Below are 56,975 nucleotides of genomic sequence, written 5' to 3'. Positions count from 1 at the left end.
CCGGTCCTGCCGCACGGTCACGGCGACGGTGTAGACCGGGTTGCCGTCCCGGTCCTTCTTCACCTCCTGCGTCTCGGGGTTGCTGAGCTTCGCTTCCGGCGCGATGGCACAGCGCAGTACGCCGAGCCGCGTCGTGTCCACGGGAATGGACTGCATGTTCTGTGGCCTCCCTGGCCGTCGAGGACGCCCGGCACATCCGGACGTCACTTGTCCTTATGAGTTATGACTATGGAGTTCTGTACGGCGAGAGCGCAACTACTTATGCTGACGAGTGCTGTCGCGCGTGCGACGTGCCTACGACACCAGACCGGAGATGTTGAGATGGCGGAGATCCAGCGCCCCGGAGCCCTCTACCAACAGGTGGCTGCGGCCATCCGGGAAGCGATCGTGTCGGGCCAGTTCGCCCCCGCGTCCCTGCTGCCGTCCGAAGCGCAGCTCATGGCCCGCTACCAGGTCTCCCGCCCCACCGTCCGCAACGCCATCGCAGCCCTGCGCGCGGAAGGACTGATCGACGTCCGGCACGGCAAGGGCAGCTTCGTACGCTCCGAGGGACACCCCACGCTCGCCCTTGACCGCCGCATCCAGCACGCCCCCGGCGGAAGATTCGTGATGCTCGGCGGCGACGTCTGGGACGAGGCCGAGGAACCGAGCGTGCACCGCACCCGCACGACGAAGGCGACCGGGCGACTCCTCGGTCTGGGCGAGGAAGAGGAGCTGTTCGGCTGTGACCGCCTCCTGACCAACGCCGCCACGGGCACCCGGGCGATGCACCGGACGCTGATCCCCTTCGCGGTCGCCGAGAGTGTGCCGGCACTCGCCCAGGAGCCTGGCCAGCAGCCGACAGACGTCTACACGGTGCTCGCCAAGGCGGGGCACAAGCTGTGGTGGTCGGAGACAGTACGCGCCCGCATGCCGGTGCCCGACGAGCGCACCACGCTCCACCTCCCGGACGCGACCCCGATCCTGCACCTGTCCCGCATCACACACGGCACCGACGACCGCCCGCTCATCCTCGAAGAACTCCGCATCGGAGCCGACCGCGCCGAAGCCGCCTACCGGATCACCGCCGACAAACAACCCACCCGACGCCGCCAGACCTGACCGGCAACGACGATCGGTCGAAACCCCCTTCACTTCCTCAAGGGCGCGCCTGCGGCGCGCCGGGGCGCCCGGCCGCCCCGGCCGGGCATGCGGCGTGACCGCCGGTCCCGTCCGGTCGCCCGACGCCCCACACCGCAGCACGGCCGAGGAGTCGAGGCGATACCCGCCCGCCGGTGGCAAGGGCGTGGTGGGCTGGGGGTCGCCGGGCTCCGAGACTTTAGGCAGCCACCATGGGGCGAGCCTCGAAGAACAGGGGGCCCATCGGGCACAAACGCGGGCAGGACCAGTGCCTGCCCGATTCGCCGGGCGAGCGTAAGGCCCCCTGTTCACTCGCCCCATGGCAGCTCCCGCCCAAAGTCTCTCCACCCGACGACGTGCCCACCCACACCGCTCACCCGCCGCGGCGCCCATCACCGCGCACCGCCGTCGTGGCCAGCAAGCGCCTCCAGGAGTACGGCGAGCCGATCCGCCGTCTCCGGCCAGCCCGTCAGGCGCACCACACCGCGCCCCGTCTCGTCCGCCGACGCCACGGCCCGCACCGCGGACAACTCGAAGCCCGCGCCCAGGAGCGCACGGTTCAGCCGATCCGCAGACTCACGCGCCGACCGCCAGCCCTCGACGTAATCGACCCCACGCACCCACAGACCCGACTCCGCGTCCGCGATGTCGTCGAGGCCGCCCCGAAGCCAATCCTCACCCGCGCCAGTCACTTGGCCACTCCCATCCGCTTAACCGACGGATCGTCAACTCTTCGTGGCCCGGGGCGTGTAGACAGCACAGCGACCCCGGTACCATCGGGCACCGGGGAACGCTGTGTCCCCTCCCGGACCACCCCGGTTGCTGCCAGGCGCGGGGGTGGTCCGGTCTCGGTATGAGGTTGTGAAGCGCGGCCCCTTGGCCGGGTGGGGAACCCGGTAGACAGTTCGCAAGGGACCGCGCCCCGTGGGCCGGAGAGGTCAGACTCCGGCCGGTGTCCGGGCCGTCGCTCCGCTCCTGATCGCGAAGGAGTGCTCGGGAGGCGACGGTCCGGAGCTCAACGAGGTGAGCCGGCCTCTGCTCCTTGGGCCACGTCCATGCGGCACCACACTGTCTTGCCGCCGCCTTCTCCCGGCGTCCACCAGACAGCGGACGCCAGCCGCTGAACGATCAGCAGCCCTCGACCGTCGTCGGGCAGCACTGCCTCTGACAGCTCACCCATCAGCCCAGGCGAGAAAACATCTCCCACAGGGAGAAGCGGTGGTGTCGAGTCCTCATCCGTGACCCCGATGAAAAGCCACTTCGGCCACAGCTTGAAGCTCACGTCCATACGACGGGACCCGCCAGGCTGAGCCAGAGCAGGTTCCGGCACCACGTGATTCACCACGTTGCCGACCAGTTCCGAGACGATCAACCGAGCGTCGTCCACCATGGCATCCGCACCTGCGCCCCGCAGGAACACGGCCGTCATGTCTCGCGCCACGCGAGCCGAGTCGGCAGCCTCCGCAAAGAGGGTCACGGTCAAGAAGTGCCCTGCGGAGAGATCAGGCTTCGCGAACCAATGGGCGAACGCCTCGATCTCCGCACCCACGTGCTCGCGCTGCCGCGTTTTCCTCGCGTCCATGACGTCCCCTTGTCAGCTTCGACGGCCCCTTCCCGGACCACTTGCTACGCGGAAGCCAGTACACGGCGAACGACGTCTGACCGGGAGTGTCCACCGGGGGGTTCAGATGAACACCGGCAAAGCCCACGGGGGTTCGCCAATGAACCCCCCAACCCCCCACGTTGTGACACGATGAATACTCGCCGTCATTTCTCGGGTTGGCAGGAGAGCATGAGCCGAGAGCCGAACGCGCAACTGATCGCAGTCATGAACGAAGCGCAGGTCTCGAACAAAGGGCTTGCGAAACGAATGAAGGACGCCGCAACACAACGCGGCGTGCCCCTGGGAACCACTCACGTCGCCGTCCAGCGTTGGCGCGACGGCGCAGGCATCCAGCCTCAGACGGCAGCGATCATGGCCGATGTCCTCAGTGCCAAACTGAACCGTCGCGTCACGCCCGGCGATCTCGGATTCTTCGATCATGCGAAGCAACCCAACCCGGACTCTGTCGGTTACCCGCGCACTGTCCCCGACGCGCTGTCCATGCTTGACGGCCTGGCCCAGGAACGCGCCGAGGACACACCGGACGATGGAGGTCTGATCGTCGCCGACGCGGACCTGAGTTCCACCGTCCTGTCGTGGATGATCAGTAGGCCCGACGGCATCCAGGCCGACAGGCCGGCACACCAGCGAATCGGCATGCGCGACGTCCGGGCAATCCGGGACGCAGCGGACATGTTCATGCAGCTCGACTTCAAGTACGGAGGCGGCCACGGCCACCGCGCCTTACGCCACTACTTCCGGCACGAAGTCCTTCCCCTGCTCAGCGCGAGCTACAGTCAGAAGGTAGGCACCGCGCTATACGGCGCAGCCGCCGAGGTGTCGCAGCTCCTCGCGTGGACCGCGTACGACACCGGCAACCATCGACTCGCCCACCGCTACCTGACCTCCACGCTGCGCCTGTCCCAGGTCATCGACGACCGCATGTTCGGCGCCCGCATTCTCGGCAACCTCAGCCACCAGGCCAACTACCTCGGCCACCACACACAGGCCATCCAGTTGGCCCGAGCCGCCGTCGAGGGAGCCAAAGGGAGAGCCACCCCACGTGCCATGGCGAACTACGCCGCCATGGAAGCACGGGCCCTGTCGAACGCAGGCGACCGAATCGCCGCCGGACGCGCCATGAACGAAGCGGAACGCCACTTCGAGCGCGCGGAAACCGGAGAAGATCCGGCATGGCTGGGCTACTTCGACTCAGCGGAACTCATGGGCGAACTCTGCCACTGCTTCCGCGACCTCACGATGCGCCGCGAAGCCGTCGAGCAGGCACAGCGGGCCGTGGACACCACCGACCCGAAGTACGCCCGCACCCTCGGGTTCTGCCGCATGGTGCTCGCCCAGAGCCAGCTACTCAACGGCGAACTCGAAGCCGCCGTCCAGACAGCCAGCCTGGCCGTGGACGGTGGCGACAGCCTCCAGTCAAACCGCTTCCAGCGCTACGTCACCGACTTCCAGACCGAGGTCAGCGCACACTCGTGCAACCCCGTGGTGACCGCCTTCAACGACCAGGTACGCGATGCACTGGCCCGCCTGGACGACGACGAGTAGCTCCCTACCAGGGACGCCAGTCCCGCGGAGCAGCGTCATCACGAAGCGCCGCAATGCGCCGGCGGTACTCGGCAGCCGTCTGCTCGTCCTCCCGGATGTTCTGCATGAGCCACGTCGTCATGCCGAACTCCTGAAGGCCGCGCAGCATCTCATAGCCAGGCCAGTCGTACAGATCACGACCGTACGCACTCACGAAGTCGGCGTACTGCTCGTCGCTCTGCCACCCAAGGCTGTGATGCTCAACGGCCGTGACCATCAGATCCCACTCAGGATGGTCACAGCAGAACGCCTCGAAGTCGATCAGAATCACCTGCCCACGGTCGTCCACCATGAGGTTCTGCACATGGGCATCCCCGTGCACCGGCCCCTTGGGCGTATCGAACTGCAGGTCCGCATACCGGTCTTGCAGCTCACGCCACCGCTTCCGCAGGAATGTCCGGTCATCCTCAGGGATCGGCGCACGGTCGATCCGCAGTTCCTGCTTACCGAAGGGGTCAAACCGAGGCAACTCAAGCCCGGCCGGCACCGTGAGCGAGTGAAGGTCACGCAGCACCGCCCCCAGCTCCCCGTAGGCAGGCTTCCTATCGCCCTCCACGATCCGGTGCCAGAACGTCACAGGGTGCCCGTGGATCAGCAGCGGCTGCTCAAGATCCTCCACAATGCGCGCCGCAGGGACCCCCTCCCCCTCCAACCACCCAGCAACGGCAACCTCCTTCTGAGCCGTCGGCAGCCACTCCCGCCCCCGGGCCACACGCACGATCACCGGGGCTTCCGCCAGCCAAAACAGTGCATTCTCGCCCAGCCGGATCAACTTTGCGCCTCTGTCTTCGAGCCCCACAGCCCGGCACGCGGCGACCAGCACCCGCGAGACCACCGCCGACGTGAACCCCTCATCCGATCGAGCAGCCTCAACTGCCATGCCCGTACCAGCTCCCCTAGTCGCGCGCGATCAACCAGCACACGCCCACGGGTGACCAACCCGACGCGCGCCGGACACGACCACGAATCTACCTGGACGACACCACGGCACACGAGAGCACAGGCGCTACTCACAGTGGTCAGCGACATCGGCACCACCCGACGAACAAAATCGATACCATAACGGTCCATTAGATCCACAGGGGGGTGCGGTGAATAACGAAATCAAAGACGGCGTCTTCTTTGGTGCAGTGATTCAAGGTCAACACACGACGATTCAGCTGCCACCTGTAGTGAGCCCAGCCCTGAGTGGCCTACCTCGTCGGGCATCTACTTTCGAAGGGCGCGATCGCGAGATTTCCGAGATGCACGCTATCTTGCGACCCACGGCATCCAAGAGTGAAGCCGTGATTGCCGTGACAGGTATGGCTGGCGTCGGCAAGACAGAACTCGCGCTCCAGGTGGCACATTTCGCCCTAAATGAGACCGAATGGTTCCCTGGCGGCGTTTTGTTCATTGACCTATTTGGGTATGACACCGACCGCCGAGTTGAGCCCCACGCGGCTCTCGGCAGCCTGCTTGGTTCACTCGGACTACCAGCAGAATCTATTCCCGAGGAGACGCAAGATCGCGCGAGAATGTTCCGCTCTGTACTGCAGTCATACGCCGAACAAGGCAAGCGCATCCTCGTCCTACTCGATAATGCAGACTCCTCCGACCAAGTATCTCCTCTAATCCCTAGTGACGGAATAAATGCAGCTCTGGTCACCTCAAGACACACGCTGTCCATCGACGCGAAACTGTATGACCTCGATGTACTGAGGCCTGATTCCGCAATCGACGTCATCCGAGCAGTAATTCGACGACACAGAGGGCCCCAAGATTCCAGGGTAGAGCAAGAGCCGACGGACACACTTCGAGTCGCAGGGTTGTGCGGCTTCCTCCCATTAGCACTACAGATCGCCGCAGCTCTACTGGCGGACTCATCAAGTCGTCCGATTAAGTCACTGGCGGACGACTTGGCCAATGCTCATTCTAGACTGGACACCCTGACACGAGAAGAGCGAGCTGTCCGGGCAGCCTTTGATCTGTCCTATGAAAGACTGCCGAAAGATCAGGCCCGCCTCTTTCGCCTACTCCCGCTCAATGCAGGTCCAGACGTTGCAAGTGAAGCTGTCTCTAAACTGGCCGAGCTTGAAGTACGGGAAACTGCCCGAATGCTGGAGTCCCTGAGTCGGGCCCACCTGGTCGAAGTGGGGCAGGTTTGGGGACGGTGGCGCCTCCATGACTTGCTGCGAATTTATGCAAACGAGAAGGGTGACGCCTCAAAAAGAGAAGATGGACAGGAACAGGCCGTACGCCGCTTGGTCAGATACTACTCGGATACTTCAGAGTCTGCTGATTGGGTTCTTAGAGACAGAGCATCAAAAGCGGAAGGGAAATGCTTTCGGGATAGGCACGGCGAGCCAGTCAAATGGTTCCACATCGAAGAGGCTAACCTTCTCGCCGCGAGTCATCTAGCAGAGAGGGAAGGACTGTTCGAAGGCGCCTATTCCATCTCCATACACCTCGGCCTATATCTAGATGTTCGAAGAAGGGTAACGGATCTAATCGGTGTCGCCAAGACCGCACTAAGTGCTGCACGTAAAGCCGAAAACATCGATTGGCAAGCCCGGTCTCTGAATCATTTGGGGCTTGCACTCTCAAGCATTAGGCGTTTTAGTGACGCAATTCCACCCCTCATGGAAGGAGTCAAGCTCGCCCGGGCGGCAGGAGCTAGAGAAGTGGAGTGTGACATGTTGATCGCTCTTGGTGCTGCACTGAGGCAGGTGAATGGACCGGCAGCAGGCATCCCTCCGCTAAAACGCGCTCTCACGTTGGGGCGAGCGTTGGGCGATCCTCTCCATGTCGGAACAGTCTTGACGAATCTTGGAAACGTTTACCGGGAATCTGGAAGACTCGCTGAAGCTGTCAAAGCGTATGGCGAATCAGTTCGATTTCATCAACTTAGCGGTGATCGCCGAAAGGAAGCATCGGGACACTCAGGGCTCGCCTTAGCCTTCTCGCAACTAGGGAATCACGATGCATCACTCCCTCATTTCAGAAAGGCGATCGAACTGTACAAGAGTGTCGGGGACCAGCACGGGCTAGCTATCACGTTGATGAATCTTGGAGGCACTCACACCGCGATGGCAGATTTGAAGAGTGCGCGCGACATCTTCCAGAAAGCAAGAGTATGCTATCGAGAGAGCCGCGACCCTCACGGCGAGGGGGTTACTCTCCTCAACCTATCTTTCCTTGAACGTGATGCAGGCAATCAGAAACAGTCACGCGCCTACTTCGAGATGGCTCAGGAGCTGTTCAATGCTAAGTAGCGCTATAGGTACCTGTAGCCGTGCCACGTTAAACGCTTCTTTCAGCGAGACCGGGGAACCGGCGATGCTGCAGCAGCGTCCTCGTGTGAGAACGCGAACCAGTGAGGAGGCAGCGCGAATGGATCCTGTTTCAACGGCGCTACTGATCGCTCTTGCAGGCGGCGCTGGGGGTGAGGTTGGCCGACAGACTTGGGCAGCGTTGACCGCTCTGATCCGTCGGCCTTTTCGAAGTGAAGAGGAAGTCACGTCACCTTCACCTGCAGTGGGGTCAGGAGAGCTTGAACTGCAGAGGCTAGAGCAAGCGCCGGCCGATGTATCCCTTGCGCAAGCCTTGAGTGTCGCCTTGGCGGCACGGGCAGCAAATGACGAACACTTCCGTAGCGAACTCGGCCGATGGCATGAGCAGGCTAAGACCGTCGGTGTGAGTAGCGAAGACGTAACCAACACAATCAGCGGAGGCACATTCAATGGTCCAGTTGTACAGGGAAGAGACTTCTCAGGAGTGACCTTCACTGACCGGCCAGCTTCCTCTCCTGAAGCACCACGTCGGCCCTAAGTTGCCGCAGGGATGCGCCTATCTACAGCGCACCTCGTTCGCGTGAGATAGACATATGGGCCCTCGATGCGTCTTTGGGGGCCCATAAATTCATTTCGTTACGTGTATAACTTCACGACCCGGCAGCGCGTTGAGACGACTTGAAGGCTTAATTATCACAAATTCGCCTTACTGAACCTACTTTCGCAAGGTGCTTGCGATCTGGTCTGTCTGCCCGAGCAGTCTCAGGGTAGGCGTCCACTGGCCGAGCAAAGTCATCAGATCCGGAAGAGCTGCCGCATAGGCCGTGAGTATGGTCCCGTCCGCGTTCCCCGTCAGCAGAAGAGCAAATCGGGGGACTCGATCATGACGTTCGTAGACAACCAAGTTCAGAGGAAGATGCAGATCGTGGACATACCTATTGTGAACTTTATCCGCAAAGCCGTTCGCAGCAAACCAAGGATGAAAACCGGCTGCACGAAGATCATCAGCGTAGTCACTTGTGCCAGCATCGGGTATAGGGTCATACGCAAGATCAACCCACTCGCCGTGGGAAAACATCTGATCGTGCGCCCCCAGTCGAGTACCAGTCCGGACCTTATGCTGCGGCAACTCGAACTGAACCTGGCCACCCATGATCACCGGGCCGTGGAAAGTTCCGCCGCTCGCTTCGTTGTTCGTTTGAGGCGCTCCGAGGCTCCGGCTCCTGCCTTCTTTGCGGCTCTCTTCCATAGCGTCCCCCACTCGCATAGTTCAGAGCTTCATCCTGCCCGATGAGGGGAGCAAGGGCCCGCGAAAGCTCCTGAGCACTCCTCTGCGCTCTCAAACCCACTCCACTTCGGACAGGATGCTCGCGTGGCCGCCAGAGCTCGGGAGAGGCGTCCGGGGAGCGTCTCGCGTCGACTGCCGCGCCGTCACGGCCCCGAGCGAACCGAGCACCGCGGCCACCTCATCCTCTGTGGCGTCCGCCACAGCCTCAGCAATGCGCCGCAGTGGCTCAGTCATCCCTCACTCCTCCGTTTCCGCTGGTCAGTCGGACTTCTTCACCGTCAGCGGCAGCAGCTTCTTGCCCGTCGGGCCCGTTTGTGGCCATGTGTCGAACTGGGGGCACACTCGCTCACACAATCGTGTGTGTAGTGCCCGAGGTGTAGTCAGCGCCGTACGCTTCGATGTGCCGCATTGCCGCGGGATCCTGCACCAGGTCGGTGATCACAAGGCTCTTCCGCCTTGCTCCCGTTCGGGAGCTTGGTGCGTGCGACGATCAGAGGGTGGACGAACCCGACTTCATAGTTCTCCGGCGCCTTCTGAGCAACTCCCTGTCGGTACTGGCCGCCGATGCTCCGGTCCAGACGGCCTGGCTCGATGAGCACAAGGTGGCGGCGGATGAGATCGCGCTGGACTTCGAATGCGCCTTTCGCATGGCCAACAGGTTGGTGGAGCGCCATCAGATCAGCAGGAACGCCGCTGCCCAGCTCCAAGAAATCGACGTGCTACTCGCCGATATGAGTGGTTACGTACAGGCCAACCGATGGACACGGAATGCACTGGCCAGCGACGCCGGGTGGAGCCAGGCCCGGCATCTCGCGCGCCAAGTCCTCATCGAGCTGACTGGCAAGTGGGAGCACCCACTACCGAGCATCAAAGTGATCCGCTGACGCGGATGGTCACCTGGCCGGCTGGGGGTGTCACTTCGGTTGGATGTACCTGATCCTGCCGTCAGGTCACCGCGGGGCCCCGGCTCCATCCCTCACACCCACTCCACGTCCGACGAGACTTCCGAAGGGACGCCAGGCGGCGGCAGTGGCGTTCTCAGCGCCTTCTTCGCCGGCTGCCGCCGATCCCTCTGCAAGCCGAGCGCGGTCAGCAGCGTCACCGCATCCGGCTCTGTGACGTCATCCACAGCCTCAGCGATGCGGTGGAGCGGATCGCTCATCCCACAGCCCCGTTTCAGCTGGTCAGCCGGACTTCTTCACCGTCAGCGGCAGCAGCTTCTTGCCCGTCGGGCCCGTTTGTGGCCATGTGTCGAACTGGGGGCACACTCGCTCACACAAGTCGAGCATGTAGCGACCGAGGTGCCTTCAGCGGCGTGCACTTCGATGTGCCGCACTACCGTTCACGACGTGGTCCGCGCCCTGCCTAGACGAGTAGATCCGATGTGACAGTGGTTGCCGCCCCTATGGCCCGAGCCTCATGAGGGCCCGATGGGAGAACTGGCCAGACCGCTCTCTGCCCGGACACCGCGTCGTTATGGTGTGGTGGTTTGCCCAGGCCATGAACAGGAGGGGATCATGACCGTCGAGCATGAGTGGCTGTTGGACGAGACTCCCTGGCCCGAGCAGGCCGCGCTGGTCTATGGCGAGATGGTGGAACTGACGACGCCACATCCACCAATTCCGAAATTGGGCTGGCTTGGGCCGGAGATCATAGGCAGCCGCGGTGTGGTCGTCGCGTGTGTCATCGAGCAGGATGAGCGTGACGGTCGTGTAGGACCGCTCTACGCGGTGGAGACCGAGGACGGCAGTCCCTGGAGGCTGCGGTCGGAGTTTTTGGTCTCCCGGGGAGGTCTTCACCCCGACATGCCGCCCCGCTATTGCAGCGACCTACCCGAAGGAACCCGCGTCCGAATCCGCTTGGAGTCGGACAGACCAGGCGCGACGACGGAAGCTGTCGGGGAGGTTACCGGGATCTGGCGGACGACGTCCTTGGAGCCGCCGAAGGGCTACATCGTGCAGGTTGGCGAGTACTCCCACTGCGTGACCCCGCAGCAGACCGAGGTCCTCTGACTCAGCGGCAGCCTGCGGGCAGTCGCTGCCAAATGCTCGCCAGGACCCGCTGGATCACCCGATCAAGACACCCCCGAAGGCCCGCCCGCCTGTTGTTTCAGGCCAAGCTGACCTTTGAGGGTGTCTATTCCTCACATCCACTCCACGTCCGAGGAGACGCCTGAAGGGGCACCAGGCGGCGGCAGTGGCATTCTCAGCGCCTTCTTCGCCGGCTGACGCCGATCCTTCTGCAAGCCGAGCGAGGTCAGCACTGCCACCGCATCCGTCTCTGTGACGTCAGCCACAGCGTCAGCAATGCGGTGCAGCGGCTCGCTCATCCCACAGCCCCCGTTTCCGCTGGTCAGTCGGACTTCTTGACCGTCAGCGGCAATAGCTTCTTGCCCGTCGGGCCCGTTTGTGGCCATGTGTCGAACTGGGGGCACACCCCGCAGTCGAAGCAAGGCGTCCAGCGGCAGTCGTCGACCTCGGTCTCGTCGAGGGCGTCCTGCCAGTCCTCCCAGAGCCATTCCTTGTCGAGGCCCGAGTCGAGGTGGTCCCAGGGAAGGACCTCCTCGTAGCCGCGCTCGCGGGTGGTGTACCAGTCGACGTCGACGCCGAAGGGCTCCAGGGCCTTGTCGGCGCAGGCCATCCAGCGGTCGTAGGAGAAGTGCTCGCGCCAGCCGTCGAAGCGGCCGCCGTCGTCGTAGACGGCGCGGATGACGGCGCCGATGCGGCGGTCGCCGCGGGAGAGGAGGCCCTCGACGATGCCGGGCTTGCCGTCGTGGTAGCGGAAGCCGATGGAGCGGCCGTACTTCTTGTCGCCGCGGATCTTGTCGCGGAGCTTCTGCAGGCGGGCGTCCGTCTCCTCGGAGGAGAGCTGCGGGGACCACTGGAAGGGGGTGTGGGGCTTGGGGACGAAGCCGCCGATCGAGACCGTGCAGCGGATGTCGCCGGAACCGGAGACCTCGCGGCCCTTCTGGATCACGCGGGTGGCCATGTCGGCGATCTGGAGGACGTCGTCGTCGGTCTCGGTGGGCAGGCCGCACATGAAGTACAGCTTCACCTGGCGCCAGCCGTTGCCGTAGGCCGTGGCGACGGTCCGGATGAGGTCGTCCTCCGAGACCATCTTGTTGATGACCTTGCGGATGCGCTCGGAGCCGCCCTCGGGGGCGAAGGTGAGGCCGGAGCGGCGGCCGTTGCGGGTCAGCTCGTTGGCCAGGTCGATGTTGAAGGCGTCCACCCGGGTGGAGGGGAGGGACAGGCCGATCTTGTCCTCCTCGTACCGGTCCGCGAGGCCCTTGGCGACGTCACCGATCTCCGAGTGGTCGGCGGAGGAGAGCGAGAGCAGGCCGACCTCTTCGAAGCCGGTGGCCTTCAGGCCCTTCTCGACCATGTCGCCGATGCCGGTGATGGAGCGCTCGCGCACCGGGCGGGTGATCATGCCGGCCTGGCAGAAACGGCAGCCGCGGGTGCAGCCGCGGAAGATCTCGACGGACATGCGTTCGTGGACGGTCTCGGCGAGCGGGACCAGCGGCTGCTTGGGGTAAGGCCACTCGTCGAGGTCCATGACGGTGTGCTTGGAGACGCGCCACGGGACGCCCGAGCGGTTGGGGACGACGCGGGCGATACGGCCGTCGGGGAGGTACTCGACGTCGTAGAAGCCGGGGACGTAGACCCCGCCGGTCTTCGCCAGGCGCAGGAGGAGTTCCTCGCGGCCGCCGGGGCGGCCCTCGGCCTTCCAGGCGCGGATGATCGCGGTGATCTCCAGGACGGCCTGCTCGCCGTCGCCGATGACCGCGCAGTCGATGAAGTCGGCGATCGGCTCGGGGTTGAAGGCCGCGTGGCCGCCGGCCAGGACGACCGGGTCGTCGATGCCGCGGTCCTTGGACTCCAGCGGGATGCCGGCCAGGTCCAGGGCGGCGAGCATGTTGGTGTAGCCGAGCTCCGTGGAGAAGGAGAGGCCGAAGACGTCGAAGGCCTTCACCGGGCGGTGGCTGTCGACGGTGAACTGCGGGACGGAGTGCTCCCGCATCAGCGCCTCCAGGTCCGGCCAGACGCTGTAGGTGCGCTCGGCGAGGACGCCCTGCTGCTCGTTGAGGACCTCGTAGAGGATCATGACGCCCTGGTTGGGCAGACCGACCTCGTACGCGTCGGGGTACATCAGGGCCCAGCGGACGTCGCAGGATTCCCATTCCTTGACCGTCGAGTTGAGCTCTCCGCCGACGTACTGGATCGGCTTCTGCACATGCGGGAGCAGAGCTTCGAGCTGCGGAAACACGGAAGACACAGACTCGGCGGCTTCGGCAGGCATCTCACGGGACCTTTGTGTGCTGACAGGGGGGACCATCCAGCCTAACCCGGCGGAGCACGTCCCCCGTACCGCCCGCGGTCCTCCCTGTCCGGCGGCCCCGTGCTCAGGCCGACATCGGTCTTTGCACCGTGATCGACTGGAGCAGCCCGACCGCCAGCCACACGGAGAACATCGACGAGCCGCCGTACGACACGAAGGGCAGCGGCAGGCCGGTGACCGGCATGATGCCGAGCGTCATGCCGATGTTCTCGAAGGTCTGGAAGGCGAACCAGGCGACGATCCCGGCGGCGACGACCGTCCCGTACAGGTCGGTGGTCTCGCGGGCGATCTTGCAGGCGCGCCAGAGCACCACCCCGAGCAGGGCGATGATGAGGCCCGCGCCGAGGAAGCCGAGCTCCTCTCCGGCGACCGTGAAGACGAAGTCGGTCTGCTGTTCGGGGACGAAGCGGCCGGTGGTCTGTGAGCCGTTGAACAGGCCGGAGCCGGTGAGTCCGCCGGAGCCGATGGCGATGCGTGCCTGGTTGGTGTTGTAGCCGACGCCCGCGGGGTCGAGTTCCGGGTTGGCGAAGGCGGCGAAACGGGCGATCTGGTAGTCGTCGAGGATGCCGAGCTGCCAGACGGCGAGGGCGCCGGCGGTTCCGGCGCCGATGAGTCCGAACACCCAGCGGTTGGTGGCGCCGGAGGCGAGCAGTACGCCCAGCACGATGATGACCATGACCATGACCGAGCCGAGGTCGGGCATCAGCATCACGATCAGCATCGGCACGGTGGCCAGGCCCAGGGCCTGGAGCACGGTCCGGTGGTCCGGGTTCGGCCGGTCCCCCGCGTCGACGCGTGCGGCCAGCAGCATCGCCATGCCGAGGATGATCGTGATCTTCACGAACTCCGAGGGCTGCAGGGAGAAGCCGCCGGGGAGTTTGATCCAGGAGTGGGCGCCGTTGATGGTCGAGCCGAGCGGCGTGAGTACCAGCAGGATCAGGAAGACGGACGCGCCGTAGAGGACCGGCACGGCGGTGCGCAGGGCGCGGTGGCCGAGCCAGACGACTCCGACCATCAGGGCGAGCCCGATGCCGGTGTTCAGCAGGTGCCGGGTCAGGAAGTAGTACGGGTCGCCCTGGTTGAGCTCGGTGCGGTTGCGGGTGGCCGAGTAGACGAGCAGCGAGCCCATCAGCGAGAGCGCGACGGCGGCCAGCAGTATCGGCCAGTCGAGCCGGCGCGCCATCGAGTCGCGGGCGAGGAGCCGGGTCCAGCCGGCCTTCTCGGGGCCGTATCCGGAGACCTGGAAGCTCTTGGTCCCGGTCATGCGCGTGCCCTCCGGCTTCCGCCGCGGCCCGCACCGCGGCTTGTGCTGCCGCGCCGGTCTCCGCCGCCGCGTCGTCGTCGGTGGCGGCGCGTGTCGCGGTTGTCCCCGTTCTGCGTCGGGGTCGTCGCGCCCTGCTCCTGTCCGTCGATGGGGGCGTACTCCTCCTCCGGGGATGCCTTCTCGTCCGGCAGCAGGTCCTTGACGACGTCCTTGGGGATCTTCGGCGCGGGGATGGTCCCGTCCGGCTTGACCGTCGGGAGCTTCGCCTGCGGCTCGGGCAGCAGTGCCTTCTTCTTGTCGATCTCTCCGTCGTCCGAGACGCCGTACAGCGCGTCGTAGATGTTGCGGACGGCGGGTCCCGAGGCGCCGGATCCGGTGCCGCCCTGGGAGATCGTCATGACGATCGCGTACTCGTCGGTGTACGTGGCGAACCAGGAGGTGGTCTGCTTGCCGTGGACCTCGGCCGTACCGGTCTTGGCGTGCATCGGGATCTTGTCCTGGGGCCAGCCGACCTGTGCGAACCGCCAGGCGGCGGTGCCGCGGGTGGCGACGCCGGCGAGGGCTTCGTCCATCTTGGTCAGTGTGGTCTTGCTTATCGGCAGCTTGCCGTGCGCCTCGGGCTCGATCGCGCGGATCTCCTTGCCGTCGGGGCTGACGATCGCCTTGCCGATGCTCGGGTCGTACAGGGTCCCGCCGTTGGAGATGGCGGCGTAGATGGTGGCCATCTGGATGGGGGTGGTGAGGGTGTCGCCCTGGCCGATGGAGTAGTTGATGGCGTCACCGGCGCGCATCTTGTTGCCTTCGAGGCAGCCCTCGTAGGCGAGCTTCTCGACGTAGGTGCCGTCCTTCTTGCCGGACTTGCACCAGGCGTCCTTGTTGGCCTCCCAGTAGTCCTGCTTCCACTGCCGGTCGGGGACGCGGCCGGTGACCTCGTTGGGGAGGTCGATGCCGGTCTTCTTGCCGAGGCCGAAGTCGTGGGCGGCCTTGTAGAAGTAGTCGTTGGGGTTCTTCGGCTTGTTGCCGCCGTCCCTCTTCCACTCCTGGTGGGCCAGGCGGTAGTAGACGGTGTCGCAGGAGAGTTCCAGGGCGCGGCCGAGGCTGATCGCGCCGTAGCTGGCGGACTCGTAGTTCTTGAAGACCTGGCCGCCGACGGAGTAGGAGCTGGAGCAGTCGTAACGGCCGTCGAATTCGTAGCCCGCTTCGACCGCGGCGGACGTGGAGATCACCTTGAAGATCGAGCCGGGGGCCGCCTGGCCCTGGGTGGCGCGGTTGAGCAGCGGGTAGTTGGAGTCCTTGCCGGTCATCTCCTTGTAGTCGGCGGCGGAGATGCCGCCGACCCAGGCGTTGGGGTCGTAGGCCGGGTTGGAGGCCATGGCGACGACGCGGCCGGTCTTGGCCTCCATGACCACGACGGCGCCGGCGTCGGCCTTGTAGTTCTCGCCGGTGTTGTCGTCGTACTGCTTGCGGGCTTCCTTCATCGCCTCGTTCAGCTCGTACTCGGCGACCCGCTGGACGCGGGCGTCGATGCTGGTGACGAGGTTGGAGCCGGGCACGCCGGGGTCGGACTCGGACTCGCCGATGACGCGGCCGAGGTTGTCGACCTCGTAGCGGGTGACGCCGGCCTTGCCGCGCAGCGCCTTGTCGTACTGGCGTTCCAGGCCGGAGCGGCCGACCTGGTCCGAGCGCAGGAAGGGCGAGTCGGTGTCCTGGGCCTTCTGGATCTCCTCGTCGGTGACCGGCGAGAGGTAGCCGAGGACCTGCGCGGTGTTGGACCCGCCGGGGCCGGCGTAGCGGCGCAGGGCCTCGGGTTCGGCGGTGATGCCGGGGAAGTCCTCGGCGCGCTCGCGGATCTGGAGGGCCTGTTTGGGGGTGGCCTCGGCGGTGACGGGGATCGGCTGGTAGGGCGAGCCGTTCCAGCAGGGCTGGGGGGTCTCGGCGTCGCACAGCCGGACCTTGTCCATGACCTCCTGGGGCTTCATGCCGAGGACGCCGGCGAGCTTGGTGAGGACGGCCTTGCCGTCGTCCTTCATCTTCAGCAGGTCGGTGCGGGAGGCGGAGACGACGAGCCGGGTCTCGTTGTCGGCGAGCGCCACGCCGCGGGCGTCCAGGATCGAGCCGCGGGGCGCGGGCTGGACGACCTGCTGGACGTGGTTCCCGGAGGCTTCTTCGGCGTACTCGTCGCCCTGGCGGACCTGGAGGTACCAGAGCCGGCCTCCGAGGGTGGCGAGGAGGGAGAGGACGAGGATCTGGATGACGACGAGCCGGGTCTGGACACGGGTGCTGCGGCCGGTCTCGGGGATGTTAGTCATGGGCGCGGCCCATTCGGTCGAGGGTGGTGGTGGGCGACGGGTGGGCGTTCGTCACTGCGGCTTCCTCCCCCTCGCGAAGTGCGTACTCGTCGTGTGGTGCCGCGTCACAGCCGCTTGACCCCCTTGATGCGTCCGGCCCGGGCGACCCGCGCTCGCGCCGCCTTCACCCGCAGTCCGTTGCGCTGGCCGCCGATGCGCAGGCCGGTGCCGCCGGAGAGCCAGCCGGAGGCGATGTCGGTGTTCTGGCCGGCGGAGTTGGTGTCGGCCAGTGGGTCGTTCTCGGCGCGTCTGGCCAGGGCCATGATGCCGGGGACGACGAAGGGCGCGAGCAGCAGGTCGTACAGGGCGGCGGTGAACACCAGGCTGGGCAGGCCGACATGGCGGGCGGCGGTGTCTCCGACGAGGGCGCCGACGCCGGCGTAGAGCAGGGTGGTGCCGATGGCGGCGACGACCACGACGGCCATGGGGCCGGTGGCCGACTTGAGCCGGCCATTCTCCGGTTTGGCGAGGCCGGCGAGGTAGCCGACGACGCAGAGGACGAGGGCGTAGCGGCCGGCGGCGTGGTCGGCGGGCGGGGCGAGGTCGGCGAGCAGTCCGGCGCCGAAACCGACGAGGGCGCCGCCGACGTGGCCGTAGACCAGGGCGAGGCCGAGGACGGTGAGGAGCAGCAGGTCGGGGACGGCGCCGGGGAGGTGGAGGCGGGCGAGGACGCTCACCTGGAGCACCAGGGCGACGGCGACCAGGGAGACGGACAGCAGGATCCGGTTGACACGCATGGGGTGAGAACTCCTACTGCTCGGTCTGCTCGGTCTGCTCGTTCTCTCCGGTCGACGACTGGCCGTCGGCAGGAGCCCCGGCGGACGGGGTCACGGTCACCGTCACGGTCGGCGTGGGCTGCGGCTTCGGCTTGTCCGGGAGCACCGTGTCGCGCGGGTCCTTCTGCGGTGCCTGGACGACGACGCCGACGATGTCGAGCTTGGTGAAGCTGACGAACGGTGTGACGTCGAGGGTGCGGGTCAGGTCGCCGCCGGAGGGGTCGACGCGGGAGACGACGCCGACGGGCACGCCGGGTACGAACGGCTTGTCGGCCTGGGAGCCGAAGGTGACCAGGCGGTCGCCCTTCTTGACGTCGGCCTTGCCGTTGAGGAGTTCGACGCGCAGGGGCCGCCCGCCCTGACCGGAGGCGAAGCCGAGTTCGTCGCCGGCCTCCATCCGGGTGCCGACGGTGAAATCGGGGTCGTTGGCGAGCAGCACGGTGGCGGTGTTCGGGCCGACGGTGGTCACGCGGCCGACGAGGCCGTCGCCGTTGAGGACGGTCATGTCGCGCTCGAGGCCGTCGTTCGCGCCGGCGTCGATGGTGATGGTCCAGGAGAAGCCCTGGGCCGCTCCTATGGCGATGACCTGGGCGCCCTTGATGCCGTACTGGCCGGCGCCGGCGAGCCCGAGCATCTTGTCGAACTGCTTCAGGCGGCTGCGGCCGCGCTCGTCGCTGCCGAGTTTCGCCTTCAGGGCCGCGTTCTGCGTCTCCAGTTCGGCGAGGCGGTCGTGCCGGTCACCGGAGTCGCGGATCGCGGAGACCGCGTTGCCGACCGGGTCGACCGCGGACGACACTCCGTTCTCGATCGGGCCGAAGACGGTGGCCGCGGCCTGCCGGGCACCGTCGACCGGTGAGTCCTCCCCACCGCGGATGTCCACCGTGATCAGCGCGAACGCGATGGCGATCAGCAGCACCAGGAGCAGCCGGCTCTCTTTCGTGTCCCTCACGTGCGGCGGCCGTGCCTTCCTCGTCGAATTCGGGAATTACGTGGCGGTGTTCAGGAATTCAGGAGATCCAGTACGTGAGGTAACAAGCGCGGTACCAGCGGCACTCACGGTACTGAAGCCTCTATATCAACGATCCGCCGCACGAGAGGAGATCGTCTCGTACGGCGGAACCGAAGTGTTACGTCATCTGCGGGGCTGGGCGTCCAGCACCTGCTGGAGCGCCTCGAACTCCTCGACGCACTTGCCGGAGCCGAGCGCGACGCTGTCGAGCGGGTCCTCGGCGATGTGGATCGGCATCCCGGTCTCCCGGCGCAGCCGTTCGTCGAGCCCGCGCAGCAGCGCGCCGCCGCCGGTCAGGACGATGCCCCGGTCCATGATGTCGCCGGACAGCTCCGGCGGACACTTGTCGAGGGTGGTCTTGACGGCGTCGACGATCGCGTTGACCGGCTCCTCGATCGCCTTGCGCACTTCGGCGGCGGAGATGACGACGGTCTTGGGCAGCCCGGACACGAGGTCCCGGCCGCGGATTTCGGTGTGCTCGTCGGAGTCGAGGTCGTACGCCGAACCGATCGTGATCTTGATCTGTTCGGCCGTGCGCTCACCCAGCAGAAGGCTGTACTCCTTCTTCACATGCTGGATGATGGCGTTGTCCAGTTCGTCACCCGCGACGCGGATGGACTGGGCGGTGACGATGCCGCCGAGCGAGATGACCGCGACCTCCGTGGTGCCGCCGCCGATGTCCACCACCATGTTGCCCGTGGCCTCGTGGACCGGCAGGCCGGAGCCGATGGCCGCGGCCATGGGCTCCTCGATGATGTGCACCTGCCGGGCGCCGGCCTGGGACGACGCCTCGATGACGGCGCGGCGCTCGACACCGGTGATGCCCGAGGGCACACAGACGACGACCCGCGGACGAGCCAGATACCGCCGCTTGTGGATCTTCAGGATGAAGTAGCGGAGCATCCGCTCGGTGATCTCGAAGTCGGCGATGACGCCGTCCTTCAACGGGCGCACGGCAACGATGTTGCCGGGCGTGCGCCCGATCATCTTCTTCGCTTCGGCGCCGACCGCGAGGATGCCACCGGTATTGGTGTTGATCGCGACGACGGACGGCTCGTTGAGTACGATCCCGCGACCCCTGACGTACACCAGCGTGTTGGCGGTCCCGAGGTCGACAGCCATGTCACGGCCGATGAACGACATTGAGTTCCCCATCAGGATTCGACTGGCCTTCCCGGGAGCTTTTGAGGGCTTTTCAGGTAGGCGAAGTGGGTGCAGTGACGCGTGGAGGCTTCCATCGTAGACGCGCTTTCGCGAACACTGCGCGAGGGTCTTCGCCATTGTCAGCAGATGGCGCACTGCCTCGCTTGTGGAGACGGGCCAACGGGGGTATCCGTTCCCCCGATCAGGCGCGCATATGCCACAGGGCGGTCGCTTTTACGCGACCGCCCTGGTCCGCTGCGGGCCATTCGGCTGACGTGGCGTCAGAAAAAAGACTCGTCCGGCGTGTCCGGAAGGAGGCGTCGAGGCCTCAGACCCGTCCCGGGAAGAAGATCTTCAGCTCACGCTCGGCGGACTCCTCGGAGTCGGAGGCGTGGATGAGGTTCTCCCGGACGATCACGCCGAAGTCCCCGCGGATGGAGCCGGGGGCGGCGGCGATCGGGTCGGTCGGGCCGGCCAGCGCGCGCACGCCCTCGATGACCCGCTCGCCCTCGACGACCATGGCGACGACCGGGCCGGACGCCATGAACTCGACCAGCGGCTCGTAGAAGGGCTTGCCCTTGTGCTCGCCGTAGTGCTGCTCCAGCGTCCCGGCGTCCAGGGTGCGCAGTTCCAGCGCGGTGATCTGCCAGCCGGCCTTGCGCTCGATACGGCTGATGATCTCGCCGGTCAGGCCGCGACGGACGGCGTCGGGCTTGAGGAGGACGAGGCTGCGCTGGGTCACGACGGGCTCCTTGGAGATGTGCGGTTGTGCGAAGTGATGACTGAGGTTACCGGGCGTGTCGCGGCGCCTGTCACGCAGCGTCAGCCGGGCCCTCGGCCGGCGCCGGGGCGGGAGGGCTCGGGCGGCGTCGAACGCACGGGCTCAGCCGGCTCGGGCAGCATCGAACGCGCGGGCTCGCGCGGCGTCGGGTGCGCGGGCTCGAGCGGCTCGGGCAGCATCGGCACGCAGCAGCCTCAAGCGGCTCAAGCAGCATCGGCGCGCAGCAGCCTCAAGCGACTCAGGCGGCGTCGGGCGCGGAGGTCTCGGCCTGGGCCGCGAATCTCGCCTTGGCCTCGTCGATCTTCCGCCCGTAGTGCACGGAGGCCCACCACAGGGCGGCGAAGATCGCGCCCAGGAAGAACATGGACGGCACGACGAAGCCGGAGGCGATCAGGGCGACCTGCAGTGCCCAGCCGAAGGCGATGCCGCCCGGCCGGGTGACCGCGCCGCACAGCGCCACGCACAGGAACATCGCGATGCCGCTGACCGTCCACACCGTCGTCACGGACAGGTCCGGGTCCTTCATGGCGACCAGTCCGGCGAAGCCGATCACGAAGAACTCGCCGATCAGAGTAGAAGCACAGAGCGTACGCACGGTTTCTCAGCCCCTCCCGAGGAGCAGTCGGGCCTCGCCGACGGTGATGACGGAACCGGTGACGAGCACACCGCCGCCCGCGAACTCGCCCTCCTCCTCGGCCAGCGTGATCGCGGCCTCCAGGGCGTCCGGCAGCCGCGGCTCGACCTGGACGCGGTCCTCGCCGAACACCTCGACGGCGATTCCGGCCAGTTCGTCGGCGTCCATCGCGCGGTGGCTGGAGTTCTGGGTGACGACGACCTCGGCGAAGACCGGCTCGAAGGCCTCGAGGAGGCCCCGCACGTTCTTGTCGCCGCTCGCGCCCACCACGCCGATGAGCCGGCTGAACTGGAAGGCCTCCCCGACCGCCTCGGCGGTGACCCGGGCGCCGGCCGGATTGTGCGCGGCGTCCAGCACCACGGTCGGCGAGCGCCGCACCACCTCCATCCGCCCCGGTGACGCGACGGCGGCGAAGGCCTTGCGCACGGTGTCGATGTCCAGCGGCTCGGGACGCTGCGCCCCGACGCCGAAGAACGCCTCGACGGCGGCCAGCGCGACCGCCGCGTTGTGCGCCTGGTGGGCGCCGTGCAGCGGCAGGTAGACCTCGGTGTACTCGCCGCCGAGCCCGCGCAGGGTCATCAGCTGCCCGCCGACGGCGACCTGCCGGGCGACGACACCGAACTCCAGGCCCTCGCGCGCCACGGTCGCGTTGACGTCCACGGCCTTCTTCAGCATGACCTGCGCGGCGTCCACCGGCTGCTGGGCCAGGATCACGGTGGCGTCCTGCTTGACGATGCCGGCCTTCTCGGTCGCGATCGCGCCGGGCGTCTCGCCGAGCCGGTCGGTGTGGTCCAGGTCGATGGGGGTGACGACGGCGACGTCCCCGTCGATGACGTTGGTCGCGTCCCAGGAGCCGCCCATCCCGACCTCGACGACGGCCACGTCCACGGGCGCGTCGGCGAAGGCGGCGTACGCCATGCCGGTCAGCACCTCGAAGAAGGACAGCCGGTGCTCCTGCCGGGCGTCCACCATCTCGACGTACGGCTTGATGTCCTCGTAGGTCTCGATGAACCGCTCGGCGGCGATCGGCGCCCCGTCCAGGCTGATGCGCTCGGTGACCGACTGCACGTGCGGCGAGGTGTACCGCCCGGTGCGCAGCTCGAAGGCGCCGAGCAGGGCCTCGATCATGCGGGCGGTGGTGGTCTTGCCGTTGGTCCCCGTGATGTGGATGGACGGGTACGACCGCTGCGGGTCCCCCAGTACGTCCATCAGCGCGGCGATCCGGGCGACGGAGGGCTCCAGCTTGGTCTCGCCCCAGCGGGTGGCGAGCTCTGCCTCCACCTCGCGCAGGGCCTTGTCCACCTCGGGGTCCTCGGGACGCGTGGGGATGTCGGCCTGCGGGGGGCCGCCCTGGGTGCGGAGGGTGCGGCTGCCGGCCTCGATGACGGCGAGGTCGGGGTCGCGGGTGGTCTCCGCCGCGATGATCTCGTCGAAGTCGCTGGTGGAGTCGGAGGGGTCGGGCTGGTCGTTCTGGCCGGGGATGTCGCTCACGGGCACCAGTCTACGGAGGTCGGCCGACGGGACGCCCACGGAGTGGGGTGGCTGATGTTCTGGGGCGAGTGCACGCGCGATGTGGCTGGTCGCGCGGTTCCCCGCGCCCCTCAAGGGACGTGAAGGCTCCCGGCGCCTGCAACGGCACCGGGAGCCTTCATCGGGGTATCGGCGTATCGGGGTATCGGCGTCTACGCCTCCGGCAGCCGGTCGAGCTGCGCGGCGATCCGCGCGATGTCCTCGTCCGCCTTGGCCAGCCGCCCCCGGATCTTGTCCACGACGTGGTCCGGCGCCTTGGCGAGGAACGCCTCGTTGCCGAGCTTGGCCGTGGCCTGGGCCTTCTCCTTCTCGGCGGCGGCGAGGTCCTTGGCCAGGCGCTTGCGCTCCGCCGCGACGTCGATCACGCCGGAGAGGTCGAGGGCGACCTCGGCACCCGCCACCGGCAGGGTCGCCGTGGCCGTGAAGCCGTCGCCCTCCGGCTGGAGCCGCAGCAGTTGCCGGACGGCCGCCTCGTGCGGGGCCAGCGCCGTGCCGTCGAGGGTCAGCCGGGCCGGGACCCGCTGGCCGGGCTGGAGGCCCTGGTCGTGGCGGAAACGGCGAACCTCGGTGACCACCGACTGGACCGCCCCGATCTCCCGCTCCGCGGCCTCGTCACGGAAACCGGAGTCGGTCGGCCACTCGGCGATGACGACCGACTCGCCGCCGGTGAGCGTGGTCCACAGCGTGTCGGCGACGAACGGAACGACCGGGTGCAGCAGCCTCAGCGTCACGTCGAGGACCTCGCCCAGGACGCGCTTGCTGATCTCGGCGGCCTCGCCGCCCGCCTGGAACGTCGTCTTGGACAGCTCGACGTACCAGTCGAAGACCTCGTCCCAGGCGAAGTGGAACAGGGCCTCGGACAGCTTCGCGAACTGGTAGTCCTCGTAGTACGCGTCGACCTCGGCGACCACCGAGTTGAGCCGGGACAGGATCCAGCGGTCGGTCGAGGACATCCTCGACGCGTCCGGCAGCGGGCCCTCGACCGTCGCGCCGTTCATCAGGGCGAAGCGGGTGGCGTTCCAGATCTTGTTGGTGAAGTTCCGGGAGCCCTGGACCCAGTCCTCGCCGATCGGGACGTCGACGCCCGGGTTGGCGCCGCGCGCGAGGGTGAAGCGGAGCGCGTCGGAGCCGTACTTGTCCATCCAGTCCAGCGGGTTCACGACGTTCCCGAAGGACTTGGACATCTTCTTGCCGTTCTGGTCACGGACCATGCCGTGCAGGGCGATGGTGTGGAACGGCGGGGTGCCGTCCATCGCGTACAGGCCGAACATCATCATCCGGGCGACCCAGAAGAAGAGGATGTCGTAGCCGGTGACCAGGACGGAGTTCGGGTAGAACTTCGCGAGCGAGTCGGTCTGCTCCGGCCAGCCGAGCGTGGAGAACGGCCACAGGCCGGAGGAGAACCAGGTGTCCAGGACGTCGGAGTCCTGGTGCCAGCCCTCACCGCTCGGCGGCTCCTCGTCGGGACCGACGCAGACGACCTCACCCTCCGGGCCGTACCAGACCGGGATCCGGTGGCCCCACCACAGCTGGCGCGAGATGCACCAGTCGTGGAGGTTGTCGACCCAGTCGAAGTACCGCTTCTCCATCTCCTGCGGATGGATCTTGACGCGGCCGTCGCGGACGGCGTCACCGGCGGCCTTCGCCAGCGGGCCGACCTTGACCCACCACTGCATGGACAGGCGCGGCTCGATGGTGGTCTTGCAGCGCGAGCAGTGGCCGACGCTGTGGACGTACGGCCGCTTCTCGGCGACGATCCGGCCCTCGGCGCGCAGCGCGGCGACGATGGCCGAACGGGCCTCCAGCCGGTCCAGGCCCTGGAAGGGGCCGTGGACGGTGATGACGGCGTGCTCGTCCATGACCGCGATGGCGGGCAGGTCGTGACGCCGGCCGATCTCGAAGTCGTTCGGGTCGTGGGCGGGCGTCACCTTGACGGCGCCGGTACCGAATTCGGGGTCGACGTGCTCGTCGGCGACGACCGGGATGGAGCGGTCGGTGAGCGGGAGCTTGATGAGCTTGCCGACGAGGTGCTTGTAGCGCTCGTCCTCGGGGTGGACGGCGACGGCCGTGTCGCCGAGCATCGTCTCGGCACGGGTGGTGGCGACGACGAGGGTGTCGTCCCCGTCGCCGTACTTCATGGAGACGAGCTCGCCGTCGTCGTCCTGGTACTCGACCTCGATGTCGGAGATCGCGGTCAGGCAGCGCGGGCACCAGTTGATGATGCGCTCGGCGCGGTAGATCAGCTCGTCGTCGTAGAGCCGCTTGAAGATGGTCTGGACGGCCTGGGACAGGCCCTCGTCCATCGTGAAGCGCTCACGCGACCATGCGACACCGTCGCCGAGGCGGCGCATCTGCCCGCCGATCTGCCCGCCGGACTCGGCCTTCCACTGCCAGACCCGCTCGACGAAGGCCTCACGGCCGAGGTCGTGCCGGGACTTGCCCTCCTTGGCCAGCTCCCGCTCGACGACGTTCTGCGTGGCGATGCCGGCGTGGTCCATGCCGGGCTGCCACAGCGTCTCGTAGCCCTGCATGCGCTTGCGGCGGGTGAGGGCGTCGATGAGCGTGTGCTCGAAGGCGTGCCCGAGGTGCAGGCTGCCCGTGACGTTCGGCGGCGGGATGACGACGGTGTACGGCGGCTTGTCGCTGTCCGCGTCCGCCTCGAAGTAACCCCGTTCCACCCAGCGCTCGTACAGCTTCCCCTCTACCTCGGCCGGCGTGTACTGGGTCGGCAGTTCGGTGGTGGGTGCTGGCTGCGGCTGCTGAGAGTTCTCGGTCACGGGGGTCAGTTTAAGGGCGTCACGGTCCTGTCCCGAAACGCGTTTCGTTTGTAACGGTGCGGCCCCCGGTGACCTGCGCACGCCAGGTCTGGGTCAGGATGTCAGCACCACGTAAGCATCTGGAGGGGAACCCAGTAATGAGTCACAACCAGCCGGGCCCGTACGGCGGGCAGCCCCAGCAGCCCGGACCGTACGGCCAGCCGGGACCGTACGGCCAGCAGCCGCCGCAGGCCCCCCAGCCCGGCTACGGCTACCCCCAGCAGACGCCCCCGCCCGCGCAGCCGGGCTACGGCTACCCGCAGCAGCCCCAGCAGGGCGGCGTCCCGCCGCAGACTCCCCCGTACGGCCAGCAGCAGCCGCCGTACGGCCAGCAGCCTCCGTACGGGCAGCAGCCGCCCGGCCAGCCCCCGTACGGCATGCCCCAGCCCCCCGCCCCGGGCGGCGGCAAGAAGAAGACGGGCCTGATCATCGGCGCGGTCGCCGTCGTGGCGGCGATCGGTGTGGGGGCGTACTTCGTGATCGGCGGCAGCGGGAGCGGCGGCGGCTCGGACATCGCCGACGACGGCCCGCACAAGCTGACGACTCCGGCGACGGTGCTCGGTGAGTACGAGAAGGACAGCAGCGACGGCGGCACCATGGACGAGAGCGACCTCAAGGACGCCGAGTCCTGGGGGGTGAAGGACGCCAAGGACGTCAGCGCCTCGTACCAGGCGAAGAACGAGGAGAACCCGCTGGCCAGCAAGCAGCTCGTGTTCGCCGGCGTCTACGGCACCATCGACGACCCCGAGAAGGCTGTCGACGCGATGTTCGCCCACATGAAGAAGGAGAGCGAGAAGGGCGGCAGCGACGAGGACGTCACGCTGCAGGGCGAACCGAAGGTGTACGAACCGGAATCCCTGGAGGGCGCGATCCTCAAGTGCCAGCAGGCCGAGGTGGACAACTCCAGCGGCGGCGCGAACGAACCGAAGAAGATGAAGATGACGTACTGCATCTGGGGTGACCACAGCACGCTCGGCTGGGTCATGCCGATGAACATCCTCGACATCGCGGCGGGCAAGGGCGGCGATCCGGAGACGGCGGCCGACATTGCCGCCAAGCTCCGCAAGGAAGTCCGCGTCAAGGCCTGACGCCGGTACGGCTACGCGGGAGGGGCCCGGTCGGTCGACCGGGCCCCTCCCGCGTGCTGCTTCGTGCGGTGACGGCTACGCCGTCTTCTGCTCCCCCGGGCCCCGCCCCCGCGAATCCCGCGGAATCAGCGTCGGGTTGACGTTGGAGAGGACCACGTCGGCCGTGATGACGACGCGGGCGACGTCCTTGCGCGAGGGGACCTCGTACATGACGCCCTGGAGGACTTCCTCCATGATGGCGCGCAGGCCGCGAGCGCCGGTCTGGCGGAGGATGGCCTGGTCGGCGATGGCCTCCAGCGCCTCGCGCTCGAACTCCAGCTCGACGCCGTCGAGTTCGAAGAGGCGCTCGTACTGCTTGACGAGCGCGTTGCGCGGCTCGACCAGGATCTGGAGCAGGGCCTCGCGGTCGAGGTTGTGGACCGAGGTGATGACGGGGAGCCGGCCGATGAACTCGGGGATCATGCCGAACTTGACCAGGTCCTCGGGCATGACGGACTCGAACTGGTCCTTGGCTTCCAGCTCCCGCTTGGAGAGGATCGTCGCGCCGAAGCCGATGCCCTTGGCGCCGGCCCGGCCCTCGATGATCTTCTCCAGGCCCGAGAAGGCACCGCCCACGATGAACAGCACGTTCGTCGTGTCGATCTGGATGAACTCCTGGTGCGGGTGCTTGCGGCCGCCCTGCGGCGGGACGGAGGCCGTGGTGCCCTCGAGGATCTTCAACAGGGCCTGCTGGACGCCCTCGCCGCTGACGTCGCGCGTGATCGAAGGATTTTCACTCTTCCGCGCGACCTTGTCGATCTCGTCGATGTAGATGATCCCGGTCTCGGCCTTCTTGACGTCGTAGTCCGCCGCCTGGATCAGCTTGAGCAGGATGTTCTCGACGTCCTCGCCGACGTACCCCGCCTCGGTGAGCGCCGTGGCGTCGGCGATCGCGAAGGGGACGTTCAGCATGCGCGCCAGGGTCTGGGCGAGGAGGGTCTTGCCGGAGCCGGTGGGGCCCAGCAGCAGGATGTTGGACTTCGCCAACTCGATGGCGTCCTCGCGGCTTTGGGCGCCGCCGTTCTCACCGGCCTGGACGCGCTTGTAGTGGTTGTACACCGCGACGGAGAGCGCCTTCTTGGCGGCTTCCTGGCCGACGACGTACCCGTCGAGGAACTCGTAGATCTCGCGGGGCTTGGGGAGCTCCTCCCAGCGCACCTCGCTGGTCTCGGCCAGCTCCTCCTCGATGATCTCGTTGCAGAGGTCGATGCACTCGTCGCAGATGTACACGCCGGGCCCTGCGATGAGCTTCTTGACCTGCTTCTGGCTCTTGCCGCAGAACGAGCACTTGAGCAGATCGCCGCCGTCACCGATGCGTGCCACGGTGTGCTTCCCCTTCGCCTGGGAGACTCCCGGCCGCCGACATCACGTCAACGGCCGGCGGACTCCTGGTGCTGCCTTATGTCCGACGGTACCTTGCCGGGCCCCCCGTCCGGGCCCCCCTTGGCACGGTTCACTTTGACGTGGACCGTGCCAAGGAGCAGCAGACGATACCCGCTCCGTGTCAGCGAACCGACTCGTTGTTCATCTTCCGGGTGGAGATGATCTGGTCGACCAGGCCGTAGGCCAGGGCGTCCTCGGCCGTGAGGATCTTGTCGCGCTCGATGTCGTCGCGGATCTTCTCGACCGGCGTCGTGGAGTGCTTGGCCAGCATCTCCTCCAGCTGCGCGCGCATCCGGAGGATCTCGTTGGCCGCGATCTCCAGGTCGGAGACCTGGCCGCGGCCGGTCTCGCTGTACGGCTGGTGGATCAGCACGCGGGCGTTCGGCAGCGCCATGCGCTTGCCCGGCGTGCCGGCGGCCAGCAGGATCGCGGCGGCGGAGGCGGCCTGGCCCATGCAGACCGTCTGGATGTCGGGCTTCACGAACTGCATCGTGTCGTAGATGGCCGTGAGCGCGGTGAAGGAGCCGCCGGGGCTGTTGATGTAGATCGAGATGTCCCGGTCCGGGTCCATCGACTCCAGGCACAGCAGCTGCGCCATGACGTCGTTGGCGGAGGCGTCGTCGATCTGGACGCCGAGGAAGATCACCCGCTCCTCGAAGAGCTTCGCGTACGGGTCGTACTCGCGAACGCCCTGGGAAGTGCGCTCGACGAAGCGCGGGATCACGTAGCGGGACTCGGCGGAGGGGCCGGTGTACTCGGCACGCATGCGGTCGTGCGGGCCGCTGCCGGGGAAGTCGTTCACAGTGTCTCCTGGGAAGGGGCTGAGGCAGTCGGCTCGGGGCCGGCTGGACGGGCGCGCTGGGCCCGCGGGGGCTGGGCTCGGCTCCGCGGGGCCCGGGAGACCCGGGAGGCCCGCGGGGAGCGGCTCAGGCCCCCGTGCCGCCGCCGCCCGGCATGCCGGCGGCCGTGGTGATGACGTCGTCGACGAGGCCGTACTCCTTGGCCTCGAAGGCGTCGAACCAGCGGTCGCGGTCCGAGTCGCGGGTGATCTGCTCGATCGTCTGACCGGTGTGCTGGGACGTGAGCTCCGCCATGCGCTTCTTGGTGTGCAGCAGCCGCTCGGCGTGGATCTTGATGTCCGAGGCGGAGCCGGCCAGGCCGGCGGAGGGCTGATGGATCAGGATCTCGGCGTTCGGGAGCGCGAAGCGCTTGCCCGGGGTGCCGGCGCTGAGCAGGAACTGACCCATCGAGGCCGCCAGGCCCATGGCGATCGTCACCACGTCGTTCTTGATGTACTGCATGGTGTCGTAGATCGCCATGCCGGCCGTGATCGAACCGCCGGGGCTGTTGATGTACAGGAAGATGTCCTTGTCCGGGTCGGCGGCAAGGAGCAACAGCTGTGCGGTGATCTTGTTGGCAATGTCGTCGTCGACCGGCTGGCCGAGGAAGATGATCCGCTCGCCGAGCAGCCGGTTGTAGACCTGGTCGCCGAGGCCACCACCGATGGAGGGCTCGCCGGCGGCGGAGGGCATCAGATTCGTCACGTATCCACCTGCTCGTCTTACGACGGCGCCGGGCCGTCTCACGTGTTCTGCCGGGGCTCGGGGCCGTCCGGCCGGTTTCGGGGACTCCCCTGCCCTCGTATTCATGGACCCTAACGCGCAGGCCCTGCGGTGCCATCCCGGTTCCGCGGGTGTTCGCTGTGAGCGCATGTCGCTCCGCTGGGTGAGCGGGGTGCGGCACGCCGTGGCGACGCCGGTCGGGAGCAGCCCCGGGTGCTCCGTGGCCGAGTCCCAGGCGCTGGGTGCCGGGCGCCGGGCGCTGGATGCTGGGCGCCGGGCGCGCCCACGGGGCGGGGCCGCACGTCGACACAGGCCCCGCGCTCCGCACCCCCGGGCGTACAACCCGACGGGCCCCGAGAGGCGAACGCGTCTCGGGGCCCGTCGTTACGGCGTCACAGGTGCCGTGGGGCTCAGCCCTCGGTCTTCTCCGCGGCCTTGTCCTCGGCCTTGTCGTCACCGGACTCGGCGTCGGCGGACTCGGCGGCGGCCTCCGTGGCCTCCGCGTCGTCCTCCTCGTCATCGAGGTCGACGATCTCGCCGTTGGTGTCCTTGACCGTGGCCTTCTCGACCACGACGGCCAGGGCCTTGCCGCGGGCGACCTCGCCGACGAGGAGCGGGACCTGGCCCTGCTCGACGACGGCCTGGGCGAACTGGTCGGGGGACATGCCGGAGGAGGCGGCGCGGCGCATGAGGTGCTCGGTGAGCTCCTCCTGGCTGACGTTGAGCTTCTCCTGCTTGACCAGCTCGTCGAGGACGAACTGGGTCTTGATGCCCTTGACCGCGGCCTCGCGGGTCTCGGCCTCGAACTCCTCGACGGTCTTGCCCTGGAGCTCCAGGTACTTCTCGAGGTCCAGGCCCATCTGGCCGAGCTGGTGGTGCTGCAGGTTGTGCTTGCGGGTGTTGACCTCGTCCTCGAGGAGCTTCTCGGGGACGGGGACCTCGACCAGCTCGAGGAGCTTGTCGAGCACGCGCTCCTGGGCCTGCGTGGCCTGGTCGTACTGCTTGGTGTTGGCCAGGCGCTTGCGGCTGTCGGCCTTCAGCTCCTCCAGCGTGTCGAACTCCGACGCGAGCTGGGCGAAGTCGTCGTCGAGCTCGGGCAGCTCGCGCTTGGCGACCTGGGTGACCTTGACGGTGACCTCGGCCTCCTTGCCGGCCGCCGAGCCGCCCTTGAGCTCGGAGGTGAAGGTGGCCTCGCCACCGGCCTCCACGCCCTTGACGGCGTCGTCGATGCCTTCCAGCAGCTCGCCGGAGCCGATGGTGTAGGAGACGCCGTCGGCGACGCCGTCCTCGAGGACCTCGCCGTCGACCTTGGCCTGCAGGTCGAGGGTGACCACGTCGCCGTCCTCGGCGGCACGCTCGACCGGGGAGGTGGAGGCGAAGCGCTCGCGGAGCTGCTCCACCGCCTTCTCGACGTCCTCGTCGCTGACCTCGACGGCGTCCACCTCGATCTCGATGCCGGAGTAGTCCGGGATCTCGATGGCGGGGCGGATGTCGACCTCGGCGGTGAAGTTCAGCGTCTCGCCGTCCTTCAGCTCCGTGATGTCGACCTCGGGCTGGCCGAGCGGGTTCAGCTCCGCCTCGTTGACCGCGTCGGTGTAGAACTTCGGAAGCGCGTCGTTGACCGCCTCCTCCAGAACCGCACCGCGGCCGAACCGCTGGTCGATGACTCGGGCCGGGATCTTGCCCTTGCGGAAGCCCTTCACCGTGACCTGCTGGTTGATCTTCTTGTACGCCGCGTCGAGGCTGTCCTTGAGCTCCTCGAAGGGCACCTCGACAGTGAGCCGAACCCGGGTCGGGTTCAGGGTCTCCACGGCGCTCTTCACGGTTCGGTCTCCTTGGTGGCTGACTTCTTGGGTTCTGCCGGAGCCAGAGAGGCACCCGGCAAATTTCGCCGCCCGGAGACTTCATACGCTGAGACACACGGGCGTGCAGCTTGCATAGTAACGGCAGCGACTACACGGCCCAAAAGGCGATCACGCGAATCACGGGCGATCAGGAGCCGGTCAGGCGGTCGATCACCCGAGGCGGCCGACCGGACGGCCCTGCGGGAGGCCGCCCGGGAACGCCGCCCGGGCGGGCGAATCACCGGCGAATCACCGGCGAGTGGCCGCGCCGGCGGTGTCGGTGGTTGGTCGGGGTGGCGGGATTTGAACCCACGGCCTTCCGCTCCCAAAGCGGACGCGCTACCAAGCTGCGCCACACCCCGTCTGGTGCGACACGTAGGGTACATGCCGCCAGGCACCGGGGACCGCCGAGTTTCCCGTGCGTCCGTGAAGGTCCGGCGCGGACCGGAAGGGGTGTGCGGTGAAGGGCGGCGACCCGCTAAGATGCCTCCAGTGCCGCGGTCGGCGACCTGCGGCGCGCGCTGTGCGGGCGTAGCTCAATGGTAGAGCCCTAGTCTTCCAAACTAGCTACGCGGGTTCGATTCCCGTCGCCCGCTCCGAGAGGCCTCCGGCCCGGTCCCCCTGGGGGCCGGGCCGGAGGCCTTCGTGCGGCCCGGGACTAGAACTGGATCGAGTTGAGCGTCTCCGCTATCGAGTCCAGGAACCGCTGGATGTCGTCGGCCATGCCCGTCGAGGCCAGGAAGAAGCCGAAGAGGACCGCGACGATCGCCGGGCCCGCCTTGATCGAGCCTCCTCGCAGCAGCACCACCAGGATGATCGCCAACAGCAGCACCACTGACAGCGAAATGGCCACAACTGATCACACCCTCGGTCGGTCCGCTCTCCCGGCCCGGAGGTGAAGCCCAGCACACCCCCGCCAGAACCATCGTGCCACCAACCGGGCCCCGCCATGCGGCGGGTGACACATCGTCCGACCGGTTCCCGGGGCGTCGCAGTCCCCCGCACGCGCGGACGTATCCAACCATCACACGCCGCACATAAATTCGAAAGAGCACCCGTGTGGGGAATTCCGCCACTTCGTTTCCATGCCCACACAACGCGTTCGCAGATATTTCGAATTGCCACCGGACCCACATCGACAGGTACTCCACAGGGAGATCACAGGGAGATCACAGGGCCGTCGACAGCTCTCGCAAGCGCATCGAAGCGGACATTCCAGCGGAGTCGCCCGCCGGTCTTATGCACTGTTTAGTCCTGACGAGTCATGACAAGTGGGGTGGCTCACGGGCTACTTCGCCGTGCGGCGGCGCACGGAGGTGTGGAAGCCGTCACGCGAGCGGGAGGCGCCGAGTTCCCCGGAATACGGAGTACTCACGAAGAACTCGGGAGCCGAATGCGGGAATGACGTCGAGGGTTTTACGGAAACACAGGGAGAACGCTAGGGTGCCTCAGATGTTCTACGCTGCCCCGTCCCCCATCAGAGCAGCGAGGTCCTGCTACGACCCGCCGAGTTTTTGGCGGGGGGTTGCATGACGAGCTCGCTGCGACCGCACGGCGACCGGAAGTCGCCGTTCCGCTCGGACCAGCAGGCACCCAGCCAACAGGCACAGCCGAGTCGGCAGCGCGATGCGTTCTTCGACAACGCCAAGTACCTGGCGATCGTGCTGGTCGGCGTGGGTCACGCCTGGGGACAGATCCTGGACGGGAACCGGACCGTCGAGACCCTGTACCGGGTCCTGTACACGTTCCACATGCCGGCGTTCATCATCATCTCCGGCTACTTCTCGCGCAGTTTCGATCTGAGCCCCAAGCGCGTCAAACGGCTGATCACCGGTGTGGCCGTCCCCTATCTCGTCTTCGAGGCCGCCTACGCGCTGCACCGCCGCGTCAGCGAGGACCCGGCCAACGACATCAGCCTGCTGGACCCCACCTACCTCCTGTGGTTCCTGTGCGCGCTGTTCGTCTGGCGGCTGACCACTCCCATCTGGCAGACGGTCCGCTGGCCGCTGCCGATCGCGCTGGGCATCGCGGCACTGGCCTCCGTGACACCCACGGTCGGCAACGACCTGAACATGCAGCGGGTGCTGCAGTTCCTGCCGTGCTTCGTGCTGGGCCTGGTGCTCCGCCCCGAGCACTTCCAGCTGGTACGGCGCCGCTCGATGCGGATCCTGTCCGTGCCGGTGGCCGCGGCGGCGGTGGCCGTCGCCTGGTGGTCGGTGCCGCGTATGGAGACCGGCTGGTTCTACCGCAACGCCGCCGTACAGGACACGGGCGCCCCCTGGTGGTCCGGTCCGGTCCTGACGCTCGCGCTCTTCGGCTGCTCGCTGGTGCTGTCCGCGTGCTTCTTCGCCTGGGTGCCGGGCCGGCGCATGTGGTTCACGGCCCTCGGCGCGGGCACGATCTACGGCTACCTGGTGCACGGCTTCCTGGTGAAGGAGGGCAGCTACGCCGGCTGGTTCTCCCACCCCGCGCTGGACTCGCCGCTCGGTGAGATCGGGCTCACCGTCCTCGGTGCCGCGGTCATCACCCTGCTGTGCACCAAGCCCGTCCAACGGGTTCTGCGGTGTGTGGTGGAGCCGAGAATGGAATGGGCCTTCAAGCGGGACCCGGGCGAGGCCGCGCGGGGCCGCGAGCGGCGGGGGAAGACGGAGGTGCGCGAGGCGCGTGCGCCGAGCGAGACCGGCGAGAAGGTCTCCGTCTGAAGCCCGCCCGTCCTGGGGCACGCTGACGTCCGGGTCCGATCCGGCATCCGGGTCCGATCCGGCGTCCGGGTCCGATCCGGCGTCCGGGTCCGATCCGGCGTCCGGGTCCGATCCGACGTCCGGGTCCGGTCCGCTCCGACGGCCGGGATCCTGACCGGCGTCCGGGACCCTCGTCGGCGTTCAGGGGCCCCCGGGCCTCCGGGATCCGCTCCGCCTTGGCGTTTCAGGCGCCCGCGTCCGGACCGGCCAGACCGAGAAGTGCGCGCATCCGTGCGTACTTCTCGGTCAGTCGTGTGCGGGTCGCCGGGTCCAGGACCGCGAGCCGCGCCGGGTCCGCGTTGTGTGCGAGGTCCGCCTCCTTCACCAGCCGCGCGCCGGGCGTGGCGAGGATACGCGCGGCGTACGCCTCGGGCGGTTCCCCGGCCCGCTTGGTGAGGGCCAGGACGATGTCCTTGGTACGTCGGCTCAGCGCAGCCTCGCGCAGCCATCGCTCGGACAGCGCGCCGTCCTCGACGGCGTCGTGCAGCCAGGCCGCCGCGATCTGCTCGTCGTCCCCGCCGCGCCTCCGCACGCCCTCGGCGACGGCCCACAGGTGTTCGGCGTACGGGCGTCCCGCCTTGTCGGTCTGTCCGGCGTGTGCGGCGCGGGCGGTTGCCTCGACCTCGGCCGGGGAGAGCGGCTCGACGGGCGGTGAGGCGGGCGACGGAGTCCGGGACATGCGGCCCAGTGTGTCAGTCCGCCGCCGTGGGGGACTGGGCCGTCGGGCCCTCCCGGCAGATCAGCAGGAGCGCCCGGTCGTCGTTGACGTCCTTGGCCACCGCCTCGATCAGATGCCAGGCGGCCCCGTGGAAGCCGCCCGCGACATAGCGGTCGGCCTCGCCGGTGAGGCGGTCCATGCCCTCGGCGATGTCGCGGTCGGAGGTTTCCACCAGTCCGTCCGTGAACAGCATCAACACGTCTCCGGGACGAAGTGAGCCCTTCACCGGGTCGAACTGCGCCCCGTCGTACACGCCCAGCAGCGGTCCCTCGGCCGACTTCTCCTCCCACCGGCCGGTGCCCGCGCTGAGCTGGAGGCCCGGTGGATGTCCGGCGGAGTACAGCTCGTAGTCGCCGGAGTCGAGGTCCAGCACGAGATGGATCGAGGTGGCGAAGCCCTCGTCCCAGTCCTGGCGGAGCAGGTAGCCGTTGGCGGCCGGCAGGAACGCGTGCGGGGGCAGGCTGCCGAGCAGTCCGCCGAACGCGCCCGACAGCAGCAGGGCTCGGGAGCCCGCGTCCATGCCCTTGCCGGACACGTCGGTGAGAACCACCTCGAGCGTCCGGCCGCCGTTCGTGCGGGCCGCGACGACGAAGTCGCCGGAGAAGGACTGGCCGCCGGCCGGGCGCAGGGCCATCTCCCGGTGCCAGCCCGCCGGCAGCTTGGGCAGCTTGCTCTGCACGCGGATGCGTTCGCGCAGGTCGAAGAGCATGGTGCCGCCGCGCCGCCAGGGCACGCCGACCCGGCTGCGGAACTGGGCGACCAGCAGCCCGAAGAAGCCGCAGGCCGCGACGACCAGGACCACGCCGGGGGTGACCCGGGAGGGGCCCTCGGTGTACGGGCCCAGCTGGACCGACTCCACGATCAGCGCCGTGGCCGCGGCCGCGTACAGGCCGAGCAGGCTCGCCGGGCGCAGCAGCAGGCCGCCCGCCACGATCGGCAGGACCAGCGCGGCCGGTGAGCACCACACGGAGTTCGCCATCGTGGTGGCCGCGATGACGGGGATCATCAGCAGCAGTCCGGCCAGGGCGATCCAGTCCGAGCCGTCGCCCCGGAAGTAGTCGACGGCGGATCGGCGCACGCCGACGCGGGCCCGGTGCCACTGCTTCTTCCACCGGGCCGTGAACGTGTCGGCTTCCGCGCGCCGCTGCCGTCCTGCTGCCATTAGTTCGGGACCCTATCCATCGGACCGGGCGCTTGGCACGGGAGGTCCTACTTGTCCCCCGTCCGAGGCCCGACTTCACAGTGAACTTCACGAACGGCCGCCGCGCCGCAACCTGACGGAAATTGTCTCGCCCGCCCCGCACGGCCCTGGTACGCATGGTCCATGGGACGTTCCATGGGAAACGACGGCGGCGACCTGACGACCGCGCCGCGGGTACTGCGGCAGGACGAGTGGGACGAGTGGTACGGGACGCTGATCCGCGCCTTCGGCGGGGTCCCGGAGTCGGCCGAGGAGTTGGAGCTGTACAGAACTCTGACCGAGTTCGAGCGGTCGCTCGGCGTCTGGGAGGGCGACGAGTGCGTCGGGACGGCGGGGGCGTTCGCTTTCCGGATGACCGTGCCGGGCGGTGCGGAGGTGGCCGCGGCGGGCGTGACGATGGTGAGCGTCGCCGCCACGCACCGGCGGCGGGGTGTGCTGACGTCGATGATGCGGCGGCAGCTGGACGACGTACGGTCCTGGGGCGAGCCGCTGGCCGTGCTGACGGCCTCCGAACCGGCGATCTACGGCAGATTCGGGTACGGCGCCGCGACCTTCCAGATCAACGCGGAGATCGACACGAACCGGGTCCGGCTGTCGGTGCCGGACGGCACGGATGACGTACGGCTGCGGTACACGGCGCCCGCGGACGTACTCGACGCCTGCGAGGCGGTGTACGCGCGGCTGGTACCCGGACGGCCCGGGATGCTGGCCCGCCGGCCCGGCTGGGAGCGGGTGGGGCTGCTGGACCCGGAGAGCGGGCGGGAGGGCGCGTCGCCACTGCAGTGCGTGGTCGCCCGGCGGGACGGCGAAGTCACGGGGTACGCGCGGTTCCGGGTGCGGCCCGGCTGGGGGAACGAGGGGCCGGGCGGCACGGTGGTGGTGGACGACCTGGCCGGGCTGGACCCGGCGACCGAGGCGGCGCTGTGGCGCTTCCTGTTCGGCATCGACCTCACCTCGACGCTGACGGCGCGCGGGCGGCCGGTCGACGAGGCGTGGCAGCACCAGGTGTCGGACATCCGGCGGTGCCGGCCGGTGCTGCGGGACGCGTTGTACGTGCGGCTGGTGGATGTGGGGGCCGCGTTGGCGGCACGGACCTATCAGACGCCGGTGGACGTGGTGTTCGAGGTCGAGGACGCCTTCTGCCCCTGGAACGCGGGGCGTTGGCGGCTGAGCGGGGACGCGAAGGGCGCGTCCTGCGAGCGGACGTCCGACGCGGCGGATCTGGCTCTGTCCGTGCGGGAGTTGGGGGCGGCGTATCTCGGGGGCGTGGCCCTGGCCTCGCTGGGTGCGGCCGGGCGGGTGCGGGAGGTGCGGCGGGGCGCGCTGGCGGAGGCGTCGGTGGGGTTCGGGTCGCACGTCGCGCCGTGGTTGCCGCACGGGTTCTGACCGAGACGGGGACAGGGACCGGGACGGGGGCCAGGACGGGGACCGGGACATGGACCGGGACCGGGACGGGGACCAGGACGGCGACCGGGACATGGACCGGGACCGGGACCAGGACAGGGGCCGGGACAGGGGCCGGGACCGGGACCAGGACAGGGGCCGGGACAGGGGCCGGGACCGGGACCAGGACAGGGGCCGGGGCCAGGACGGGGACCGGGACCGGGGCCAGCACGCGGGGCATCGACGTCCCGGGACAGCACACCTAGCGCTGCTGGCAGGCGGGGCACCAGAAGAGGTTGCGGGCGGCGAGGTCCGCGGTGCGGATGGTCTCGCCGCAGAGGTGGCAGGGCCGGCCGGTCCGGCGGTAGACGTAGACCTCGCCGCCGTGGTCGTCGACGCGGGGCGGGCGGCCCATGGCCTCGGGGGCGTGTTCCGGGCGGACGGTGTCGATGCGGTTGTTCCTGACGCCCTCGCGCATGAGGGCGGCGAGGTCGTGCCAGATCGCGTCCCACTCGCCGGGGGTGATCTCCCGGCCCGCGCGGTACGGGTCGATGCCGTGGCGGAAGAGGACCTCGGCGCGGTAGACGTTGCCGACGCCGGCGATGACCTTCTGGTCCATGAGCAGGGCCGCGATGGTGCTGCGGCTGCGGCAGACGCGGCGGTACGCGGCTTGCGGGTCGGCGTCCGGGCGCAGGGGGTCGGGACCGAGGCGGCCGTGTATCGCCTGCTTCTCCGGGTCCGTGATCAGGGCGCAGGTGGTGGGGCCGCGGAGGTCGACGTAGGAGGTTTCGTCGGCGAGGCGGAGACGGACGGTGTCGGTGGGCGGGGGCGCCGGGGTTCCCCCGAAGGTGACCTTGCCGAAGAGGCCGAGGTGGATGTGGACCCAGTCGGCGGGCTCGGCGGCGCCGAAGCCGAGGAAGAGGTGCTTGCCGTGAGCCTCGGTGCGGGTGAGCGGCGTGCCGGTGAGGAGGGCGGCGGCGTCGGCGAACTTGCCCTGGGGGCTGGTGGCTTGCACGGCTCGCACCGGCGTGCCGGCGAACGCGGTGGCGTAGTCCTTGGCCAGCCGGTGGATCGTGTGGCCTTCTGGCAACGGGATCGTCCTTCCTGCGCTTTGCCCACTCCCCCGCCCGCCCCGGTCGGACGAGGGGCCGGACTCGTCTCGGGGCGCCGCCCGGGCGCGGCGGGGGCCGCGTCCCCCGCACCCCTGTGTGGGTTCACCCAGGCGCGCGGCCCGGTCGGCCGAGCGACGGGTGCCGCCCCGGGGCTTCCGCCCCGGCCCTGGCGGGACTGCGTCCCGCGCGTCCCTGCGGCTCGTCGTCCCGGCCTCTTCCGGGGTGGCGGGGCCGGCCCGTCCGGGTCCTGAGTCACGCGCCGTCCTGAGGCCGGGGTGCCGCAGCCCCCGGGTGGCGGGGCCACGGCCTCCCGGAGCCTGGGACCGTATGCCTGGGCGGGTTCGTTCGTCGTCCCCGGCGCTCACGCGCCCGGGGGAAACGAGGCACCTCGCGGTGGGATTACCGCCGCGGGTGGTGCGAGGGGATCGGCGGGAGGTCGCCCGTCGTTTCGTAGGACGTGAGCATGTCGATGCGGCGGACATGGCGCTCGTCGCCCGAGAACGGCGTGGCGAGGAAGGTCTCGACGAACTTCGTCGCCTCGTCCTGCGTGTGCATGCGGGCGCCGACCGCGACGACGTTGGCGTCGTTGTGCTGGCGGCCGAGGGACGCCGTCTCCTCGCTCCAGGCCAGCGCCGCGCGCACGCCCTTCACCTTGTTCGCCGCGATCTGCTCGCCGTTGCCGGAGCCGCCGATCACGACGCCGAGGGCGCCGGGGTCCGCGGCCGTCCGCTCGGCGGCGCGGAGGCAGAAGGGCGGGTAGTCGTCCTGGGCGTCGTAGATGTGCGGGCCGCAGTCGACGGGCTCGTGGCCCGCCGCCTCGAGCCACTCGACGAGATGGTTCTTGAGTTCGTAGCCCGCATGGTCGGAGCCGAGATACACGCGCATGGGTTGAGTGTGACACGGGGGTCACAGGGCGGCAGCGCCGGGTGTCGGGTCTGAAGAGAGCACGTGAACCCCCCCCCCGCGACCTCGCAGCCGGCCCTGACGAAGCCCCCGGGGCCTGCCGCGGCTCTACCGCTTGTCGACCAGCTTCCAGGCGGTGGGCAGCACGCCCATCGCCAGGGCCGCCTTCAGGGCGTCCCCGATCAGGAACGGGGTGAGGCCGGCCGCGATCGCCGCGGTGAGGGACATGTCGGCGGCGAGGGCCAGGTACGGGACGCCGACGGCGTAGATGATCGCCTCGCCGACCAGCATCGTGCCGGCCATGCGGAGCATCGAACGGTCCGCGCCGCGGCGGGCCAGGGCGCCCACGACGGTGGCGGCGAGCAGCATGCCGAAGACGTAGCCGAGGGACGGGGCACCGGTGCCGGAGCCGCCCTCCGCGAACCACGGCACGCCGGCCATGCCGACCAGCGCGTACAGCGCGAGCGAGAGGAGGCCGCGACGGGCGCCGAGCGAGGTGCCCACCAGCAGCGCCGCGAAGGTCTGGCCGGTCACCGGCACCGGGGAGCCCGGCACGGGCACCGCGATCTGGGCCGCGACGCCGACGAGCGCGGCACCGCCGGCCACCAGCGCGACATCCCGGACTCGGGAGGAGGGGAGGAGGTCGGCGAGGACCTGCCCGGTGCGGGCGGGAACGGCAGCGGTGCTCATGGGGACTCCGCGGTGGTGTGGACATGTCGGGACACCGCGACGCTATCCCAGCGGGTCGGACCCGATCACCAGCAGCGCTCGACAAAGGCTCGATCGGCGGCTTGGTGGGCTCCCGACAAAGGACACCGGATACACGTGGTTCCACGTGACACCGGTCACCGAGGCGGAGAGGCGCGCGTCACCGGAAGCGGAGTGGCGCATTCGGACGATCACGTTCCGTATTGGGACCGTCCGCATCGTGGGCAACCGCTGTCGCCGACCGGCACGAGACCGGAGACTGTGGGCGTTTTTGCCCTGCCCCCGCCCCCCACGCATCGGACGAGCCGCTCCATGTCCAACAGCACCACCACCGGCACTCCGCCGCAGTCGGACGACGCCACCCTCTCCCACGGCCTCAAGCAGCGCCACCTGTCGATGATCGCCCTCGGCGGTGTGATCGGCGCCGGGCTGTTCGTGGGCTCCGGGGCCGGTATCGCCGCCGCAGGCCCGTCGATCGTCCTCGCCTACACCCTCTCCGGTCTCCTCGTGATGCTGGTGATGCGGATGCTGGGCGAGATGTCGGCCGCCTATCCGTCGTCGGGTTCCTTCTCCGCGCACGCCGAGCGGGCCCTCGGCCCCTGGGCCGGCTTCACCGCGGGCTGGGCCTTCTGGGTGCTGCTGTGCACGGCCGTCGGGCTGGAGGGCATCGGCGCGGCGCAGATCGTCCACGGCTGGCTGCCGGGCACGCCCGAGTGGGCGTGGGTGGCGCTGTTCATGGTGGTGTTCTGCGGGACGAACCTGGCCGCCGTGAAGAACTTCGGCGAGTTCGAGTTCTGGTTCGCCGCCCTCAAGGTCGGCGCCATCTCGCTGTTCCTGGTGCTGGGCGTGCTGGCGATCGCCGGGGCCCTGCCGGGCACCGACTCCCCCGGCACCTCGCACCTGACCGACTTCCTGCCGAACGGCGGAAACGGTCTGATCATCGGCCTGCTCGCCTCCGTGTTCGCCTACGGCGGCCTGGAGACGGTGACCATCGCGGCGGCCGAGTCGGAGAACCCGGTCAAGGGTGTGGCGAGCGCCGTGCGGACGGCGATGTGGCGGATCGCGCTGTTCTACATCGGCTCGATGGCGGTCATCGTCACCCTGGTCCCCTGGGACTCCGCGGAGGTCGTGGAGAAGGGCCCGTACGTCGCCGCCCTCGACGAACTCGGCATCCCGGGCGCCGGGCAGCTCATGAACGTCGTCGTGCTGGTCGCGCTGCTGAGCGCGATGAACGCCAACATCTACGGCGCCTCCCGCATCGGCTACTCGCTGGTCGAGCGCGGTCAGGGCCCGAAGGCGCTGGGCCGGGTGTCGGGCGGGGTGCCGCGGGTCGCGGTGCTCGTCTCCTCCCTCTTCGGCTTCGGCTGCGTGCTGCTCAGCTACTGGCGTCCGGACGACGTCTTCTCCTGGCTGCTGAACATGATCGGCGCGGTCATCCTGGTCGTCTGGATCTTCATCGCCGTCTCCCAGCTGCGGCTGCGCCGCCGGCTGGAGCGGGAGGCGCCCGGGAAACTGGTCGTGCGCATGTGGGGCTTCCCCTGGCTGACGTGGGTGGCGCTGGCGGGCATGGTCACGGTGTTCGTGCTGATGGCCCGCGAGCCCGACACCCGGGTGCAGTTGTACTCGACGGGCGCCATGACGCTGGTTCTGGCCGCCGTCGGCTACGCCCGGCAGCGGCGGCGGGTGCGCGGCTAGCCGCCACCCCGACGCCCTCGGAGGGCCCCCGCACGGAGACGGATCCGTACGGGGGCCCTTTCGTGTGCCTCCCCCCGGCACGCCCGTCCGCCCTCCGGCCCACCGGAGCACTCTTGCTGCTAGCGTGCACTTGCAAGCCTTTTGCAATAAGAGGTCGGAGGGGATCCGCCATGCCCGTCTACACACTTCCTGAACTGCCGTACGACTACTCCGCGCTGGCCCCCGTGATCAGCCCCGAGATCATCGAGCTGCACCACGACAAGCACCACGCCGCCTATGTGAAGGGCGCCAACGACACGCTGGAACAGCTCGCCGAGGCGCGGGACAAGGAGACGTGGGGTTCGGTCAACGTCCTGGAGAAGAACCTGGCCTTCCACCTCTCCGGGCACATCCTGCACTCGATCTACTGGCACAACATGACCGGTGACGGCGGCGGCGAGCCGCTGGAGGCGGACGGCGTGGGCGAGCTGGCCGACGCGATCGCCGAGTCGTTCGGCTCCTTCGCCGGCTTCAAGGCGCAGCTGACCAAGGCCGCCGCGACCACGCAGGGCTCCGGCTGGGGCGTGCTGGCGTACGAACCGCTGAGCGGTCGCCTGATCGTCGAGCAGGTCTACGACCACCAGGGCAACGTCGGCCAGGGCGCCACCCCGATCCTGGTCTTCGACGCCTGGGAGCACGCCTTCTACCTCCAGTACAGGAACCAGAAGGTCGACTTCATCGACGCCATGTGGGCCGTCGTCAACTGGCAGGACGTGGCGAAGCGCTACGAGGCCGCCAAGTCCCGTACGAACACGCTGCTGCTGGCGCCCTGAGCTCCTGAGCCCCTGAGCCCCTGAGCCCCTGAGCCCCTGAGACGTCCTGCCTCGTGATCGTCTTCTCACCCTTCACGGCGGCAGGCGGATGAAGGAAAGCCCCCGCGAGGACGTGACTCGCGGGGGCTTTCCGTACGGCCGGGAAGGCCAGGGCTTGTCAGGGCTTGTCAGGGCTTGCGGGCGAGGCCGCCGTGCTGGCCGATCGGCCGCGGGGCCGTGCCGTCCGGGGACGGTTCCGGCCGCCACAGCGGGACGGACACGACGCCGGGGCCGACCGGTTCGAGCCCTTCGAAGTACGCCTCGATCTGCTCGACCGGGCGCAGGAAGTACGGGACGGCCCCGGTCTCGTTGTAGCCGTCCTGGGCCGCCTCGTAGTCCGGGTCGGTGCCGCGGGAGCCGTCGTTGACGCACAGGTAGCTGCCGGAGGGCAGCCCGGCCATCAGGCGGCGGACCAGGTCACGGGCCTTCTCGTGGTCGGCGACGTGACCGAGGATGCCGCTGAGGACGAGGGCGGTGGGCCGGGTGGGGTCGAGGGTGCGGTCGGCCGCTTCGAGGATGCGCTCCGGCTCGAAGAGGCTCATGTCCTCGTAGGCGGTGACGCCCTCGGGAGTGGAGGTGAGCAGGGCACGGGCGTGCGCGAGGACCAGCGGGTCGTTGTCGACGTAGACGATCCGTGCCTCGGGGGCGTACCGCTGGGCGACCTCGTGGGTGTTGTCGACGGTCGGCAGCCCGGTGCCGACGTCCAGGAACTGGCGTACGCCCGCCTCCAGCACCAGGTACCGGATGGCACGGCCGAGGAAGGCGCGGCTGCTGCGGGCGATGGTGACGATGCCGGGGAAGACGGCGGTGTAGGCGTCACCGGCCGCCTCGTCCACGGGGTAGTTGTCCTTGCCGCCCAGCCAGTAGTTCCAGATCCGCGCCGAGTGCGGCACAGAGGTGTCGATCTCCGTCATCGGGTCTCCGTCACGAGGTCTTCGTCAGGTGTGCTGTACGCCGCCGGGGTCGTCTTGGCGAGCGTACGGCTCCGGGGACCGGCGCGCGCGTCCGGGACCCAATCACCGGTCTGGGGCGGCGCGTTCACCGGCGCGCGGCGTCGTACCACCGGCGCGTACCTGCCCCGCGCGCCGTACGGCCCCCGGCGCTGCGACGTCACCGGCTGCCCGCGCCTTCGGCGCCGGGACCGGCAGCGCGTCGGCGGCCTGCCGCCGGAGAGGTTCCGGAGGCAGGCCGCCGACGGGGAGGAGTGACCACCGGGGGCCGGGACTCCTACAGGTTGCTGAAGTCCGGGCCCTTGGTGCGGGTGCGCTTGATCTCGTAGAAGCCGGGGACCGAGGCGACCGCGAGGGTGCCGTCCCAGAGCTTGGCGGCGTCCTCGCCCTTGGGGGCCGGGGTGACGACCGGGCCGAAGAAGGCGAGCTGCTCGCCGTCGGCGCCCGGGACGGCGATGACCGGGGTGCCGACCTCCTGGCCGACCTTGTCGATGCCCTCCTTGTGGGAGGCGCGCAGCTGGGGCTCGTAGGGGGTGGAGTCCCAGTGGTCCATGAGCGACTCGGGCAGGCCGACGTCCTTCAGGGCGGCGGCCACCGTCTCCTTCTCCGGGCCCTCGCCCTGGTTGTGGAAGCGGGTGCCGAGCGCCGTGTAGAGGTCGCCGAGGATCTGCGAGCCGTGCTCCTCCTGGGCGGCGATGACGACCCGGACCGGCCCCCAGGCCTTGGTCCGGAGCATCTCCCGGTAGTCCTCGGGCAGCTCGTCGATCTTGTCCTCGTTCAGGACGGCCAGGCTCATCACATGCCAGCGGACCTCGATGTCCCGGACCTTCTCCACTTCCAGGACCCAGCGGGAGGTCATCCAGGCCCAGGGGCACAGCGGGTCGAACCAGAAGTCGACGGGCGTCTTCTCCGACATGTCTCTCCTCATGAGGCGGCGCAACGGAGCGTTCCTCCGGAGAACCGGCCGGCCGCTCCGGCCATTCCCGACCCGCCCGGCCATTCCCGGCCCGCCCCGCCGCTCCCGGCCCGCCCCGCCGCTCAACGGCCCGCCCCGCCGCTCAACGGCCCGCCCGGCCGTTCCCGGCTGCCGCGCGTCAGGGGCACATGGCAGGATCGGTGCTGTCCGCATACTGAACACCACCCCAGGGAGTACCGCCCGTGCCCGGTGAGAATCTGTCCCGCGACGAGGCCCGGGAGCGGGCCGCCCTGCTCTCCGTCGACGGGTACGAGGTGTCCCTCGACGTGCGCTCGGCCACCGGTGAGGCGGAGGGCGACGGTCCGCGCACCTTCCGCTCGGTCACCACGATCCGCTTCCGCTGCAACGAGCCCGGCGCGAGCAGCTTCGCCGACCTGATCGCGCCGAGCGTGACCGCCGTGTCCCTGAACGGCCGGGACCTCGATCCGAGCGAGGTCTTCGACGGCGCCCGGATCGCCCTGGAGGACCTGGCCGCCGAGAACGAGCTGGTCGTCGACGCCCGGTGCGCGTACTCCCGTACCGGCGAGGGCCTGCACCGCTTCGTCGACCCCGAGGACGGCGAGGTCTACCTCTACACCCAGTACGAGCCGGCCGACTCGCGCCGGGTCTTCGCGGGCTTCGAGCAGCCGGACCTCAAGGCGCCGTTCCGCTTCGAGGTGCGGGCGCCCGAGGAGTGGACGGTGTGGAGCAACGGCGCCGGCGAGCGCGCCGACGGGGTCTGGCGGTTCGCGGAGACCAAGCCGATCTCGACGTACATCACGTGCGTCGTGGCGGGCCCGTACCACTACGTGACGGACTCCTATGAGCGTGTGTTCGAGGACGGCACGCGGCTGGAGATCCCGCTCGGCGCCCTGTGCCGCAAGGGCCTGGCGCCCCACTTCGACGCGGACGACGTCTTCCTGGTCACCAAGCAGGGCCTGGACTTCTTCCACGACCACTTCGACTACCCGTACCCGTTCGGGAAGTACGACCAGGCGTTCGTGCCCGAGTACAACCTCGGCGCGATGGAGAACCCGGGACTGGTCACCTTCCAGGAGGAGTTCATCTTCCGGGGCAAGGTGACGCGGGCGTCGTACGAGGGCCGCGCCAACGTGATCCTGCACGAGATGGCGCACATGTGGTTCGGCGACCTGGTCACCATGGAGTGGTGGGACGACCTGTGGCTCAAGGAGTCCTTCGCCGACTTCATGGGCGCCTTCTCGCTGGTCGGCGCGACCCGCTTCACCGACGGCTGGATCACCTTCGCCAACCGCCGCAAGGCCTGGGCCTACCGCGCCGACCAGCTGCCCTCCACGCACCCGATCACCGCCGACATCCGCGACCTCCAGGACGCCAAGCTCAACTTCGACGGCATCACGTACGCGAAGGGCGCCTCGGTACTCAAGCAGCTGGTGGCGTACGTCGGCCGGGACGCGTTCCTCGAGGGCGCGCGGCGCTACTTCAAGCGGCACGCGTACGGCAACACGCGCCTCGGTGACCTGCTGTCGGTGCTGGAGGAGACCAGCGGGCGGGACATGGCCGCCTGGTCGCGTGCGTGGCTGCAGACGGCGGGCGTCAACTCCCTCACCCCGCAGGTGCTCTTGGATGCCGGGGGAAGGATCGACGAGCTGGCGATCGTGCAGGAGGCCGCGGAGTCGCATCCCGAACTGCGCCCGCACCGGGTGGCGGTGGGCCTGTACCGGCACACGGACGCCGGTGCCCTGGAGCGGTACGCGCAGGCCGAGACGGACGTCGACGGGGCGCGTACGGTCGTGGCGGAGCTGGCGGGCGCGGAGGCGCCGGAGCTGGTGCTGGTCAACGACGACGACCTGACGTACTGCAAGACCCGCTTCGACGAGACCTCGCTGGCGGCGCTCCGGCACGGACTGGGTGACCTCACCGACCCACTGGCGCGCGCCCTGTGCTGGTCGGCGCTGTGGAACATGACGCGGGACGCGTTGCTGCCGGCCCGGGAGTTCATCGACCTGGTGCTGCGGTTCGGGGGCCGCGAGTCCGACATCGGTGTGCTGCAGATGCTGCAGGCCTGGGCGGAGTCGGCCGCCGTGCGCTACACCGCGCCCGAGCACCGGGAGCGGGCCGGCCGCCGGCTCGCCGAGGGTGCCTCGCTCCAGCTGTACGCCGCCGAGGCGGGCAGCGAGCACCAGCTGGCGTGGGCGAGGTTCTTCGCCCGCGTGGCCGACGCGCCGGCCGACTTCGAGCTGCTGGCCTCGCTGCTGGACGGCACGGTGTCGCTGCCGGGGCTACAGGTGGACCAGGAGCTGCGCTGGGCGTTCCTGGCGCCGCTCGCGGCGCACGGGGTGGCGGACGAGAAGGCGCTGGACGAGGAGCTGGCCCGGGACGACACGGCCTCCGGCAAGCGCCACCATGTGCGCTGTCTGGCGGCCCGCCCGTCGGCGGCGGTCAAGGCGCAGGCCTGGGCGCAGGTAGTGGAGTCGGACGCGCTGTCGAACGCCCTGGTGGAGGCGACCATCGCGGGCTTCGCGCAGGCCTCTCAGCGCGAGCTGATCGCGCCGTACGCCGAGAAGTACTTCGCGGCGATCGAGCGGGTGTGGGCCGAGCGGTCCATCCAGATCGGGATGGACGTGGTCCAGGGCCTGTTCCCGTCCCTGCGGGACTCCCGGGACACCCTCGAGGCGGCGGACGCGTGGCTGTCCGCGCACGAGGGTGCCGCGCCCGCGCTGCGCCGGCTGGTGCTGGAGGCGCGGGACGACCTGGCGCGGGCGCTGCGGGGCCAGGCGTGCGACGCGGCGGCGGCAGGCCGCCAGACCTCGCCCGCACTCTGACCTCTGGCCAAAGATCTGGCGTTCCGTCATCGTTACGGAATTCTGTCGACGGCAGCCGTAACCCCTGGTCCCCACCTCGGCGGACCAGGGGTTTTCGGCATCCGAACACCCGTCCTTTAGGGCGAGCTTGTCCGGGTTTGGCGATGGACTTGTAACAGCGGTTAAGGGACGGATCGGACGCGGGAAAGTCCCCGGTCATGACGCACAACACCCCGCTCTCCCCCCGCCCGCTCCACCACCTGGCCGACGGCCGGCGCCGGCTGATGACGGCCGCTCAGTTGCGGGCCCACGGTGTCTCCGCCGCCGAGACCGACGAGCAGTGCCGGCCCGGGGGCCCCTGGCAGCAGCTCCTCCCGAACGTCGTCCTGCTCCACCCGGGTCCGCCGACCAGTGAGGAGCGCCTGCACGCGGTGCTGCTGTACGCGGCGCGGGAGCGGTCCGCCGGCGCGAACGGCGGCGCCCGTGCCGGCCTCGCCCCCTCCGTGCCGGTCCAGCCGGGCGGGGAGGAGAAGCCCGCGCCCGCCTACGCGGAGGCGATGATCACGGGCCTGGCGGCGCTGACGCTGCACGGTTTCTCCGCCGCTCCCCCGCTGACGTCCCTGGACGCCATCGACGTCCTGGTCCCGAGACTGCGCCGGCTGCGGACGACGGGCTGCGCGCGGATCGTCCGCACGACCGCGCTGCCCACCGCCACGCAGGTCACCGGGGTGCCGGTGGCGCCGGTGGCGCGGGCCCTGGCCGACGCGGTGGCGGAGCTGACGGACGCGGGCGCGGTCCGCCGGCTGCTGACGGAGGCGGTGCGCGGCGGGCACTGCGAACCGGCTGCCGTGGTGCGGGAGCTGAACCGGGCCCGGCTGCTCAGCCGCCCGCACGTGGTCGACGCGGTGGACTCGCTGGTCGCGGAGGGGCGGGCGCTGGCCGAGCAGCGTCTGTACCGGATGGTGCGCGAGCACGGCCTGCCGGAACCGGTCTGGAACGTCGACCTGCGCCTGCCCGGCGGCCCCCACCTCGGCGGCGTCGACGCCTTCTGGCCCGAGCACTCGGTGGCGCTGGAGCTGGACACCCGCGCCTGCCGGCAGCGGGAGGACGACGCGGTCTGGGCGGAATACGCCCGCAGGCGCGAGCACTTGGAACGACTCGGCATCACGGTCGTGCACCTCACGCCGCGCAAGCTGCGGGACTGCCCGGAGCACCAGGCGGCCGTCGTCCGTACGGCGTTGATGGCGGCCGGGGACCGGGAACCCGCCGCCTATGTCGTGGTGTTGCCCCGGTAGTGACGGACCGGGGCAACACCAGGAGGGGAGAGGAGGGGCCGCGGGGCACGACGCCCGGCGGCCCCTCCTCGCGTCCCCGGGGCGAATCTCCGGCCCACGCCCCCGGTCCCCTTTCGGCCCGCGCCCCGCGACGGCCCCCGCTCACCGCCCCGCGGGCGGCCGCTCCCGCCACAGCCGCAGCCCGGCGTCGACCAGCGGCACCCTGGTCAGGCCGGGTACGGCGGTCAGGTCCTGCCAGGCCGCCAGGTCCGTGGAGCCGCCGACCTCGAACCGCAGCTCACCGCCGGTGACCCGGACCTCGTAGAGGAGCTGTACGGCGTGATGGTCGACGGTTCGCCGCAGCAGCCCTCCGAGTCCGGCGCGGCTCGGGCGGGTGGCGCGGTGGGAGCCGACGCCGAGCAGGGCGGTGGGCTCGACGCGGTAGCCGGTCTCCTCCTCGGCCTCGCGCACGACGGTGTCGTGGGGATCCTCGCCGTGTTCCGTGCCGCCGCCCGGCAGCACCCACTCGGGGACCCCGCCGGGGCCCGGGGACCGGGCGAGCAGGACCCGTCCGTCGCGAACGCATATGGCGTAGGCCGCCACCCTCAGCTTTCGGCGCACTCCGAGACGTTAGCCCGCCGGGCGCGGGGTGCGGCGCGGCTCACAGGATTGTCACAGGCCGCCCCTTGTGTCCCCGATGGCGTATGGCGGAAGTACGCCATGGCTCCATCCCGCCCCGGACAACTCTCCCCAAACAGTGAACCCTTGCGTAAAGCTGAGCGGTCGTCCGGGATCGGATTCCGGACTGCCGCGGCCAGGACCGATCGGCCCCGGTCGTTCACGCACGTTCCTTTACCTACAAGGGATGCCGATGACCCACACCCCCCAGCGCGAACCGATACCGGGCGCGAGACGCGCGGCCCGCGTCGCCGTGGCCACGGGCCTCGCCGCCGCGCTCTGCGCCGTCGGACCGATACCCATGGCGCTGGCCGCCGACGGTCCGGGTACCACTCCCCCCGTCGACGCACCCGCCGACGCCTCCGTCAAGTCCGCCCACGACAAGCTCGGTTCGGACGACGCGGACCTGCTCGCCGAGGCGAAGGCCGACGGCACGAAGAACGTCACGATGATGGTCGCCACCGCGCCGGGCCAGACCGAGCAGGTGGCGAAGAAGCTGGACGCGGTCGGCGGCGGCACCGTCGGCCGGACCTACGACGAGCTCGGCTACGTCCGCGCCACCGTGCCCACCGCCAAGGCGGACTCGGCCATCGCCGCCGCCACCAGGCTCTCCTCCGTGCACGGCATCGACCTGCGCGACGAGATCCCGCTGGACGACCCGACGCCGGGCGCCGACCGGGCGAAGGGCGGCGAACACCACAAGGGCCGCACCTACCCGGCGCCGGACCGCCGGACCCCCGCCGAGAACCCGTACAACCCGTCCTTCGAGACGGGCGCCGTCGACTTCGTGAAGAAGTACCCGAAGGCGGACGGCCGCGGCATCACCATCGGCATCCTCGACTCGGGCGTCGACCTCGCCCACCCGGCGCTGCAGAAGACCACCACCGGCGAGCGCAAGATCGTCGACTGGGTCACCGCGACCGACCCCGTCGTCGACGGCGACCGGACCTGGCGCCCGATGCTCACCTCCGTCTCCGGGCCGACCTTCACCTTCGGCGGCGAGACCTGGACGGCGCCCGCGGGCTCGTACCAGGTGAGCACCTTCCTGGAGTCGTACACCACCGGCGGTGACGCCGCGGGTGACGCCAACCGCGACGGCGACACCACCGACTCCTGGGGCGTCCTGTACGACAAGGCGGCCGGCACGGTCCGCGTCGACCTGAACGACAACCACGACTTCGCCGACGACACCCCGATGAAGCCCTACAAGGACGGCTTCCAGATCGGGTACTTCGGCACCGACGACCCGAAGACGGACGTGGCCGAGCGCCAGCCGTTCGTCGTCGAGATCCGCGAGGACGTCGTCCACAACGCGGCCGGTGCGAAGGCCGACTTCGTCAACATCGGCGTCATCGAGGGTTCGCACGGCTCGCACGTGGCCGGCCTCGCCGCCGCCAACGGCCTGTTCGGCGGCCGGATGGACGGTGCGGCCCCGGGCGCAAAGATCGTCTCCTCCCGCGCCTGCACCTGGAGCGGCGGCTGCACCAACGTCGCGCTCACCGAAGGCATGATCGACCTCGTCGTCAACCGCGGCGTCGACATCGTCAACATGTCGATCGGCGGGCTCCCCGCCCTCAACGACGGCAACAACGCGCGCGCCGAGCTCTACACGCGGCTCATCGACACCTACGGCGTCCAGCTGGTGATCTCCGCGGGCAACTCCGGCCCCGGCGCCAACACCATCGGCGACCCGTCGCTGGCCGACAAGGTCATCTCCGTCGGCGCGTCCATCTCGCGCGAGACGTGGGCCGCCAACTACGGCTCCGCGGTGAAGAAGAAGTACCAGATGATGCCGTTCTCCTCGCGCGGCCCGCGTGAGGACGGCGGCTTCACCCCGACGCTCACCGCGCCCGGCGCGGCCGTCAACACCATCCAGACCTGGGTGCCCGGCGCCCCGGTCCCCGAGGCGGGCTACGACCTCCCGGCCGGCTACGGCATGCTCCAGGGCACCTCGATGGCCTCCCCGCAGGCCGCCGGCGCCTCGGCGCTGCTGCTGTCGGCCGCGAAGCAGGCGGACATCGACCTGACCCCGGCGAAGCTGCGCACGGCGCTCACCTCCACCGCCGACCACATCAGGGGTGTGCAGGCGTACGAGGAGGGCGCGGGTCTGATCAACATCCCCGACGCCTGGCGCGCGGTCCGCAAGGGCGCCACCGCCCACGAGTACACGGTGAAGGCGCCGGTCGACACGGCGATCGACCAGTTCCTGGAAACCCCGGGCTTCGGCACCGGCCTCTACGACCGCGAGGGCGGCCTGGAGGCGGGCGAGCGCAAGACGTACGAGATCACGCTGACCCGTACGTCCGGCGCGGACCGGGCGGTCCGGCACGAGCTGCACTTCGAGAACAACGCCGACCGCACCTTCCGGATCGTCGGCTCCGACGAGGTGCGGCTGCCGCTGAACGAGCCGGTGACCGTCAAGGTGCAGGCGAAGCCGCGCTCCGAGGGCATCAAGAGCGCGATGCTCGAGGTCGACGACCCGCGCACCGAGGGCACCGACAAGCTGGTCCTCACCACGGTCGTGGCCTCGGCCCCGCTGGAGTACGACTTCTCCGCGAGGAACTCCGTGCAGCGCAACAGCACCGAGTCGTACTTCGTGACCGTCCCCGAGGGCGCCAAGGCGCTGGAGGTGGCGATGAGCGGGCTGAAGGGTGGGAGCCAGACCCGGTTCATCGCCATCCACCCGTACGGCGTCCCGGTCGACAACACCTCCACGCCGTACTGCTACAACAACTACCTCGACGGCAACGGCTGCCGCCCCGACGTGCGTTCGTACACCGACCCGCAGCCCGGTGTCTGGGAGATCGAGGTCGAGTCGCGGCGCACCTCGCCGCTGCTGGACAACCCGTACGAGCTGGACGTCACCGTCCTCGGCGCGGCCTTCGACCCGGAGGTCGTCACCGTGCCCGAGGCCCAGGTCGGCACCCCGGCCGCCGCCTCCTGGAAGGTGACGAACCAGTACGGCCCGATCGACGGCAAGCTCGTCGGCGGCCCGCTCGGCTCGGCCGAGACGTCCCGCCCCACGATCGAGCAGGGCGCGACGGCCACCTCCACGGTCGAGGTGCCCGAGGGCGCCACGTCGCTCGACGTGACCATCGGGGGCGTCTCCGACGCCGCCTCCGACCTGGACCTGACGGTCTACGGCAAGGACGGCAACGTCGTCGGCCAGTCCGCCGACGGCGACTCGGAGGAGTCGGTCTCCGTGCCGAAGCCGGCCGCCGGCGCCTACACCGTCGAGGTCGTGGGCTACTCGGTGCCGTCGGGCAGCACGGAGTACGACTACCGGGACGTGTACTTCGCCGCGTCCCTCGGCTCGGTCACCGTGGACGGCTCGGCGCCGGTGAAGCTGGGCACGGGCGACTCGGCGACGGTCTCCGGCAGCGTCACGGCGCTGGCCGCCGCTCCGGAGGGCCGTGAGTTCTTCGGCCGGGTCCAGCTGGTGAACGCCCACGGCACGGCCGCGGGCCTCGGCAGCGTACGGATCGGGAAGGTCGTGCCGTAGTCCGGTGCGGTACGCGGGAGGGGCGGGCGCTCCGCGGGGTGCCCGCCCCTTCCGGCTGCCCGCGGGAGGTCAGTGGCAGGTGAGGGTGCGGGACTCGGGGAGGGACGCGGTGATCCGGGCGCGGGCGGTGGCGATGTCCCGCTCACCCGTGATCACCGTGTCCGGGGTGGGCCGGTCCCGCGGGATGCCGACCAGCACCCGGTCGCCGGGGCTGAGCCGGGCGGTGGCGTCGTCCAGGACGAAGGTCGTCCGCTCGGGGGCCCCCTCCGGCCCGCCGGTTCCTCCGACGCCCTTCTCCGGCTGGTACGAGCGGGTCACCTCGAGCGTGACCCGGTGCCGCGCGGCCGCCGGCACCGGTTCGGCGCCGGTCACCGTGCCCTCGGCGACCAGGCGGGCGCAGGCGAGGTAGCGGGGGGTGCCGAAGACCGGCCCGGCCTCCCGCGCGGGTGCGGAGCGGTCCTGCTCGGCGCCGGCCACCGCCTTGCCGCTCGCCGCGTCGTCCGCGGTACCGCTCGCGCCCCGCACCACCAGCCACCCCAGCCCCACCACCACGACACCCGCGCACGCCGCCGCGAGGACGCCCAGGGTGACGCGGAGCGGACGGCGCCGGGGGCGGTGCACGGGCGTGCGCGGCGCCGTCCCGGCGGCCCGCGGCTCGGGGAGCGGTTCGGGGGGCGGCTCGCTCAGGGCGCGTCCGAGGACGTCCAGCTGCTCCCGCAGCAGCGCCACGTCGGCCGCCGCCGACCGGTACTCGGCATCGGCGTCCGCGCCCGCCCCGGGCGGCGGCGGTTCGCCCGTGATCGCGGCCATCAGCGCGTCGTGCCCACCGGGATGCCGTTCGGCGGCCATCTCACACCACCTCGTCCTCGTGCAGGCGGGCCCGCAGCGCCCGTACCGCCGTGTGCAGCCTGCTCTTGACCGTGCCCTCGGGGATGCCCAGTTCCTCGGCGATGCCGCGCACCGGCAGGTCGGCGTAGAACCGCAGGACGAGGACCTGGCGCTGGGCGTCGGGCAGCTCGTCCAGGCCCTGGGCGACGGCGAGGGAGAGCAGGCTGGTGTCCTCCCCCGAGGGGTGGTCGGACTGGCGCAGCGCGGCCAGACGCTCGCCGAGCCGGTCCTGGCGGCGCCTGGCCCGGTGCCAGTCCGCGGCCAGGTTGGAGGCGACGACCGCCGCCCACGCGGACACGTCGCGCGGCGCCTCTCGTCCGCTCGCCGTCCGCTCCAGCAACCGCAGGCGGACCTGCTGCACCCCGTCCGGCAGGTCCGCCTGCGGCACCCCGCCGAGCGCGAGCACCGCCCGCACCCTGCGTTCCTGAGCCGCGTCCAGCGGGTCGTCGCGTACGGCGTCCCGCTGGCCGCGGCGGGCCCTTCCGCGCAGCACAGCCATCCCTCCCCCAGCCACGTTTCCCCTATGACGCCGACGGAGCCGGAAACGTTCACCCGATCGACGGGGCCCTCGTACGAGGCGTACGTCACATCGTCGTGTGGGGTGGGAAGGGATGGGCAGGGGCCGGAACGGCACAGCTTGCGGCGCGGGGCCCGGCAGAGGTGAGTTTCTGCGGCTCAGCCCGGGTTTGCGCCGAAGGACCGCGACCGCTGTCCGATGCGCCGCGTCCCAGGGTGCGGGCGCGGGCGCAAAGAACTGGACAGGTGGGCCGGGCTTCGCCCCATGATGGAAAAGTCTCGGCCGAGCAAAGCGCGCGTGAGACACGCGCACAAACGGAGAAGGAGTCACCGTGAGGGTCGGAATCGTCGGAGCCACCGGTCAGGTCGGCACGGTCATGCGCAGGATCCTCACGGAGCGCGACTTCCCGGTCACCGAGCTGCGGCTGTTCGCCTCGGCCCGCAGCGCCGGCAAGGAGCTGGACGGTGTGACGGTGGAGGACGCGGCCACCGCCGACTACTCCGGCCTGGACATCGTGCTGTTCTCCGCGGGCGGCGCCACCTCCAAGGCGCTGGCCGAGAAGGTCGCCTCCCAGGGCCCGGTCGTGATCGACAACTCCTCCGCCTGGCGCCGCGACCCCGAGGTCCCGCTGGTGGTGTCCGAGGTGAACCCGCACGCGATCGCCGACCGGCCCAAGGGCATCATCGCCAACCCGAACTGCACCACGATGGCCGCGATGCCGGTGCTGCGTCCGCTGCACGCGGAGGCGGGCCTCGAAGCGCTGGTCGTCGCCACCTACCAGGCGGTGTCCGGTTCCGGTCTGGCGGGCGTGGACGAGCTGTTCGAGCAGGTCCAGAAGGTCGGCGCGGACGCGCCCAAGCTCACCCACGACGGCTCGGCGGTGGAGTTCCCGAAGCCGGACAAGTACGTGGCGCCGATCGCGTACAACGTGCTGCCGCTGGCCGGTTCCATCGTGGACGACGGCCTGCACGAGACGGACGAGGAGCAGAAGCTCCGCAACGAGTCCCGCAAGATCCTGGAGATCCCGGAGCTGAAGGTCTCCGGCACCTGCGTGCGGGTGCCCGTCTTCAGCGGCCACTCCCTCCAGATCAACGCCCGCTTCGCCCGCCCGATCAGCGTGGAGCGCGCCAAGGAGCTGCTGGCCGGTGCCCCCGGCGTCGCGCTCACCGAGGTGCCGACCCCGCTGGAGGCGGCCGGGCAGGACCCGTCGTACGTGGGCCGCCTCCGCCGGGACGAGACCGTGGACAACGGCCTCGCCCTCTTCGTCTCCAACGACAACCTGCGCAAGGGCGCGGCCCTGAACGCGGTGCAGATCGCGGAGCTGGTGGCGGCGGAGCTGAAGGGCTAGCGAAGGGTCAGCCTCTGCGGACCTCGTAGAGGAAGCAGCCGTACTCGACGGCCCGGACGTGGACGAACGCCACGGCCGGGTCGTCGAACGCTTCCCGGGGGGCGGCGGTGAACCCCTCGGGCCCGTCCCCCGCCCCGACCAGCCGCCCGCCGACGATGCGCCCCTCGGCGGAGTACCGGCGGAGCGTGCGGTGGGCGTTGGTGAAGGCCAGGCCGTTCCCGTCCGGCCCCGGGCACTCCTCGGCGTGGACGAAGACCGGCCCCTGCTCGTCGTAGGCGCCCGGGTCGGCGCCCGTCGCCGCGGCCCAGCGCCGCAGCGGGGCGTAGGAGACGAGCGCGATCCGCTCCCCCGGGCGGCTGCGGCGCAGGCAGCAGCGCAGGGGCGCGCCGCCCTCGTCGTCGGTGACCGGGACGGGCACCCGGCCCGCGTCGTCGGTGGCGCGCAGTTCCCCGAGAGCGGCCGGCGGGACGGGGCGTGCGATGTGGCTGTCCATGCGTCCAGGCTCGCGCCCGCCCGGCACGTCCACCGGCGGGAAATGGACATCGCGTTCCGTGCGGGCCACGTGGAAGGATGGCGCAACCCACACATAACGAGGAGATGACCGCGTGCCTGGCACAAACCTGACTCGCGAAGAGGCGCGGCAGCGGGCGACGCTGCTGACCGTTGACTCGTACGAGATCGATCTCGACCTCACCGGCGCGCAGGAGGGCGGCACCTACCGGTCCGTGACCACGGTGCGCTTCGACGTCGCCGAGGGCGGCGGCGAGTCCTTCATCGACCTGGTCGCGCCGACGGTCCACGAGGTGACGCTGAACGGCGACTCCCTCGACGCCGCCGAGGTGTTCCAGGACTCCCGCATCGCCCTGCCGGGGCTGCTGCCGGGGCGCAACATCCTGCGCGTGGTGGCCGACTGCGCGTACACCAACACCGGCGAGGGCCTGCACCGGTTCGTCGACCCGGTCGACGAGCAGGCCTACCTGTACACGCAGTTCGAGGTGCCGGACGCGCGCCGCGTCTTCGCGAGCTTCGAGCAGCCGGACCTCAAGGCGACCTTCCAGTTCACCGTGAAGGCACCCGAGGGCTGGACGGTCATCTCCAACTCGCCCACCCCCGAGCCCCAGGACAACGTCTGGGTGTTCGAGCCGACCCCGCGCATCTCGTCGTACATCACGGCGCTGATCGTCGGCCCCTACCACTCGGTGCACAGCGTCTACGAGAAGGACGGCCAGTCCGTCCCCCTCGGCATCTACTGCCGCCCCTCGCTCGCCGAGCACCTCGACTCCGACGCCATCTTCGACGTGACCCGGCAGGGCTTCGAGTGGT

General features: G+C 69.4%; 48 protein-coding genes and 2 tRNA genes (2 of these 50 only partly in view). 16 read left to right on the top strand and 34 right to left on the bottom strand.

The window, feature by feature from the left end:
- Positions 1-156, bottom strand: partial view of an SCO3933 family regulatory protein gene (locus tag ACZ4V1_RS01990; RefSeq protein ID WP_468328131.1) — the 5' end (the start) only. It extends 195 nt beyond the left edge of the window; only the first 156 of its 351 coding nucleotides appear in the window; it begins with the start codon at positions 154-156; the stop codon falls past the left edge of the window.
- A 165-nt stretch (positions 157-321) separates the two neighbouring features.
- On the opposite strand from ACZ4V1_RS01990, the gene ACZ4V1_RS01985 reads away from it, so the two are divergent.
- The gene (locus ACZ4V1_RS01985) at positions 322-1,101 is read left to right on the top strand and encodes a GntR family transcriptional regulator (protein ID WP_468328129.1); all 780 of its coding nucleotides are present in this window, start codon (positions 322-324) and stop codon (positions 1,099-1,101) included.
- A 410-nt stretch (positions 1,102-1,511) separates the two neighbouring features.
- On the opposite strand, the gene ACZ4V1_RS01980 is transcribed toward ACZ4V1_RS01985, so the two are convergent.
- Complete coding sequence (locus tag ACZ4V1_RS01980) at positions 1,512-1,811, bottom strand: hypothetical protein (protein WP_468328127.1); 300 nt, start codon at positions 1,809-1,811, stop codon at positions 1,512-1,514.
- Between the two features lie 323 nt (positions 1,812-2,134).
- Positions 2,135-2,701 carry an ATP-binding protein gene (locus ACZ4V1_RS01975; protein WP_468328125.1) on the bottom strand — a complete coding sequence of 189 codons (567 nt, stop codon included), beginning with the start codon at positions 2,699-2,701 and terminating at the stop codon, positions 2,135-2,137.
- Between the two features lie 210 nt (positions 2,702-2,911).
- Here ACZ4V1_RS01975 and ACZ4V1_RS01970 point away from each other — a divergent pair, with 210 nt between their 5' ends.
- The gene (locus ACZ4V1_RS01970; RefSeq protein WP_468328123.1) at positions 2,912-4,288 is read left to right on the top strand and encodes a sporulation protein; all 1,377 of its coding nucleotides are present in this window, start codon (positions 2,912-2,914) and stop codon (positions 4,286-4,288) included.
- Between the two features lie 4 nt (positions 4,289-4,292).
- Here ACZ4V1_RS01970 and ACZ4V1_RS01965 read toward each other — a convergent pair whose 3' ends face one another.
- Positions 4,293-5,207, bottom strand: coding sequence for a phosphotransferase enzyme family protein (locus tag ACZ4V1_RS01965; protein WP_468328121.1), 915 nt, complete (start codon positions 5,205-5,207; stop codon positions 4,293-4,295).
- Positions 5,208-5,418: 211 nt separating this feature from the next.
- On the opposite strand from ACZ4V1_RS01965, the gene ACZ4V1_RS01960 reads away from it, so the two are divergent.
- Positions 5,419-7,581 (top strand): tetratricopeptide repeat protein, encoded by a 2,163-nt coding sequence (locus ACZ4V1_RS01960; protein WP_468328119.1) that lies wholly within the window; start codon positions 5,419-5,421, stop codon positions 7,579-7,581.
- Positions 7,582-8,314: 733 nt separating this feature from the next.
- On the opposite strand, the gene ACZ4V1_RS01955 is transcribed toward ACZ4V1_RS01960, so the two are convergent.
- The gene (locus tag ACZ4V1_RS01955; protein WP_468328117.1) at positions 8,315-8,848 is read right to left on the bottom strand and encodes a hypothetical protein; all 534 of its coding nucleotides are present in this window, start codon (positions 8,846-8,848) and stop codon (positions 8,315-8,317) included.
- A 536-nt stretch (positions 8,849-9,384) separates the two neighbouring features.
- Between ACZ4V1_RS01955 and ACZ4V1_RS01950 the strand changes: the two genes are divergently transcribed.
- Complete coding sequence (locus ACZ4V1_RS01950) at positions 9,385-9,771, top strand: hypothetical protein (protein WP_468328115.1); 387 nt, start codon at positions 9,385-9,387, stop codon at positions 9,769-9,771.
- A 92-nt stretch (positions 9,772-9,863) separates the two neighbouring features.
- On the opposite strand, the gene ACZ4V1_RS01945 is transcribed toward ACZ4V1_RS01950, so the two are convergent.
- Entirely contained in the window at positions 9,864-10,049 is a 186-nt protein-coding gene (locus tag ACZ4V1_RS01945; protein ID WP_468328113.1) for a hypothetical protein, read from the bottom strand.
- A 355-nt stretch (positions 10,050-10,404) separates the two neighbouring features.
- Between ACZ4V1_RS01945 and ACZ4V1_RS01940 the strand changes: the two genes are divergently transcribed.
- Entirely contained in the window at positions 10,405-10,899 is a 495-nt protein-coding gene (locus ACZ4V1_RS01940; protein ID WP_468328111.1) for a hypothetical protein, read from the top strand.
- A 131-nt stretch (positions 10,900-11,030) separates the two neighbouring features.
- Here ACZ4V1_RS01940 and ACZ4V1_RS01935 read toward each other — a convergent pair whose 3' ends face one another.
- The 11 genes from ACZ4V1_RS01935 to ACZ4V1_RS01885 form a co-directional block, all read right to left on the bottom strand.
- Positions 11,031-11,216: a hypothetical protein gene (locus ACZ4V1_RS01935; RefSeq protein WP_468328109.1), complete on the bottom strand. Its 186-nt coding sequence runs from the start codon at positions 11,214-11,216 to the stop codon at positions 11,031-11,033.
- Positions 11,217-11,239: 23 nt separating this feature from the next.
- Positions 11,240-13,189, bottom strand: coding sequence for a TIGR03960 family B12-binding radical SAM protein (locus tag ACZ4V1_RS01930; protein WP_468328107.1), 1,950 nt, complete (start codon positions 13,187-13,189; stop codon positions 11,240-11,242).
- A 103-nt stretch (positions 13,190-13,292) separates the two neighbouring features.
- Positions 13,293-14,492, bottom strand: coding sequence for a rod shape-determining protein RodA (rodA, locus tag ACZ4V1_RS01925; RefSeq protein ID WP_468328105.1), 1,200 nt, complete (start codon positions 14,490-14,492; stop codon positions 13,293-13,295).
- On the bottom strand, positions 14,489-16,801 hold the full coding sequence (gene mrdA / locus ACZ4V1_RS01920; protein ID WP_468328103.1) for a penicillin-binding protein 2: 2,313 nt from the start codon (positions 16,799-16,801) through the stop codon (positions 14,489-14,491). Before mrdA ends, rodA begins: the two co-directional genes overlap by 4 nt.
- A gap of 104 nt (positions 16,802-16,905) precedes the next feature.
- A complete protein-coding gene (gene mreD, locus ACZ4V1_RS01915; RefSeq protein ID WP_468328101.1) occupies positions 16,906-17,577 on the bottom strand; it encodes a rod shape-determining protein MreD in 672 nt (223 codons plus the stop codon).
- A gap of 13 nt (positions 17,578-17,590) precedes the next feature.
- Positions 17,591-18,565 carry a rod shape-determining protein MreC gene (mreC, locus tag ACZ4V1_RS01910; RefSeq protein WP_468328099.1) on the bottom strand — a complete coding sequence of 325 codons (975 nt, stop codon included), beginning with the start codon at positions 18,563-18,565 and terminating at the stop codon, positions 17,591-17,593.
- 183 nt (positions 18,566-18,748) lie between these two features.
- Positions 18,749-19,768 carry a rod shape-determining protein gene (locus tag ACZ4V1_RS01905; protein ID WP_030381728.1) on the bottom strand — a complete coding sequence of 340 codons (1,020 nt, stop codon included), beginning with the start codon at positions 19,766-19,768 and terminating at the stop codon, positions 18,749-18,751.
- 328 nt (positions 19,769-20,096) lie between these two features.
- Positions 20,097-20,510: a nucleoside-diphosphate kinase gene (ndk, locus tag ACZ4V1_RS01900; RefSeq protein WP_398130594.1), complete on the bottom strand. Its 414-nt coding sequence runs from the start codon at positions 20,508-20,510 to the stop codon at positions 20,097-20,099.
- A 277-nt stretch (positions 20,511-20,787) separates the two neighbouring features.
- Positions 20,788-21,144, bottom strand: a complete 357-nt coding sequence (locus ACZ4V1_RS01895) for a DUF4233 domain-containing protein (RefSeq protein WP_468328096.1) — start codon at positions 21,142-21,144, stop codon at positions 20,788-20,790.
- Between the two features lie 6 nt (positions 21,145-21,150).
- Positions 21,151-22,674, bottom strand: coding sequence for a bifunctional tetrahydrofolate synthase/dihydrofolate synthase (folC, locus tag ACZ4V1_RS01890; protein ID WP_468328094.1), 1,524 nt, complete (start codon positions 22,672-22,674; stop codon positions 21,151-21,153).
- Positions 22,675-22,865: 191 nt separating this feature from the next.
- Positions 22,866-25,490 carry a valine--tRNA ligase gene (locus ACZ4V1_RS01885; protein ID WP_468328092.1) on the bottom strand — a complete coding sequence of 875 codons (2,625 nt, stop codon included), beginning with the start codon at positions 25,488-25,490 and terminating at the stop codon, positions 22,866-22,868.
- Between the two features lie 137 nt (positions 25,491-25,627).
- On the opposite strand from ACZ4V1_RS01885, the gene ACZ4V1_RS01880 reads away from it, so the two are divergent.
- Entirely contained in the window at positions 25,628-26,617 is a 990-nt protein-coding gene (locus tag ACZ4V1_RS01880; RefSeq protein ID WP_468328090.1) for a hypothetical protein, read from the top strand.
- Between the two features lie 75 nt (positions 26,618-26,692).
- Here the strand turns inward: ACZ4V1_RS01880 and clpX are convergent, their stop codons facing one another.
- The 5 genes from clpX to ACZ4V1_RS01855 all read right to left on the bottom strand — a co-directional run bounded on the left by clpX (position 26,693) and on the right by ACZ4V1_RS01855 (position 31,807).
- Positions 26,693-27,979 (bottom strand): ATP-dependent Clp protease ATP-binding subunit ClpX, encoded by a 1,287-nt coding sequence (gene clpX, locus ACZ4V1_RS01875; protein ID WP_468328088.1) that lies wholly within the window; start codon positions 27,977-27,979, stop codon positions 26,693-26,695.
- 181 nt (positions 27,980-28,160) lie between these two features.
- Positions 28,161-28,841, bottom strand: a complete 681-nt coding sequence (locus ACZ4V1_RS01870) for an ATP-dependent Clp protease proteolytic subunit (protein WP_468328086.1) — start codon at positions 28,839-28,841, stop codon at positions 28,161-28,163.
- Between the two features lie 124 nt (positions 28,842-28,965).
- Complete coding sequence (locus ACZ4V1_RS01865; protein WP_031040345.1) at positions 28,966-29,571, bottom strand: ATP-dependent Clp protease proteolytic subunit; 606 nt, start codon at positions 29,569-29,571, stop codon at positions 28,966-28,968.
- 440 nt (positions 29,572-30,011) lie between these two features.
- Positions 30,012-31,424, bottom strand: coding sequence for a trigger factor (gene tig, locus ACZ4V1_RS01860; RefSeq protein ID WP_468328084.1), 1,413 nt, complete (start codon positions 31,422-31,424; stop codon positions 30,012-30,014).
- A gap of 306 nt (positions 31,425-31,730) precedes the next feature.
- Positions 31,731-31,807, bottom strand: a tRNA-Pro gene (locus ACZ4V1_RS01855).
- 163 nt (positions 31,808-31,970) lie between these two features.
- Between ACZ4V1_RS01855 and ACZ4V1_RS01850 the strand changes: the two genes are divergently transcribed.
- A tRNA-Gly gene (locus ACZ4V1_RS01850) sits at positions 31,971-32,041 on the top strand.
- Between the two features lie 62 nt (positions 32,042-32,103).
- On the opposite strand, the gene ACZ4V1_RS01845 is transcribed toward ACZ4V1_RS01850, so the two are convergent.
- On the bottom strand, positions 32,104-32,298 hold the full coding sequence (locus ACZ4V1_RS01845; RefSeq protein WP_055416925.1) for a hypothetical protein: 195 nt from the start codon (positions 32,296-32,298) through the stop codon (positions 32,104-32,106).
- Positions 32,299-32,974: 676 nt separating this feature from the next.
- On the opposite strand from ACZ4V1_RS01845, the gene ACZ4V1_RS01840 reads away from it, so the two are divergent.
- On the top strand, positions 32,975-34,147 hold the full coding sequence (locus ACZ4V1_RS01840) for an acyltransferase family protein (protein WP_468328082.1): 1,173 nt from the start codon (positions 32,975-32,977) through the stop codon (positions 34,145-34,147).
- Between the two features lie 223 nt (positions 34,148-34,370).
- Here ACZ4V1_RS01840 and ACZ4V1_RS01835 read toward each other — a convergent pair whose 3' ends face one another.
- Both ACZ4V1_RS01835 and ACZ4V1_RS01830 read right to left on the bottom strand, forming a co-directional pair.
- Complete coding sequence (locus ACZ4V1_RS01835) at positions 34,371-34,865, bottom strand: HD domain-containing protein (RefSeq protein WP_468328080.1); 495 nt, start codon at positions 34,863-34,865, stop codon at positions 34,371-34,373.
- A 13-nt stretch (positions 34,866-34,878) separates the two neighbouring features.
- Positions 34,879-36,066, bottom strand: coding sequence for a PP2C family protein-serine/threonine phosphatase (locus ACZ4V1_RS01830; protein ID WP_468328078.1), 1,188 nt, complete (start codon positions 36,064-36,066; stop codon positions 34,879-34,881).
- Between the two features lie 162 nt (positions 36,067-36,228).
- Here ACZ4V1_RS01830 and ACZ4V1_RS01825 point away from each other — a divergent pair, with 162 nt between their 5' ends.
- Complete coding sequence (locus ACZ4V1_RS01825; RefSeq protein ID WP_468328076.1) at positions 36,229-37,491, top strand: GNAT family N-acetyltransferase; 1,263 nt, start codon at positions 36,229-36,231, stop codon at positions 37,489-37,491.
- 259 nt (positions 37,492-37,750) lie between these two features.
- Here ACZ4V1_RS01825 and ACZ4V1_RS01820 read toward each other — a convergent pair whose 3' ends face one another.
- From ACZ4V1_RS01820 to ACZ4V1_RS01810, 3 genes are all read right to left on the bottom strand, one after another.
- On the bottom strand, positions 37,751-38,578 hold the full coding sequence (locus ACZ4V1_RS01820) for an Fpg/Nei family DNA glycosylase (protein WP_468328074.1): 828 nt from the start codon (positions 38,576-38,578) through the stop codon (positions 37,751-37,753).
- Positions 38,579-38,999: 421 nt separating this feature from the next.
- Entirely contained in the window at positions 39,000-39,485 is a 486-nt protein-coding gene (locus ACZ4V1_RS01815) for a ribose-5-phosphate isomerase (RefSeq protein ID WP_468328072.1), read from the bottom strand.
- 126 nt (positions 39,486-39,611) lie between these two features.
- Positions 39,612-40,193: a biotin transporter BioY gene (locus ACZ4V1_RS01810; RefSeq protein WP_468328070.1), complete on the bottom strand. Its 582-nt coding sequence runs from the start codon at positions 40,191-40,193 to the stop codon at positions 39,612-39,614.
- A 330-nt stretch (positions 40,194-40,523) separates the two neighbouring features.
- Between ACZ4V1_RS01810 and ACZ4V1_RS01805 the strand changes: the two genes are divergently transcribed.
- On the top strand, positions 40,524-41,906 hold the full coding sequence (locus ACZ4V1_RS01805; protein ID WP_468328068.1) for an amino acid permease: 1,383 nt from the start codon (positions 40,524-40,526) through the stop codon (positions 41,904-41,906).
- 170 nt (positions 41,907-42,076) lie between these two features.
- Entirely contained in the window at positions 42,077-42,718 is a 642-nt protein-coding gene (locus ACZ4V1_RS01800) for a superoxide dismutase (protein ID WP_468328066.1), read from the top strand.
- 167 nt (positions 42,719-42,885) lie between these two features.
- Here the strand turns inward: ACZ4V1_RS01800 and ACZ4V1_RS01795 are convergent, their stop codons facing one another.
- A complete protein-coding gene (locus ACZ4V1_RS01795) occupies positions 42,886-43,671 on the bottom strand; it encodes an SAM-dependent methyltransferase (RefSeq protein ID WP_468328064.1) in 786 nt (261 codons plus the stop codon).
- A 313-nt stretch (positions 43,672-43,984) separates the two neighbouring features.
- On the bottom strand, positions 43,985-44,623 hold the full coding sequence (locus ACZ4V1_RS01790) for a mycothiol-dependent nitroreductase Rv2466c family protein (protein WP_468328062.1): 639 nt from the start codon (positions 44,621-44,623) through the stop codon (positions 43,985-43,987).
- A gap of 242 nt (positions 44,624-44,865) precedes the next feature.
- Here ACZ4V1_RS01790 and pepN (ACZ4V1_RS01785) point away from each other — a divergent pair, with 242 nt between their 5' ends.
- Both pepN (ACZ4V1_RS01785) and ACZ4V1_RS01780 read left to right on the top strand, forming a co-directional pair.
- Positions 44,866-47,466, top strand: a complete 2,601-nt coding sequence (gene pepN / locus ACZ4V1_RS01785; RefSeq protein WP_468328060.1) for an aminopeptidase N — start codon at positions 44,866-44,868, stop codon at positions 47,464-47,466.
- Between the two features lie 197 nt (positions 47,467-47,663).
- A complete protein-coding gene (locus tag ACZ4V1_RS01780; RefSeq protein WP_468328058.1) occupies positions 47,664-48,740 on the top strand; it encodes a hypothetical protein in 1,077 nt (358 codons plus the stop codon).
- Positions 48,741-48,881: 141 nt separating this feature from the next.
- Here ACZ4V1_RS01780 and ACZ4V1_RS01775 read toward each other — a convergent pair whose 3' ends face one another.
- Complete coding sequence (locus ACZ4V1_RS01775; RefSeq protein ID WP_468328056.1) at positions 48,882-49,340, bottom strand: NUDIX domain-containing protein; 459 nt, start codon at positions 49,338-49,340, stop codon at positions 48,882-48,884.
- A 250-nt stretch (positions 49,341-49,590) separates the two neighbouring features.
- Between ACZ4V1_RS01775 and ACZ4V1_RS01770 the strand changes: the two genes are divergently transcribed.
- The gene (locus tag ACZ4V1_RS01770; protein WP_468328054.1) at positions 49,591-52,899 is read left to right on the top strand and encodes a S8 family serine peptidase; all 3,309 of its coding nucleotides are present in this window, start codon (positions 49,591-49,593) and stop codon (positions 52,897-52,899) included.
- Between the two features lie 69 nt (positions 52,900-52,968).
- On the opposite strand, the gene ACZ4V1_RS01765 is transcribed toward ACZ4V1_RS01770, so the two are convergent.
- Together ACZ4V1_RS01765 and ACZ4V1_RS01760 are read right to left on the bottom strand one after the other, a co-directional pair.
- Entirely contained in the window at positions 52,969-53,748 is a 780-nt protein-coding gene (locus ACZ4V1_RS01765; RefSeq protein WP_468328052.1) for a hypothetical protein, read from the bottom strand.
- A gap of 1 nt (position 53,749) precedes the next feature.
- The gene (locus tag ACZ4V1_RS01760) at positions 53,750-54,286 is read right to left on the bottom strand and encodes an RNA polymerase sigma factor (RefSeq protein ID WP_468328050.1); all 537 of its coding nucleotides are present in this window, start codon (positions 54,284-54,286) and stop codon (positions 53,750-53,752) included.
- A 349-nt stretch (positions 54,287-54,635) separates the two neighbouring features.
- Between ACZ4V1_RS01760 and ACZ4V1_RS01755 the strand changes: the two genes are divergently transcribed.
- Positions 54,636-55,652, top strand: a complete 1,017-nt coding sequence (locus ACZ4V1_RS01755; protein ID WP_468328048.1) for an aspartate-semialdehyde dehydrogenase — start codon at positions 54,636-54,638, stop codon at positions 55,650-55,652.
- A gap of 7 nt (positions 55,653-55,659) precedes the next feature.
- Here ACZ4V1_RS01755 and ACZ4V1_RS01750 read toward each other — a convergent pair whose 3' ends face one another.
- Positions 55,660-56,145, bottom strand: a complete 486-nt coding sequence (locus ACZ4V1_RS01750) for a DUF1203 domain-containing protein (RefSeq protein ID WP_468328046.1) — start codon at positions 56,143-56,145, stop codon at positions 55,660-55,662.
- A 112-nt stretch (positions 56,146-56,257) separates the two neighbouring features.
- Here ACZ4V1_RS01750 and pepN (ACZ4V1_RS01745) point away from each other — a divergent pair, with 112 nt between their 5' ends.
- Positions 56,258-56,975 carry the start of an aminopeptidase N gene (gene pepN, locus ACZ4V1_RS01745; RefSeq protein ID WP_468328044.1) on the top strand. 1,856 nt of this gene lie beyond the right edge of the window, so only the first 718 of its 2,574 coding nucleotides appear in the window; it begins with the start codon at positions 56,258-56,260; the stop codon falls past the right edge of the window.

It is taken from the genome of Streptomyces sp. NPDC028991 (assembly GCF_055564775.1).
Note: the sequence above shows the minus strand (reverse complement) of the source record. Positions and strands in the feature narration are given on the sequence as shown.

What these genes read in the sequence shown, in the direction of transcription:
- ACZ4V1_RS01750 (WP_468328046.1), bottom strand. Translation starts at nt 56,145, where the DNA reads ATGGACAGCCACATCGCACGCCCCGTCCCGCCGGCCGCTCTCGGGGAA.
- ACZ4V1_RS01905 (WP_030381728.1), bottom strand. Translation starts at nt 19,768, where the DNA reads ATGTCGTTCATCGGCCGTGACATGGCTGTCGACCTCGGGACCGCCAAC.
- ACZ4V1_RS01810 (WP_468328070.1), bottom strand. Translation starts at nt 40,193, where the DNA reads ATGAGCACCGCTGCCGTTCCCGCCCGCACCGGGCAGGTCCTCGCCGAC.
- ACZ4V1_RS01985 (WP_468328129.1), top strand. Translation starts at nt 322, where the DNA reads ATGGCGGAGATCCAGCGCCCCGGAGCCCTCTACCAACAGGTGGCTGCG.
- ACZ4V1_RS01790 (WP_468328062.1), bottom strand. Translation starts at nt 44,623, where the DNA reads ATGTCGGAGAAGACGCCCGTCGACTTCTGGTTCGACCCGCTGTGCCCC.
- ACZ4V1_RS01940 (WP_468328111.1), top strand. Translation starts at nt 10,405, where the DNA reads ATGACCGTCGAGCATGAGTGGCTGTTGGACGAGACTCCCTGGCCCGAG.
- ACZ4V1_RS01765 (WP_468328052.1), bottom strand. Translation starts at nt 53,748, where the DNA reads ATGGCCGCCGAACGGCATCCCGGTGGGCACGACGCGCTGATGGCCGCG.
- ACZ4V1_RS01760 (WP_468328050.1), bottom strand. Translation starts at nt 54,286, where the DNA reads ATGGCTGTGCTGCGCGGAAGGGCCCGCCGCGGCCAGCGGGACGCCGTA.
- ACZ4V1_RS01955 (WP_468328117.1), bottom strand. Translation starts at nt 8,848, where the DNA reads ATGGAAGAGAGCCGCAAAGAAGGCAGGAGCCGGAGCCTCGGAGCGCCT.
- ACZ4V1_RS01770 (WP_468328054.1), top strand. Translation starts at nt 49,591, where the DNA reads ATGACCCACACCCCCCAGCGCGAACCGATACCGGGCGCGAGACGCGCG.
- ACZ4V1_RS01965 (WP_468328121.1), bottom strand. Translation starts at nt 5,207, where the DNA reads ATGGCAGTTGAGGCTGCTCGATCGGATGAGGGGTTCACGTCGGCGGTG.
- ACZ4V1_RS01805 (WP_468328068.1), top strand. Translation starts at nt 40,524, where the DNA reads ATGTCCAACAGCACCACCACCGGCACTCCGCCGCAGTCGGACGACGCC.
- ACZ4V1_RS01830 (WP_468328078.1), bottom strand. Translation starts at nt 36,066, where the DNA reads ATGGCAGCAGGACGGCAGCGGCGCGCGGAAGCCGACACGTTCACGGCC.
- ACZ4V1_RS01975 (WP_468328125.1), bottom strand. Translation starts at nt 2,701, where the DNA reads ATGGACGCGAGGAAAACGCGGCAGCGCGAGCACGTGGGTGCGGAGATC.
- ACZ4V1_RS01930 (WP_468328107.1), bottom strand. Translation starts at nt 13,189, where the DNA reads ATGCCTGCCGAAGCCGCCGAGTCTGTGTCTTCCGTGTTTCCGCAGCTC.
- mreD (WP_468328101.1), bottom strand. Translation starts at nt 17,577, where the DNA reads ATGCGTGTCAACCGGATCCTGCTGTCCGTCTCCCTGGTCGCCGTCGCC.
- ACZ4V1_RS01780 (WP_468328058.1), top strand. Translation starts at nt 47,664, where the DNA reads ATGACGCACAACACCCCGCTCTCCCCCCGCCCGCTCCACCACCTGGCC.
- rodA (WP_468328105.1), bottom strand. Translation starts at nt 14,492, where the DNA reads ATGACCGGGACCAAGAGCTTCCAGGTCTCCGGATACGGCCCCGAGAAG.
- mrdA (WP_468328103.1), bottom strand. Translation starts at nt 16,801, where the DNA reads ATGACTAACATCCCCGAGACCGGCCGCAGCACCCGTGTCCAGACCCGG.
- ACZ4V1_RS01815 (WP_468328072.1), bottom strand. Translation starts at nt 39,485, where the DNA reads ATGCGCGTGTATCTCGGCTCCGACCATGCGGGCTACGAACTCAAGAAC.
- ACZ4V1_RS01970 (WP_468328123.1), top strand. Translation starts at nt 2,912, where the DNA reads ATGAGCCGAGAGCCGAACGCGCAACTGATCGCAGTCATGAACGAAGCG.
- ACZ4V1_RS01835 (WP_468328080.1), bottom strand. Translation starts at nt 34,865, where the DNA reads ATGTCCCGGACTCCGTCGCCCGCCTCACCGCCCGTCGAGCCGCTCTCC.
- ACZ4V1_RS01945 (WP_468328113.1), bottom strand. Translation starts at nt 10,049, where the DNA reads ATGAGCGATCCGCTCCACCGCATCGCTGAGGCTGTGGATGACGTCACA.
- ACZ4V1_RS01935 (WP_468328109.1), bottom strand. Translation starts at nt 11,216, where the DNA reads ATGAGCGAGCCGCTGCACCGCATTGCTGACGCTGTGGCTGACGTCACA.
- ACZ4V1_RS01880 (WP_468328090.1), top strand. Translation starts at nt 25,628, where the DNA reads ATGAGTCACAACCAGCCGGGCCCGTACGGCGGGCAGCCCCAGCAGCCC.
- ACZ4V1_RS01825 (WP_468328076.1), top strand. Translation starts at nt 36,229, where the DNA reads ATGGGACGTTCCATGGGAAACGACGGCGGCGACCTGACGACCGCGCCG.
- ACZ4V1_RS01865 (WP_031040345.1), bottom strand. Translation starts at nt 29,571, where the DNA reads ATGCCCTCCGCCGCCGGCGAGCCCTCCATCGGTGGTGGCCTCGGCGAC.
- ACZ4V1_RS01840 (WP_468328082.1), top strand. Translation starts at nt 32,975, where the DNA reads ATGACGAGCTCGCTGCGACCGCACGGCGACCGGAAGTCGCCGTTCCGC.
- ACZ4V1_RS01795 (WP_468328064.1), bottom strand. Translation starts at nt 43,671, where the DNA reads ATGACGGAGATCGACACCTCTGTGCCGCACTCGGCGCGGATCTGGAAC.
- ACZ4V1_RS01800 (WP_468328066.1), top strand. Translation starts at nt 42,077, where the DNA reads ATGCCCGTCTACACACTTCCTGAACTGCCGTACGACTACTCCGCGCTG.